Here is a 57,671-nt window from a genome sequence, read left to right on the forward strand (position 1 = left end):
GAAGATCAGTTGGCTAAATACGATGATAAGATCAATAAAGAAGTAGCTAAAGCTGCAAAGAAATTCGGTGATGCTTTTGATGAGGCTCAATTCCGTTCTACTAACGGGCGTGTATTGGAACATCAGGAAAAGCGCGACGCATTGCATACACGTTTTGCCAAGGCATTGAATGATAATAATTTCGAAGAACTCCGTCAGATAATTCTGGATGAAGAAATTGTTTGTCCGATCTCCGGAACAAAGAACTGGACAGAAGTTCGTCAGTTTAACCTGATGTTCTCTACCGATATGGGATCTACTTCGGATGGTGCTATGAAGATTTATCTTCGTCCGGAGACGGCACAAGGTATTTTTGTAAACTACCTGAATGTACAGAAAACAGGTCGTATGAAAGTTCCTTTCGGTATTGCCCAAATCGGTAAGGCTTTCCGTAATGAGATTGTTGCCCGTCAGTTCATTTTTCGTATGCGTGAATTCGAACAGATGGAAATGCAGTTCTTTGTAAAACCGGGAACAGAACTTGACTGGTTCAAGAAATGGAAAGAAATCCGTTTGAAATGGCATAAAGCATTGGGCTTTGGTGATGATCATTATCGTTATCACGACCATGACAAACTGGCTCACTATGCAAATGCTGCAACAGATATTGAATTTTTGATGCCGTTTGGTTTCAAAGAAGTAGAAGGTGTACACTCTCGTACTAACTTCGACTTGTCTCAACATGAGAAATTCTCAGGAAAGAGCATTAAATACTTTGATCCGGAATTGAATGAATCTTATACTCCGTATGTGATTGAAACTTCTATCGGTGTAGACCGTATGTTCCTGAGCATCATGAGCGCTGCTTATTGTGAAGAGCAGTTGGAAAACGGAGAAAGCCGTGTTGTTTTGAAATTACCTGCTGCATTGGCACCGGTGAAACTGGCTGTCATGCCTTTGATAAAGAAAGATGGTCTACCTGAGAAAGCTCGTGAGATTATCGATGATTTGAAATTCCACTTCCATTGTCAATATGATGAGAAAGACAGTATCGGTAAACGTTACCGTCGTCAGGATGCTATCGGTACTCCTTTTTGTGTAACTGTTGATCATCAGACATTAGAAGATAACTGCGTGACATTACGTAATCGTGACACAATGCAACAGGAGCGTGTGGCAATCTCTGAACTGAATAATATTATTGCAGACAGAGTGAGCATCACTTCTCTATTGAAAACTTTACAATAAACCTTTGACGAATGAGTAAAAAAATCTATTTATTCTCTTTAATTTTGTTGGCTTTGGCTTTTGTTTCTTGTGAGGAAACAAAAGAAGAAGGTCGGTATGATAATTGGCGTACACGGAACGAGGTATTTATTGACTCGTTGGGTACCGTTTATGAAACAGTGCCCGGTAGAGGCGGTTTAGAACGGTTCAGTATGTACATAAATCCGGGGGAATTTATTTATTATAAAGTAAAAACACCTGTTGAAACGAATAAGCTGAATAAGGATATGGTAGGACGGAGACCAACGAGTGCATCGACGGTTACTGCTTATTATAAAGGTATGAATATTCTTAGGGAACGTTTTGATGGTTTTTATGGTGAGAACCCGAACCTTGATGAATCAAACGCAAATGAAGGAGAAACTCTGCCTGTAAGTCTGGCACTATCGAGTGTTATAACCGGCTGGCAGGAAGCTCTTCAACATATGGCGGTTGGAGATCGTTGGGAAATTTATATTCCTTGGCAATATGCTTATGGAACTACTGGTAACTCGAATGCTAATATTTTAAGTTATTCTGCATTAATCTTTGATGTACAGTTGCTTGATACAAATTATCCGGCAGCAAAAGATGAGAAGGAATAAAATAGATTTATAAAATAAGTGGTCTTGGAATTATTAATTCTTTTATTGCTACTTAATTTATTATACAAACTAAGGAAAACGACCTGTTCTATTTAAGAGCAGGTCGTTTCTTAATTAACGAATTCGATAAGCCTCAATCGCTTTCTTCACCGATCCGTGTAGCAACAATAGTTTTTGGGCTTCCTCATGATTCAGTTCCAACTCTTCCATAATCATACGTGTACCTCTTTCTACTAGTTTACGATTGCTGAGTTGCATATTTACCATCTTGTTTCCCTTTACTCTTCCAAGTTGAATCATAACAGAAGTGCTAATCATATTCAGAATCATTTTTTGTCCGGTACCGGACTTCATGCGGGAGCTTCCTGTTACATATTCCGGTCCAACAATCATTTCGATAGCTACATCTGATTCTGCAGTCATAGGAGCATCCGGATTACTAGTGATGCATCCCGTCAGAATGCCATGTTTGCGGGCTTCCCGTAAAGCGCCAATTACGTAAGGTGTGGTACCGGAGGCAGCAATGCCAATTACTGTGTCTTTATCATTAATATGATGAGCAGTGAGTTCTTTCCATCCTTGGTTTATATCGTCCTCCGCACCCTCTACCGGATTTCGTAAAGCTGAATCACCTCCGGCTATTAATCCGATAACCCAGGTAGGAGGCATACCGAAAGTTGGAGGAATTTCAGAAGCGTCGAGTACTCCCAAACGCCCACTAGTTCCAGCTCCCAAATAGAAGATACGTCCTCCCTGTTTCATACGGGGGATAATTTGATTGACAAGTATTTCTATCTGTGGAATTGTTTTCTGTACCGCAAGTGCCACTACCTGATCTTCCCGATTGATATCTTCTAGTATCTCTCGAACAGATTTTCTCTCCAGGTCATTATAAAGTGATGATTGTTCTGTGATTTGCATAATTTCTCTATTTTTTTTAGGACGTACAATAAATGGAGAGATGCTATTGATGATATTGAATTAAGCCTTTCATTGGACTTTGAAGTATTTTCCCTAATCTTATATCCGTTTGCTCTATGGCTTCTTGCAGAACTTCTTTATAGTAATAAGCAATGGAACCAATAAAGTGTACCGGATACTGTTTATAATTATATTGCATCACGTTTCTGCGAAGGAAAGCAAGAAAGCTGTTGAGTACTAATGAATGGATAGCAGGCTCTTCTATGTGTTGCGCAAGAAAGGGTGACAGACTAGCCAGAAAACGATTTGGGAATGGTTGGCGATAAACGCGATCTATAATATCGGGACCGGTTAGATTGAACTGTCTCAGAAAAGCTTCCTTTAATGTGGAAGGAAGTTGATTCTTTAATATATCGCCCACCAGTAGTTTCCCCAAAACCGCACCGCTTCCTTCATCTCCCAGAATGAAGCCTAGTGGAGATACATTATCTACAATTTCTTCACCATTATAGAAACAAGAGTTGGAACCCGTCCCCAGAATGCAGGCAATGCCCGCTTCATGTCCACACAACCCGTGAGCCACAGCCAACATATCAGAATTTACTTTGATAGTTCCTGTTACGGGCAAGCTATTGGCAATTGCTCGTTGGATGACAGGAGCTTTTTCGGGTGTGCAACCGGCTCCGTAAAAGTAAATGGCGCTTAATTCTCCTTCTGGTAATTGTGGCAGAAGGATGGAGGTTAATTCGCGTTGAATATCTTCTTCCGATTGGAAAAAAGGATTAAGTCCTTTTGTCCCAATTCGTTGAATTGGCATACCGTTGAGTGCGATACACCAATCGGTTTTAGTAGAGCCACTGTCTGCTATTAGTATCATATCTTAATTTATATTTTTACATAGAATATAATTCCTAGACTTTCTTCCCAAATGAATCATCTAATCGGTTGTGAATCATCCAAGCAGCAATAATTCCGGGAATGGTGCAGATACATACCCAGATAAAAAAGTTGGTATAGCCAAGATGTTCCTGTATCCACCCGGCGGGCATACCCGGAAGCATCATTCCAAGTGCCATAAATCCTGTTCCGATAGCATAGTGTGCTGTCTTATGTTCTCCTTCGGCAATATAAATCAGATAAAGCATATACGCAGTGAAGCCGAATCCGTAACCTAACTGCTCAATTGCTACACAAAAAGATATGAGTATAGGATTGTCCGGTGTGGTAGCTGCCATCCATACATAAAGAATATCGGGGAGATTAATAGCTAATGCCATTGGTAGTATCCATTTCTTGAAACCATCACGTGAGACGAGAAACCCGCTGATAATTCCACCTATTAAGAGAGCAGCTACTCCAATCGTTCCGTAAATCATTCCAACAGTTGTTGTGGATAGAGCCAATCCTCCTTGTGAGGCATTGTCTAAAAGGAAGGGTGAGGCTATTTTAGCTAGTTGTGATTCTCCCAACCGATAAGTAAGCAGGAAGAAAAGCATTAAAAACAGATTTTCTTTCTGAAAGAAGGAGATAAATGTTTTAAAAAAGTCTTCGAATAATTTACCGGCAGTTAATCCTTCTCTTTTGACATCTGCTTCCGGATGCGGAAGAGCCCAATGATGGTATATAGTAAGTCCGAGGAAAAGTCCTGCCAGGAGATAGAAAGTAATGCTCCACGCTAAAGGGATATTGGCTTGTGACGTTTCCAGCCAACCGGCTATCATAACAAGGATTCCTTGCCCAAAGATATTTGCAAAACGGTAGAATGTATTTCGAATTCCAACAAAGAAAGACTGTTCTTTATTGTTGAGTCCGAGCATATAAAAACCATCAGCGGCAATATCATGGGTTGCCGAACTAAATGCCAATAACCAGAAAAAAGCAAGAGTAAACTGTACGTAATGTTCTGTCGGAATAAAGAAAGCGATACCGGCAAATCCCGCAGCGATGAAACTCTGCATGGCGATAATCCAGGAACGTTTAGTCTTTATCAGATCTACAAAAGGACTCCATAGCGGTTTGATTGTCCAGGGAAGGTAAAGCCAGGAAGTATAAAGGGCAATTTCTGTATTTGATAATCCCAGTCGTTTATACATGATGACAGCGATAGTCATTACTGCCACATAAGGAAGCCCTTCTGCAAAATAGAGTGTGGGTATCCAACTCCAGGGTTTTTTATTTCTTGATGTCGTCATAATAAAGTGTTTTAATGATATTGTTGTTCGATAATGCTTTCCGGATAATAGTGGGATAGTATTTCATCATAAGTATATCCTTTTTCTCCCATAACGGCAGCACCAATCTGGCAAAGTCCGACCCCATGCCCCCAGCCGGCACCGATAAAAATAAAGCGGGAAGGGATTTCTTCTTTACCTTCCTTATCGATTACAAAAGCAGAACTGTAGAGATGTGAAGTGGACAGAGTCCGGCGAATTTCCAGCTCTTTCCCGATAATAAGAGTACGTAAAGTTCCAACTATTTTTAGTTTGACGATACGTCCGGAGGTCCCTCGCTCTATAGGGATCAAATCTATGATTTTACCAAAATCTATTCCTGAACGGTTATGTATCAGTTCCGAAAGCTCTTGTTGAGCATAGGATATTTTCCAACGATAAAAATCCGCAGTCTCCTGATCGTAGTTGTTGAGTACCTGACTCAATACATTCCTATCTTGTGTGTTACAGAAAGCAATGGGAGAGGTACGAATCCATTGATCCGCTTCCGCTTCTATAGTCAAATCGGGGAGTTTATAGTCTGTTCTATCATCCCGTTTGCCAACAAGATAGGGATGCTTCACATTCTCCCAGCAATTTTGAAACTCCTCTAAGGCACCACCGCAACATTTAGAAAAACGGGCATCACAAATATGATCTTTGTACATAAGCACTTCTCCTCGCGTAGAAGAAACAGCTTCGATAGCTTGAATAGTAGAAGCACGTGTAATTCCCTGATAACGTTGGCAATGATCGTCGGCACAGACGTCAAAGTGCGTATGTGCTTCATGGTCGTACCACTTGATAAATGAAGAATGAAGAATGGAAAATGAAGAATGGTCTTTACTGTCTGGTTCTATTTTGAGGTCTCCATTATTTATTGCTTTTAGTTCTCTATTTTCCGGATTCTTTTTTACTAATTCTTCATTTTCTCCTTTTTCCCGTTCTCCAATTTTGTTGAGTAACCAGCTTCTGGAGATTACAGCATGTGCTTTTAGTAATTCTAAAGAGGCTGTTGCACTCATTTCCGATGAAATAACACTCGTCAGGTAATCTTCCACAGGGATGATGTTGATAGCAGTAAGTTTCTCGTCTTCGATAATGAGTTTTAATATTCCTTTGAAACGTTGAGGCTCTTTACGCTCCCAATGGAAGTTGATTCCTATGGTGACATCTTTTAGTTCAAAGAAGGCAGCATCGGATTGCTTGGGTGAGAAATGTAATTCATCATACATTTTTTCTCTCCAATAGATTTTTCCTTCTTTATAGACAGCTTTTTGTGCTCCTGTAGATTCTAATTTACCAGAAGAAATAAATGTTTCCGGAAAAGAAAATTCAATTTCTTTTCCGGATAGGATTCCGACTGATATTAGAGGCTCTCTCATAATGTAGCTTTAATACGGTTGATAACTTCTTCCAACTCTTCTTTGGGCATGGAGACTTCACGACAGATAGTATGTATCTTTTCCGGAGTTATTTTAGGAAGATCTTCTTCACGGACAATGGGGAATAAACCACTCAATTCGGCAATAGCCGGACTGACAAGGAGCTGTTCATCGCCTTTTGCATAGTAACAGTCCGGCCGGTGTTTACTACGTAAAAAGAGAATACAGTTGTAACGGATTTTCGTGTCATCTAATTCTCCTTTGTAGTAAGGATAGAAGTCTTTTTTTTGTTCCAATCCATACCAAGCCAGAATATTCATCATCGGCTCCTTGTCAATCTTGTCAGTTGCAAGGATATCGTAGATTACTTTGAATATCTTTGCCATGTCTTTCTTACTTTTTGCCCTGATGTAAATGCCACTGATGGGCTCATCAGCATAAGATAGAATTATAGTGTCATTTTCAAAAAACGTTCTTTCATGCCAGTCATGCCATGTCAAAGCTACTAATTCTTCTCCTTTTGCAGCCGCTTGGAAGTGAGCATGGTCCGGTGCGGAAGCACCGCATTCCGGACCATTATACATAAGTAAATATTCTTTCAGGCTATCGGTCAGTTCTATCATATCCTCAAAACGGTTGGCGATAGATTGCGGGGTATGACTTTTGGCAGCAATAGTCAGGTGTTGTTGAAATATGGGATAGGGATTGACTAATATCTGATAATCCTTATAATTGATAGCATTTTGTTCTACCGGACGGTTTTCCTGACAAAGGAAACAAGGACGTGCTTTGATAGAAGAAGCGTCTGTTTGAGCAGCTGTGGAGAGAATCCGCTTTGGATTGGGGAATACATACGCGTATATATACCAACCTTGTTTGTTTTGTGTGATTAATTTTTTTTGTTCCTGATACTTTCTAAGTAACTGGTAATTCTCCTTAACTAGTCCCCATGAATGGGTTTGTTCTTTAAAAAGTTGTTTTACAGACTTTTGAAGGTTTTGTGCTTTTTGGGGCTTTTGAATCCTGTTATTCAATTCCCAGCTACGGAGACGGTCTTTATAGATGTTATTTTGATTGACTTTTTCAATTAAAAGAGCAGCATCCGAGTTTCCTTCCCAACGGCGGCAAAGATAGACTACATCATATACCCGTCCTATCTGATAATCCCGTGAAATTCTTAATCCGAGTGCATAGTCTTCTCCGTAGCTTGTGTTCGGAACATTGATTTCACGTAGCAGGGGAGTGTAGAATCCGCGAGGAGCTCCGAGTCCGTTGATGCGCAATGCATTATTCCGTCCGTTTTCGGATGTCCATTCTTTGTGATCTATGATACCGGGAGCAATTTCATTCATATCAAAATCCGTCATCATATAGGTGCCGATTACCATTGCACAATTTTGCTGATAGAAGGCATCTACCATAATTTGCAAAGTATGTTCGTCTTTATATACGTCATCGCTGTCAAGCTGAATAGCAAACTTTCCACATTTCTCGTGGTGGATACCTTCATTCCAACAACCTCCGATACCAAGATCTTTCCTCTCAGGAATCACATGGATTAAACGCTTGTCTGTACTAAACTCATGAAGAGCCTCCGTGGTTCCGTCCGTAGAGTGATTGTCGATCACAATTACATTGAACGGGAAAGATGCTTGCTGACACAAAGCGGAGCGGACAGCATCTTTTATGGTACGAATACGGTTACGCACAGGAATAATGACAGAAGCCTCATATTCAAAAGAAACGGATGAAAAATTAACTTGCTCAAACTCAGGATACAGATAGCCACCTATGGCTTTCAGGTGATTGGTGCATACCTGTTCCATTTCAATTTGTACCTCACGGTTCTTTGGATTTACGTAGTCAAATTGTTTTTCTCCGCTTTCCCTATTATCATTTTCTACTTCTGTATATAGATATTCATTGATATGTTCTAACTTGTGTTTCTGAGAAATCTTCAGTCTCAGATCATAGATGCCTGCATATTGATAGTCTTCTTCGGATGCCATTGCTGCTTTTTTGAAAGCGTTGGATTGAAATAATAAAAGCGAACCGAAGTCAAAATCATCGCGCAAACTCCCGAATTGATAGTCGATGACAGGAGCTGTTTTCTGTACACCGTCTATCTGTTGGAAATGGTCAGCATAAACTATCCCTGCCTGCGTCATTTCTATTACCTGTACCATTCGTTCGAGAGCAAATTGTCCAAGTCTTAGTTCTGTAGGCTTAGTATATAATAGGGTGTATGGAGCGTCGGAATGTGCTGCGATAGCTTTCATTGCTTCTGTGGACAGGAAGTTGTTGGCAGAGATCATTTCACAGTTGGGAATACACACATTGGTGAATTCCGGTGCTATTAGATATATCTTATTTACTTGCTCCGATGCACGTAATTCTTTTACTATTTGTGTACTTTCTTTTAATCTGCTGAAAGGAAGAAAACAGTTGATTGTTGCTTTCATTTTTTATTTATTATTTAATGGTACGAGTGGCGGACACTACACGATTATCTTTTCTTTTAATGAGCAGACAAAGCCCTAGAAAAGTAAATAATCCATTGAGTATTAGTAGCTCGTAACTAATTTGATATCCACCGAACCATGCTTCGGAATTACTTTGCAGGATGTAGCAAAGTATCGGAGAAAGAATAGCTACCAGTGGAATGTATTTATCGTTTATTTGTTTTTTGGTGAAAATACCGAAAGCGAACAGACCGAGAATTGGTCCGTAGGTATAGCTGGCTAACGTATATACAGCGTCGATAACACTTGTATTATTGAGCAAACCGAATACGAATATGACAATCCCCATAATTACAGCCATGCCGACGTGAACCCGTTTACGAAGTTTACTCAGAACCGTTTCTTCTTTGTCTTTCGCGTGTAGTATGTCTACCGTAAAGGAAGTAGTCAGAGCTGTTAATGCTGATCCGGCAGCGGAGTAGGCTGAGGAAACTAGTCCTACGATAAATAGGATTCCGACAATGCCGGGGAAATAACTACTGGTTGCTACCATCGGAAAGAGTTCGTCACTCTTTGCAGGGACCGTTAGTCCTTGTTGTGCAACGAAAGTATAAAGCAATACTCCCAGCATCAGGAACAGTAAGATAACAAAGAATTGTGAGATACTACTGGTGATCATGTTCTTTTGGGAGTCTCGGAAGTTTTTGCAACTCAGGTTACGCTGCATCATATCCTGATCTAAACCATTCATTGCGATGACAGTGAAGATTCCTGCCAGAAACTGTTTGAAGAAATATCGCTTGTCATTGATATCGTCAAAAAAGAATATACGAGACAGGTCGCTGTTGGAAATAGTGCTAAGCATCCCTCCCAAGTTGAGTCGCAAATCGGAAGTTATATAGTAGATACACAATACGACGGAAACAACCAGACAAAACGTTTTTAGAGAATCAGTCCAAATAAGTGATTTCACTCCTCCACGAAAAGTATATAGCCAAACTAATGCTACTGTGATAGCTACATTCAATAAGAACGGAAGATGGAATGGCTCGAATACAAGTAATTGAAGCGTAAGGCATACCAAGAATAGGCGGACAGCTGCTCCCAGCATCTTCGAGATGAAAAAGAACCAAGCTCCTGTTCGGTAGGATGAGGTTCCGAAACGGTTTTCCAGATACTCGTAGATAGACACCAGATTCATCCGGTAGAAAAGAGGGACAAGTATAAAAGCGATAATGAACTGACCTACAATAAATCCGAGTACCATTTGAAGATAAGAAAAACAGCTGCTTGCTACCATGCCCGGTACAGATACAAAGGTGACTCCGGAGATGGTGGAACCTATCATTGCAAAAGCTACTACATACCAGCTTGATTTACGGTTACCTACAAAGAATCCCGCATTGTCTGCTTTCCGTCCCGCAATGTATGAAACGGTAAACAATAGTGCAAAATAGGCAATGATGGTAATGGTTACGGCAATTGGACTCATTTTGTGCTATTTTCATTTCTTTACTACAAATGTAGATAAAATCTCATAGATATACTTACTCTTGAGAGTTTTTTATTCCGGGAGTACCTCCTGTAGCATTTTTCGAGGAGGTCCAGTTCTTACTGAAAGCAGAAGCTAGCTCCGGTGACTTCTTCTCCAGCGATACACCTTGTTTCCTTTTTCGGTCGGTATGTGTCTGATCGGAATAACTGCATTTGTCAATAAGCCGGGACTGCTCTTCGTTGGTTACTATGGCGAGGTGACCTCCTGCATTGTTTATGCGTGGAAACTTTGCCGTTTCTATCATTGTTTCTCCACTTACTTTATGCTTTTTAATCAAAGTACTTGCTGATTTGGTGAAACAAATATACCCATGAGGTGGAATATTTATGACTTGACTACCGTCAGATGGTTCTAATACCGCTGTTGTAGTAGTTTGCGTCGCACCGGATTCATCGGCAACATATCTTAATAATTTGAATGGTGGAATAGAAACTATATTATCCGAAGGATTATAAAGCTCTATATATTCTGCACCGTCTGTTGCATTGTCATACATGACTTCATTGAATACCAACAGATTTCTCACCTCTTCCGGATAACTAGGTATACCAGTATCTTCCGGATTGTCCGGTTCATCGGGAGTCTCGGGATTGTCGGGAACCTCTTCCGATCCGTCCGGATCAGTCGTTGTTTCCACTTCATTCGAGATCTGAATGTGATGAAACGTGAATCCGTCGCAACGGCTTTTGGTATAAACACAGTATATCCCACAATATTCAGAATTCTGTATACTTGTATCTTTTATTTGTTTTTCTTTTGTATATTCATTTTCTGATTCTAGTCGTGTCCAGAAAGTCCAGTAACCATTGTTGTCACATTCCACTTTGATATACAGCTTTGGAGAGTTGTTTCCTTTCATTAATTCTCTCCCTGAGGCAAGTAAGATGGATTTATCCTCATTCTGACGATAGAGAGCGACATTATCTTTAGCCCCGCCAATCTGGATATAATAACCATTTAAAACATTGGATAAAGTTTCAGTGGAAGAAGTAAGATAAAAGCGGGCATAATTATTGGCAGAAGGGTTGAAAGTCAGTTTCACTCCGAATTCCCAACGGGTATTTCTTACAGAAGAAGAAGGGAAAGCAAGATAGGCTGTTCCGGCAGCTTCTTGTGGGTCGTCCAGTCGTATCCCTTCTTTCGAAGTAATTGTAAATTTGTCGGTTTCTCCCGACCAGGATAGTTGGGTGGTTGAATCTCCATCGTCTCCTTTTGCACTTTCCTCGTCTTCAATATGCAGTGCACAACTGCTAAGTATAAAGCAACTTATAAAGCCGAAAATCTTATAAATTTTCATACGATTTGATTTTTTTCTTTCTTGCCGTATGGGCTTTTCTCGATTTCGGCTTTTATTTATGATACCGCAAAGGTATAAAAAGATATCATGAGGTTACTGCTTTTTTAAGTAGAACTTATGAATTTTTCTCTGAAAATGTCTATGGTTTAAGTTTTATCTGATTGTTTATATATTTTACAGCAGCCTCCAATACTTCGTCACGTCCTTCACGAATCCCTTGAATGGTACTTTTGACTTCGATATCCGGTATAATACCGATTTGCTGGGTTTCGGATTTGTCGGGATAATATACACCGAGTCCGGTAAACGTGACAAAAAGATAACCTGGTAAAGCGATGTTTGTAATATTACCATCTGCACCTGCTGTTTGGCTTCCCATTACGATTGTGTTAGGTGTACATCTATACTTCATAGCCATAAATTCTGCATGACTTTGCGTAACTTCATTTACTAAAATGACTTTTGGACCCTGGTAATAATTTTTATTTTCTTTTCCCTCTTTGATGATTCTCTGAAATGTAAATAGTCCCGGATACAAAGCACTGACATAAGTCGCTCTTCCAAAATCAGTAGGTGATGGATATAAAAGTTCGTAATTCCAATATCCTTTTATTTTAGATGACGATGGGTAATTCCGTAAATCGATGATGACTCCTTTTTCTTTAATATCTGTAGGCATCTCTCCACCAGTAGCACTACCCATGTATAAATATAAGATATCTGAGGGCAAAGAGGTGATAAGTGGCAGATTTTCCTTAAAGAAGCTCATTTTTATACTGTCTTTGTGGATGCACTTGATTACTTTCTCCAATACTATGCCATTTCTTTCATATTCCACTTCAAGTTCTTTTTCATTAGTCCATAATAGATCGAGTGTTGCTATGTCTCTAAGTAATGCCGTTTTATTTGAACTTGGTCTGTATGGAGTCAGACGTTTAACAAAGGAGTCTATCGGCTCATCTTTAATACGCAATAAGATATCTCCGACTTGTAAAGTACTATCTACAGGTCCTCGGTAGCCATACTGCTTTTTATGATATTTTGTTACCATCGCTTTTCCTTCGACAAAACGCACCATGACAGGTATTAGATATTTATTTCTCTTACGGTTGCCATAAACATTTGTATGCGAGTCATGTATCTCTGTTGCAAGTCTCATAACTGCGCTTTCGTAGTCATCTCTGTTGGCAATATTTAAAAATAAAGGAATATAATCAGTCAGTGTTTCATTCCAATCTTTCTTGAGTAGATACTTGTAGGGGAAATAGTATTGAACTACATTCCATAAACGAAACAAGGAAAGAAGCTGATAACTTGTATTGGGAAATTCACATTCTGGATACTTTTTTTCATTTCTGAAGAATTTTGTTGGCAATTCACTCCACATTGCATAGTAACTGAAAGTATCTCTTTCCGCATTATATATCTTCTTTAGTTTAGTGGCTAATGGCGTTCCTAAATTGGCATCGTCTTTTATCCAATCGATGTCCGGGTACATTTTGACTGAATTTGGCAAAAGCGCTTCTTCAAATCCTATTTTCATGGCAATATCGAATTTGTTCACCCATTCTGTTAGTATTTCATTACGCTTTTCTTTAGATGGCACACAATTGAAAGATGGTATTATGGAAAATAATTCTTTGTCCCAATCATATTTTCCGGCACGTACTTCCGGATGATAGTATTTCATAAATCCCCAGATCTTACATAATAAAGCTAAGTTCTCTACATTTGAATAAATCTGTTCTTTTGTAGGTGTTTCAGAAATATCATGCTGAGGCTGGTCCCATGTTTTATCTTTTGAAAGAACAATATTAGACAGAATTATAACTATTAGAATTGTAGCAAAACTAAATACGTAACTTTTCTTTTTCATAATTCTCATTTTTTTGAATAATAAAACTTTATGGTAGGTATGAATATTATTTGTTGCATATTATTAGGGTAACTCTTATAGGTACTTTGTGATTCCAATCATTTTATTTGAGAATTTCATTTAATTCGTCTAACTGTTGATTATTAATGTATTCCCACTTCTTTATTACTTTTCCTGTTTTATCTATTAATACGAAGAATGGGATTGCATCATAGTTGTATAGCTCTGCTAAATTGTTTCCGAACTTATTATTATTCTCTTGTTTGCCTGTATCTAAACTTAATATTTGTGGCCAGGCATTCAGACCATTTTTTTGCAATGTTTTGTGCCAATTGTTTTCGTCTGTATCCAGAGATATGCCGATAATGGTTAGTCCTTTGTTACTATATCTTTTATGTATTTCCTTTATTTTCGGAACCTCTTTTAAACAAGGTTTACACCAGCTTGCCCAAAAATCCAATAATACATAAGTCTTGTTCTTATAATCAGATAATCTGATCGTATCTCCGGACGCACTTTTTCTGATAAAATCAGGTGGATAGTTTCCTATAGAGGTCATTCTTAGGATACTATCTTTATATGCTTGTTCTTCAATCTCTTTATGTGCGAGTTTGCCCATTATGCTGTTTTTACTTTGTACGGGCAAGCTGTTATAAATATTGCGAATGGAGTCTATTGAAATCTCCATTCCGGAAATAAAGGATAATAAGTGTGGTGTAATCTTGAAAGATGGATGTTTTACTGTGAAATCAAAACATATTTCATTCATTTGTTTATGATTGGCTTCATTGGCTTCATCTATATTTGCTATAGCATGATTGATTGAATCTCTAATTGGGGAATCTTTTTTTGATTGATCTTTTTTCCTTGATAAACTATTAACGTTGTCTATTAGTTCATAATAATATTCCATAAAGGGTTGCAACTGTTTTCGGAGTTCGATATTTTCACTTTCTACTTTAGTACCGGTCAGCTGATACCTGTAAGGTTTGTTGGCGTCGATAAACAATTGCATATGGGTTGGCTCAATGTATAAGTGAATCATCCTATTAGGAAAATCGAGTCTGACCGCTGTGGTTTCTTCAATGTCTCCCTGAAATGAAAATTTCCCCTTTATTACTTTGGCAGAATCGTCGATCCGAATCCATTTATTTTCTTTCAATATCGTATATGAGAACTCTATTGTAGTATTTTCTGCTATATTGATAATTGTACCCTCTAATAAGAAGGGACGAGCATAAATACTATTGCTAGATAGCAATACAACTATTAGAATAATATGAAATAATAGATTCATTGTCTCATTCTTTAAATTTGATCAACATTAATACCGGATTGTCATCTTCTATCAATTTCGAAGCAATCTCTTTCAGCTCTCCTTTCAATTTGTTAGTACTATATGCTTGAAGTAAATAATCGGGATACATCAGGCAATAACTCGTATTGTGAAGTGAACCTACACCAATCAGATTAATATAGCGTTTATTAGAATCATCTTTGTTTAATAAATTGAGCTGGTAGAAATCGTTAACCTTTTTATCATAAACCATCGAATTTTGATTTAGTTTTCCTTCTGCTTTCTTCTCAACAGCATCGATAAAAACATATCTATTGGTAAAAAAAGAAACTCCCACTAACATTGGAGGAGTCATTTTATGCGCTGACGGTTTTTTTATCATTATAGGCAATAACTTCTTATTCTTTAAGGAATAAAGAGTATCATCGGCGAAATCACTGATCAGAATATCCAGAGTGTTTTGCGCTAAAGGGAGTATATTCATAGAAATACTTGATAGTGATTTGGCGTTCTGTGTTAGATGGGTTCTGTTGCCCATTCTATTTGGTATATAATAATCTAAAGGTATTAATTCTCTTGTCTGTTTTGAAATAAAAAAATAAGGATTGTCTCTAATAGCGACATCTTCCTTGCTTAGTTCTCTTCCTGAAATTTCCTCTGATATATCCATGAAGTAATAATTATTAAAAAATAGATGGTCTTTATCATAGTTTATCATATAGCCTGAAATAATTTTTTTTGGTAAAATTAATCTGCGCTTAAACTTCCCATTAATTGAATAGACATTAATCTGGGTATTAATTTCAAGGCTTCCGATGTACAATTCTTCCTTGTCTTCATCCAGAATGACATTATATATTGAATTGTATTCTTCAGGTCCACCTCCTGAATGATTGAAAGAATATAATCTTTTTCCTTGCCGATTGAAAATAAGGATCTGACCATCTGGATTATGATAAATGATATCTTTTTTTGAAACTGCATCTGGAGAAAAACGAACCAAAGTGCTATCATTTGTTTCTAATGGAATATATTCTATGTTAGCAATGTCTGCAATATCTATTGCCTTTTTGGGGTTCTTTGTTATGTCTATGCCCACTAGACCTTTGATGTTAATCTTTTTTGAATTATTTGTAGATTCAGTAGAACCTCCTGTCTTAGGCTTAGTAGAACTGTTCTTTAAAGTTAATATGCATAATGCTATAGTGATCAGATGTTTCATGATGTATTATAATTAAAGTATGAGGAGCTCTTATTAGCTTGTCATCATGACACTGCTGGAGAAGACTTCGTAATTGTATATCTCACCTAACCTGATCCTATCTGAATTCTTATAGGAGTGTTGTTCATAGCTTTTTTATGTGTTTTATTTAAGAGCTGATGAAATTATTTAAGAACTTGCTCTACATCATGGAAAGTCATAACTTGTAATACCGGATTATCTTTCTCATTCAGGTGTTTGATGATTTCTTTTAATTTGTCGTCACCATGTTCATCTCCTGCCATAAATAAGTCACGTACCTGTCTTGGACGGACGGCAATATAGGGACTTTGTGTTGTATCCCAATTTTGGATTTGTGGATAATTATCGAGTAGAGCCCAATAAATTTTATCTGAGAAATCAGTCATCTTGTATATTTGTTTTTCTTTCTTGTCGTAAATATAGAAACGTTGTTTAATTTCTGGTTTATAACGATAAGAACGTAAAATATTAAACATTAAGTAACGTTTGGTTTCAATAGTAGGATGGGCTTGTGCAAAAGTTGTTCCGTAGTCGCTTATATCAATTATACGTGGACTAATACTAAGATCCCGTTTAATTTCGAATATTGTATCATTTTGGAGGTTAGACAGAAATACTCCTTGTGGTGTTTTTATTAAAGAACCGTATGCTAGCATACTGAATGCTTCGTCGGGTAATTTTACATTAAAATGGATGGGTAGATCAAAGACTGTACTTCCGTCCTTTTTGCGAGTAACGGAATATTGTGGACCTTGAGTAACAGAGTATTCTGATCCGTTAGGAGTACTTTGGAAGTGTTGAAAAAAATTAAGAAGAAGTGAGTCGTTTAATTCAACTATTTCAAATGCGAAGTTAAGAAATGTTCGTTTAAAATTTCCTTCCAGATCATATACTTGAGTTCTTCTTCTAACCCAGTCCTGTATAAAGATCTCTTTATATAGAGTGTCTACTATATAGTTACCTATATTTATATAATCTTCTGGACCTTCTCCTTCTCTGTTTATTTTATTTAAAAATGTTCCGTCTTTCTTAAATATATAGAGTTCTCTATGAATTTCCTGTAAATATATACGATCTGATGTGACGAAAAAATCATTTCCTCTCCAAGAAGATTTCACCTTCAATATGGTAGAATCATTCATTTTAAGGGGAATATAAGAAACCTCTGCTAGATCACTTAACTTTATTTTTGTCTCAGGATAATTTTCTTTTTCATCAAATATAAATGGCTTTTCACCATCGTACCAAGGTTGTTCTGTTTCTACTTGTGAGGATTCTGTTTTTGTTGTTGTCGAAACTGGGGTTGTTTTTTTTCCGGAGCATCCTACTAGTAAAATGATAATTGTAATGAAAGGTAATAGTGTTTTTATACCTTCAGTCCATATTTGATGAGTTGTCTTATGAATGTTGCTCATAGCTTTTATTTGTGTATTTAAAGTCTTTAGGTTTTATTTTTTTTAAATATAGTATTAAATTTAGTGTATCTGTTATAAGTTGATTGAAGTTTGTAATAGATTAACAGATCAACTATATATATGCAAGCAATTGTTTTTTTAATTTACACGAGAGATGTACTTAAGAAAACAATTGCATTGCTTTTTACAAAGCTTCCTTTAACTCTTTGGCAATAACTGATTTGATGTATTTCCTATAAAACATAAATTAGGTTTTCCTATCACTGCTTCATAATTGGAGGGTGAGGGACAAAGCCATTGATAAACGCAATTACTGCAAGGTTCCTGATTACGGATTTTGAGCCATGATTTTCCTTCGGTTAATTCACGATAAACGACGCTATGTGGTGTATCATTGACTGTTCCGATGGAAGGATCATTCAAATTTGCGTATATTTTCCCATCGGGTAAAACGATTAAGTTGCCAAACGAGAAAATATTTAGCTTTTGTTGGATGAAAACCTGGCGTTTAGATAGTTCGATTCCTGAAATACTTTCCGAATCTATATATAGATTGTTTTCAAAGAAAGATAAATTCTCTTCGGTATATATAGGTACTATTTCTACTTTTGATAGTTCGTTCTTTTCTATACAAGAGTTTGCATTCTCATATTCTTCTTCCGAGCGGATAAGAAATATAAAAGAAACTGGAGGTAACTGCTTAATGGCTTTCAATAATTTTTCTATCACTGAATAATCGGATACAAGTACTGTATATGAAATCGCCTTATTCTCCCAATCCTGATTCGTTTCTATGTATTTTAAGAAATCATTATCCAGACAATAGACTGATATTCTTCTAAATCCATAGTCCAGAATGTCTGATAATAATCCTTTAAAGTTAGGGTATGATGTTACATCCCCCACTAATGCTATTTCTCTCAGATAACTACATGAACGGGCATTCTTAACAAATGATAAAATACTTCCATGATCGAGTTCCGAACTTGTTTGAACTGGATGGTATACTGTTTGTTTGGTATAAGCAATATTCCCGTAATTACTTGCATTAATGTGGATAATTATTTTGTGAAGGTTATCAATAACATTGCCATCAATGCCGCGTTTATGTTCCCATTCGTAATATTTCACGTCATCCTGCACTTTAAGTTCTGGTTTCATTGATACCGGTCTTTTATTTAATCCGTCATCTAAAACCAACTGACCGCTCTCCGAAGAGATAATTTCATTTACCCATTCCTTGATCTGTGTCTTTTGTAGAAGTTCTTCTGACAAATCAACTCGGTATAGCTGATCAATATCGAGTAAAGACTCTATCAATTTCGGCAGTTCTCCTTTGTTTTCAAAGTAGATCTTCTTATAATTTTTTGCATTATAGATGCATCCTCTATTTTGCTTTACCCATAGGAAAGTATCCGGGTATAAAATCAACCAATATTTATTCATATTATTATCCTCTTACTACGACATTTTTTAAAATTTTGTTATAAAGATCTGGATGTTTGTCTAAATAATCCATGCAACATTCTTTTTGCTTTTCCTGTTGCTTAGCTGAGCGATAACTGTGACATATGGACGTCTTATCATGTATATCGTCTATCTGGTATACACATTGTGCACACATTTGCTTGACTGCGCAAGTCTTACATTGATTGACATAATGGAATATATAATCATTATGCTGTTGAGCTGCTTGTTTCAAATCAAGTTCTACTTTTTTATCCGTAATCTGCCCTAATGCAAACTCATGATCTATTCTTTCGCATTGAAGAATACGCCCTTTAACTGTTATAAACATTTTCTTTGAGAAAGGAATACAAGTACCGGATGGAGGGTATGGAAGGTTTGTTCTCCCTAATAATAAATCATTGTAATTGTCAAAAACATTCCCTGTTTGGTAGTGAATGTAATAAAGAAGCATACTGGTTTCCGGTCCTTTAATAAATAATTCTTTTTTCAATGCTTCACAATTAGTTGCTTTTTGTATACTTGTGGTCATATTCTGATAAGTTTGATAAAACTCTTCCACCTTATCTTTACGAATCCCAGAGTCATTCAATGGCGAAATTGAAGGCTCCTTGTTAAACTTATCTTTAATGAAGTGATAAATAGATTCGACGCCATTACGATTGTGTAAAACAGAATTGAACATCACAAAATGTTCGAAATATGCAGGATATGTCGAACGTAATAACTGTATATTGGCAAAAACCTTATCGAATGAGTTTCTTCCTTTGCCATCTACTCGATAGCTTTGTCCTTTTTTGTCTCCATCTAGACTGATCAATAAACGAAATTTTTTTTCAACCAGAAAGTTCATATATTTATCAAGTAGCATTGCATTAGTAGTCATACTATAATGAATTTTTTTACCGATAGGATTCAAACTTTCTGCATAGTCAATTACTTGTTGGATAAAGGGTACATTCAACAGTGGTTCTCCCCCATAAAAACTTATTGTGAAAGGATCGTTGACGTCAGTGCAATATTTCTTCTTCCAATATTCATAAAGATAATCAATAATCAACTTTGCTTTTTGAAAAGGGAATTTCAAATTCTCTCTTTGATCGTATCTTTCATATAGATCTGCGTACCCACAATATTTACAACGCAAATTACAAGCGTCGGTCACTTCAAAGACTAATTGTTTTAAATTTATTAAATTATACTCTATATCTAATTCTGATATTTTTCTATACTCTTTCATAATCTTATTCTTTAAATGTAAATAACATTAGTACAGGATTGTCGTCTTCTTTTGACTTCGAAGCGATCAGTTTCAACTCACCTTGCAATTTACCAGCTTTGTAGTCTTGAAGTAGGAATTCGGTATTCATACAATTAATTGCTGTGTTATGAGGCAAAGCCGTTTTATCTTTTAAAGGATTGTGAATGGATATTTTTTTAGACTCAAGTTGATAAAAATCATCAGACTGTTTGTCGTACACCATATAAATATATTTAGGTGATTTCCCTTTCTCCAACTTCTTTTCAACTGCACGAATAAAAATATATCTATCTGTGAAAAGATCAACTGCCACCATCATTGGAGGACTCATCTTATGTGCTGATGGCTTTTTTATCATTACTGGTAATAATCTTTTGTTTTTCAAAGAATAAAGAGTATCATCAGCAAATTCTGTGATCAGGATATCCGGAAAGTTTTGCGCCATAGGGAGTATATTCATAGAAATACTTGATAGTGATTTGGTATTCTGTGTTAGATGGGTTCTGTTGCCCATTCTATTTGGTATATAATAATCTAAAGGTATTAACTCTCCTGTCTGTTTTGAAATAAAAAAATAAGGATTATCTCTAATAGCGACGTCTTCCTTGCTTAATTCTCTTCCAGGGATTTCCTCTGACATATCCATAAAGTAATAATTGTTGAAAAATAGATAATCTTTATCATAGCTTATCATATAGCCTGGAATAATTTTTTTTTGTAAAATTAGTCTGCGCTTAAACTTCCCATTAATTGAATAGACATTAATTTGGGTGTTAATTTCAAGGCTTCCGATGTACAATTCTTCTTTGTCTTCATCCAAAATGACATTATATATTGAATTGTATTCTTCGGGTCCGCCTCCTGTATGATTGAAAGAATATAATCTTTTTCCTTGCCGATTGAAAATAAGGATCTGACCATCTGAATTATGATAAACGATATATTTTTTTGAAACTGCATCTGGAGAAAAACGAACCAAAGTGCTATCATTTGTTTCTAACGGAATATATTCTATGTTAGCAATGTCTGCAATATCTATTGCCTTTTTTGGGGGCTTTGTTATGTCAATAACTACTAATTCCTGTTTTCTGCCATTTATTGAATCATTAGTAGTTTGGGTAGAAACATTTGTAGTAGGTTTGGTGGAGCAGCCTACTAATATACATGTTATAATAATTATATATTTCATACGATTTTATATGGTTAATTTAATTAAAGATAGAGGTTGATAACATATTAGTATGCTGTGAAATAGCATATGCTAAAAATGTTCTTTTAATAATTCCATAATTAATAATAGTAAAGACTCTCTCTACAAATAATTGCAGAGAGAGTAAGTTTCAAAACTTTTGTAATCTACTTATTGATTAATAAGCGTAGCCTTTCTCTGCATTAGTTGCAACCGAGCTCCCAAGGTCTTGACTAAGTTTGTTTTCCGTACTGGATTGTACATTCTGGCCATTAGCATTGCTGTTGTCAGTCGTACTAGAACCTCCATAATATGGGTCGTCAGAACCTTCTTGTTCTCCAGCATACTTACATCCACAAGACGCCGTTGGACATTCTGTGCAACAACTACAACCGCATCCACAGTTTCCACCGCCAGTCAAAGCATTCATTTCCTTTTTTGTCATCTCAGCCTGACCAAGATGATGCAAATTTAAGTTCTTTGACTTTTTCCTTTTGAATTAGTTTTAAAAGATTAATAATAAAAAGTTTATTGCAATACAATCTCTCTCATTTCTTTCCTCTTGATATTTATCAATGCTTCTTCAACAAAGATTGGATGATTTAATTGATGAAGACTAATGTGTAATTAGTTGTCAATAGAAGCACACACAGTGCGGTAATTGTGAAAGCATCAACTAAATATCATTTGTAAAATCATAAAAGAAATTGCTTTTTATATATCATCGGCATATCATCGGTAGCAAGAGTCAGACTTCTTGATAAAGATTCAACATCTTTTCTCGGAAAATCGTTAGGTCATATTTTTTCAGGAACCTTCTTCGAGCATTTTCAGCCAAAATCTTTGCATAATTGGGTTGCTCAATCAGTTGTTTTATTTTTGCAGACAATGCTTCAACGTCAATAACCTGTTGTTTACCATCATTCATAACAGGCACTTTCAATCCTGAAATGCCATCTTCTACAATCTCGGATAAACCTCCTGTATCTGATACAATAACAGGTAATTGATTCATCATCATTTCAATAGCAACGAATCCAAACTCCTCATGGAGGGAGCTTACAATCCCTATATCTGCTATATGATAAAGTTCATATAGAACTTCCTTCTCTATTCTTCCGGTAAAAATAATTTGTGACCAGATATCTTTGGCTTCTTTTAGCCATCGATTAAAACTTCCATCGCCTGCTATTAGCAATCTGGCATTTGTATATGTTTCCAATACTTTTCTGAATGCCTGAATGAGAAAAGTGATACCTTTCACTTCATCCAATCGTCCGGCAAAAATCAGTAGAGGGACTCCTTCCTGAATGTAATATTTATGTCTAAAGATTCGTTTTTGTTCTTCATCTACGGGTGTATAGCAATCTTTTAGTGCATTGTTTATTAATACGATTTTCTTTGCATCTATCCGGCAGATACTTGTAAATGATTCTATAGAATGGCGAGCGATGCAAACAAACTTATCACATTGGGCAATCATTTTTGCATTTTCTTTCACATCTTTGACAATGCCCTGCTCGCTATAATCGCGTCTTTTAGGCCTTTTTGCCAGAATCCGCTGGAGTTTGAGATTATCTCCCAACAAAGTAAAACTCCAATTGGAATAATGTGCGACTAATATGACTTTGCATCTAAACATTCTTTTTAGATTGCTGACCAGTGCCGGGTTACTCATAAAATTCAGATGGAAAATGTATTCAACCCCTTTCTCTACAGGAATGAATCCTTTCAGCAAATAAACAATGTTTCGTGCATAATACTCACGACTTCGGGGATTACTGGAACTCGTACTCGGAATAGAGATTAATTGATATCCTTCTTGTTCTGTTACTGTCACTTCCTCCCCTTCTGCATGAATATAGATGAGGCCAAATTCAATCTCTTCCTTTTTCAGACAATCGGTCAGTTGTGCAATATACGTTCCAATCCCATATACGGCAGCACGCGAACTACTGTTGAATATATAAACTTTCTTTTTCGTCATAAATTTTCCTCCTGCATCATTTTAAGTCCTATTCCTGCATGACCTCCTCTGATTCCTAAATTTCTTCCTACAATAAAATTGAGAGAATCTTTTATATGAATTTTAGCTATAAATTTGTCCAGAAAATCCGTTTCATTGGATGTTTCATTCTTATTGATAATATCCTGTAGAATAGCGGCGAGACGAAAACTTTCTTTATCATCTGGGGGGCTTGCTTGTAGAGCTTGTGCTAAATCAATTATATAATTTTCGAAAATGCATGAGTACTCTCTGCCTGCACAACGACTAATTACATAGGTTGCAATTCCTTTTAATCCATTTTCCATCGAAAAGTCTTTCACTCTCCTGACATCTCTCTCTAAAATTTGGTTATCCAATGCATTCAGCACTTCGTTCGGATCTGCTTTTACGAAATGGTTTCTAATTAAATATTCCATTCCCCAGCCAATACCAGCCAATCCATTTCCGAAATTAGGGGAACAGTCAATGTGTATTTCTGCATAAATTTCATCAATGAGTTCTCCCGCAAATTTTTCATATCTTTTGCACTTCGTATATCTGGAATAATTCATGAAAAATAAAATAATTCCCATTTTACCTTCAAACAGTCCGATATTGCTAGTAAAGCTACTGTGTAGCATTAAATACCTGGCGATACGTTGTAATACTTCGTGTTTATTCATAAGCTTTCATTTAATATTTTCTTCATAGGTAATAATATACGTTCCAGCAGAGACAGATCATCCGTGATGATATCTGCCTGACCTTCCATTCCTGAGACGAAAGGCAGTACCTTGTCATAAGTAGTCGTTAGCCCATTTGGCAGATCGATTTCAACTACATAATGATTTTTAGCCTCCACCTTGACCGAAATGAGAGAGATATTTTGTATCTTTCCTTTTACCAGACCGAATTCGTTATCCGGGTAATTGCTGAATCTAATATTTACCTTCTGACCTACTTTTACCTTTCCTGATCGTTCGGCAGGAAGCAAGGCTTTTCCAATCAATTTATTGTTGGATGAAGGAATAACACTAAATGCGATATCACCGGAAATGATATTTTGGTTCTCAATCCAATAATTAGTGAATGTAACTTTTCCGGGTATGGGCGCAATCAATGCATAGCTTATTTCCCATGCTTGTATTTCTGTTAATAGCTGAATGGTTAATGACTTCAGTTGAGTAGTCAGTGTACTTTCTTTATCGATGTATTGATATTCTGTATCGAGCAAATTTTCTTTCATTTCCGCTAGTTGAATACGCAGGTTCTCAAGCGTGGAATGCATATTCTCCATAGAAAGCTGCCCTCCAATATATTGATTATGACTTGTTTCCAAATCCTTGCCCGAGACTGCTCCCTTTGTGTGTAGAGTAGAGTCTCTTCGATATTGTTTATATATGATTGCCAACTGCTGGCTCACTAGTTCTTCCTGATGTAGCATATCCTGATAATGTTTTTCATTTCTACTGATTCGATCTTTCATCATATCTATCTTGTCCTGATAATATCCGAGTTGTCTGAACTGAATGTATTGGGATAATGCTAAGTAATAGGATGAATAAAGTGCCTGACAGCTTCCTAGGTTCATTTCCTTTAAGGGTAATGAAACGATTGAATCGGGATATGACATATATTTATGAAGGAATTTTTTCAAGTAAAGAATATCTGCTGTTTTAGCCGGATTCTCTATGACTGCAAGATAATCTCCTGTCTGTACAAGTTGATTGTCCTGTACAAATAACTCTTGTAGCTTACCTGATGACTTTGCTACGATGTTTGCAGCAGGCTTGCTTCCGGTAAGAGTAATGGTAGATGTGATGGTATCTGGGTATTTGAATATGCTACTGCCGATTAATAAAACTACGACGATGATAGCAACAGTAGTAATACCCCAGCGTAGTATCCATGGGGGGATACCACTCAGAACTTCTTGGAATTCTTCACTTCTGAGTTCTATTATATCTTCTTCTTTTTTTTCTTGCTCTTTCATCATATTATACTCCCAACTCTAACTGGTTTTTCACTAAGGTATAATAAGCTCCTTTCTTCTCAGTCAGTTCTTTATGTGTTCCTTCTTCGATTACTTTACCTTCATCCAGTACAATAATATTATCTGCATTCTGCACAGTACTAAGCCTGTGTGCTACAATCACTACTGTTCGTCCTTTATAGAATGCCTTTAAATTATCTAATATGATTCGTTCGTTATTTGCATCAAGCGCATTGGTCGCTTCGTCGAAGAACAGAAACGTCGGTTTTTTATAAATAGTCCGCGCAATCAATAGACGTTGCTTTTGTCCTTGACTGACACCGCTTCCTTCCATACCGATTTTACTATTGTACTTTAAAGGGAGTGACTCAATAAAATCTTTAATATTGGCTGTTTCTACGGCATACAATAGTTTCTTTTGGTCAACAGTTTCTTCACTTAGCGCAATGTTATTTGCAATGGTATCGGAGAAAAGGAACCCTTCCTGCATCACAGCACCTGTATTCTGTCTCCACAAGTGGGGATTGATGTCTGTAAGTGAATAGTTACCTACTTTTATTTTACCTTTTACCGGTTCGTAAAAGCCTAATAATAACTTTATGATAGTTGTTTTTCCACTACCACTGGCCCCTACAATCGCTGTTACTTTATTTTGGGGAATAGTTAGGTTCAGGTTTTCCAGTACATATTCTCTTTCTGCACCGTCATAGCTGAAGTTTACATTTTCCAGTTTGAGTGTTTTATCTTCGGGGAGTGTGTTTATTTTGCTTTCCACGACAGTAACCTCGTCTTCCTTATTATTAATCTCGTTCAATCGCTCCAAGCTTATTTTAGCATCTTGTAGAGATTGGCTGAAACCAATCACCTGACCGATCGGACCGGATAGCTGACCAATGATATAACTGATAGACATCATCATACCCAATGTGATTTCTCCGTTTACAACAGCTTTAGCTGCCAAAAATGAAATGAGCAATGAGGTTGTCCGGCTGAAAAAGAGAGAACCGACTTGCTGAATCTGTCCCAAAGCAGTTCCTTGGATACTGATTTTAAACAGTTTCACTTGGATAGATTCCCATTTCCAGCGTTGTTGCTTCTCACAGTTATTCAGTTTGATTTCCTGCATACCGGTAATAAGCTGTACCATATTACTCTGATTGGCAGAAGCCTGTGCAAAACGGGCGTTATCCAATTTACGACGATAACGCATGAAAGACAAAATCCAGGTCACATACAACGCATTTCCCACCAGAAAGACTACCAATATGGTTAGGTTATAATAAGCCATTATGAAGGCAAAAATAAAGAAGTTAAAGAATGAGAATATGGTGGTTAAGGTGGTTCCTGTCATAAATGACTGAATTCGTCCGTGATCACCAATACGTTGCAGAATGTCTCCGATGTTCTTTGCGTCGAAAAAACGAATGGGTAACCTCATTAGTTTGGCAAGGAAATCAGAAATTAGAGTGATACTTATTCGGGTATTCATGTGCAGACTGATCCAGCTTTGGATGAAACCAACTCCCATCTGTGTGATCGATAAGACCAACTGGGCAATAAGTATTAGAGTGATAAAGTTAAGATTACGATTTCCGATACCTTGATCGACCATTGCTTGCGTAAGAAAAGGGAGAATGAGTGAGAATACACTTCCCAATAGCATCCCGACTACAAGTTGGCAAAGCTGTGACCTGTAAGGAAACAAATAACGAAGATAAAAGGATAAATTCCTTTTCTGTTGCTCTTGGTCATCGATTCGCTCGTAGAAATCAGGTGTTGGAGTTAATACCAAAGCAGTGCCGGAATCTTTCCCTTCTTTTCGGGTACTGATCCAGCATTTCTCAATTCCCGCTGTATCCATGTCATACTTTCCTTTTCCCGGATCGGAGATTTTAAAAGTTACTCCTGACTTTTTCTTTTTGATGTCATACAGCACCACAAAATGATTCTGATTCCAATGGAGGATACAGGGTAGAGGTACATCTTCGATAAGTTGTTCCAAGCTGATTCGTACTCCTTGCGTCCTAAAACCGATACTTTCAGCAGCGTCACTAATACCCAACATGGAAACTCCTTGCCGGGTAATAAAGCTCCTCTCCCTCAAATTTTGTAGGGAATAACTACGGCCATAGTATTTGGCAATCATGCGTAAGCAAGATGGACCACAATCCATGGAGTCAAGTTGTTGATAATGAGGAAATTTTTTCATGTGCCAATTTAAAGTATTTCAGAAGTGCATTTTGTTAGTAATTAGGATTCTATGTCTTTTCTAGAAGACTCAATTAGTAAATAAAGTTGGTTTATTAGTGACTTTTCAACATTCTCTTTGGGGCAACTTCCAATTCCGTTCTCAATTTTTTTTTGAATGCACATACCTGAACATATTGGCAATAAAGAACAAGCAAGGCATATCGGATTTTCCATGTAAGAACTAGTGAAATAATTGTAGTAATTTGAGTTAGGCTTAAAATCTCCATCATTAGAAATATTACCAATAGAAAATTTTTTAGAAACAAAGTCACGAGCAGTACATTTATAGACAGATAAATCATAATTGATGACATATTGTAGCGAATTTTCTACGTAACATCCATGGTTAAAGGAAGGGGTTACTGCTGTAGTGATTGGAAATCCATTTAAAGAAAAAACTCTTAGTTTTTCTTTTATGGTATCATTTATACCATTTATATCATATTTAAATTGCCAAACCAATTGTGGTTGAATGTGAATTTTAGCTCTTACATCTTCAGGAAATGAATGAGCTATAGTATCTATTGTAGATAAATTTTTCGGAGTATAGTTAATGCGTAATATTATGTTTATATTATTAATTTCCCGACAAAGAGAAGTGATATTGTTTACAATTGTATCATATGTTTGCTTGTCAGTAGTAGAAAAACGAGTCTTATTGTGAAATGTAGAACTACCATCTAAGGTTATTTGAAAAGAATTGAGTCCTATTTTGTTCATTTTATTAATTATTTCATCGTTTATTAGATATCCATTTGTTGTGATTGTATGACTAAAATGTACATTATGTATTTTGCATAATTCTTTCATTTTTAAACCTGTAGGGTATATTATCTCATTAAAAAAAAGCAATGGTTCTCCACCAAACCAATCAAGTTGAAAGACATTTAATTTGTTATCTTTAATAAGATTTTCCATAAATATAAGCATTGCTTTCATATCTTGTTCTAACATTTGGCTTTCTGTATGAGTTTCATAACAATACCAACATCTGAAATTACAATTAACTGTCGGTAGCACAGTAACTCTTGCCATATGTCTTCCATAACGGAATTCTCGGTTCATGCGTAAAATTATATTTTCTTCTACTAAGTCGTTGTCACATATAAAATGGGACTTGTGTAATTCTTCTTCTATATCAGAAAAAGAATGTTGACTAATAGTTTCTAAATTATTCTCTTTTAATGAGATGTATAATTCTTGATCTACTTGAGTAAAGGCACTTGTTAATTGATTATAAACATAGTAGTTACCACCTTCTTCTAAGTATAAATTATATTTGCTTGCTTTCATTTTTGTATAATTGTTTTATATAATTAAAAACTTCATCAGTTCCTTCTATATAGTCTTTAATTATTTTTTCATAATAATAATCAGGTATAATTCCATTATTCATTAGCGCAGGTGGAAGAAGTGGAGCTCTGGTGCAAATGCGGTAAAGTGTACCATCAGATAGAAATTTAACCAGAGGTGCACCAGTAGAACCTCCTGTTGGTGTCCCAACAAGTATTGCTCTATCTGGATAATGAAGTTTAAGAGTTATCAATAGATCTTCTGCGGCAGAATAAGTTATTTCGCTAATCAATATATATAAAGGCTTCGTGAATAGTGGCAAATTTTTCTTTATAATAATACTCTCAGGAAGAGTATCCATTTTTAGACCTTCATAATAATCACGATATTCCTTAAAGCCATACCCCATAGCGTTGTAAAAAGCTATATTCTTTCTTGTTAATGATTTATAGGTCCTAAGTGTATCAATGTCTAGAAAACACATCAATAATGTGTCTGCTTTCAATTCGGAGCCACCTGTGCAATATCTTAAATCTAATATTGTATAATCCGCAGAATTTATAGAATCAGGTCTTGACGCTGCATCGTGTACAATATCTGTAATGCTATTGGATAATGCAAAGGTGTTGTCAAATCGAAAATAGTAATATTTGTAGTCTTCCTTTTCAACTAAATATGAGTCGGTTTCTCGATAGCGATATATGGAGGAACCTTTCCATCCTGTTAAATCACGACGAAAGTTTAGTTGTTGGTGTCTCATACAATATGGAATTGTAATGATTTTCGTTGTGTTGTCAGGCGTTTTTATTTGCATTGAAATTGTACTGTCTTTATGTCCCCATGTCAGTAAATCTGTGGCTTTTCTTTTTTTATCTTGTAATGTATTTGAAGAAATATATGGATATATATTCTCTTGTAAAAAAGTATGGGTTCTTATTCCTTTTATTTTTAAGATTTCACTTCCTATAGGTATATCAGTTATTCGTCCTTTATCTACTGCAGAAATAAATAATTTATTATTTACCCAAGTAAATTCAGAAGGTAGAAAATCAATTTGATCAGGCAATTGCTTCCATCTTTTTTCATATAAAACCTCTGTATGTCCATCTTGTAAATTAGCCATAAACTTTTGGAGAAGAAAATGGTATTCTGATTTATTTTCTACTTTGGCGACTAAAGGAATAAAAACCTGATAAATACTGTCGAAATTTATTTCTTTTAGTAGCTGAGGATTATAGAAGTTCTCATGGACATCCTTCCATATTTGAGATAAATCAACAATATGTTGATAGTTATAGTTCTTTTGAGCGAAAAGAGAACAAGTATTTGTAAACAACAGAAGTAAGATTAATATCTTTACCTTAATAAGGTCTAATTTATTTTTTATCATAGACAATCTTAGTTTAATAGGGCTTATTCAAGTTACATTAATCTTCATAGGACAGACTAAAAGATATTCCAGATACTATTCTTATGGTGGTTATTAGTTGTGAAATTCTTTAGTCATGTCCTTAGAATTTGTAATATCGTTTTGATATTCAAGTTAGCAATTAGTATTCTGGCTCATATGGAGCTCCACAGCTACAGCCTGTTCCGTTATTACTGTTGTTGTCATTTCCATAACAAGAGCACTGATTCATTTTATTTGAATTGTTATTACATGCACTTACAGAGTCTGTACTTCCCTCACAATAGCAGCCTTGTGCGTCATTAAGATTACTTCCAGAACCACCTCTGAGTTGTCCCATTTCTGATTCATTGAGCACCTTTCCTAAAACTAATTTCTTTAAAATTTTCATAATCTAATTTTTTTTGTTTAATAATAAATCTTTTAATCTCGAAATGTAAATGTATTTTTCGCTATCTTAAAAATTTTGGTTTATATTACCGTATATTGGAACTTAAGATGGACTGCGAATCCCTTTTCTTAAATGGAAATATACTTGTTGTAAATGCATATTATTTAACTGTATATTTATTTCCAGCTGCCCCAAAAATAGTGCAGTGCATAAGCATTCTCTAAGCACTGTTCTAGTTCTTCACTCTTTTCTCCCATTATTACTCTACGAGCTTCCGGTATATCGAAAGGAGTAACATATTGAGCAGGGATCAAATAAATATCTTTTTTTTCCTCTATCGTTAAATTACAATATAGATCAATTAGCATCCAAGGACCTGTTGTGTTATAAACACAAAGATTTTTGGAAGCTTCATAATCTAATGTTTCTTTTCTGAAAACTGTTTTTATGACTTTGCGTATAAAAGAGTGTCCTGGTATACTTAACATCATGGCATTATTAAATACTTGATCAATTGGTCTTTTGAATACTTTGCAATGGGATTTAGGTTCAAGAGCAAAACAACAAGTTTTATCTTCTATAAGCTTGTTTATAGGGGAAAGAGATTCATAATCAACATCAATATACATTCCCCCTATTTTGTCTAAAATAAGGTATCGAATCGCATCCCAGCGTTGTACATCATATGGAAAATGGCTATAGATATTCCAATATTGAGGATATTGTTCCTGAATAAATTTGTCCATCATTTGATCGTTCCATAGTATATACTCCCATTCTGGATAATCATTTTTCCAAGTTTCACATAATGCATTGAAGTGCTTTGGTAACGGTGTTTTCGCATCAGACCATATCTGATGGATTATAGTAGGTATTTTTTTCATGTTATTTTACCCAAGCATTAAAAAAATAGTGAATTGAGTATGCTTCATCCATTTTTTTTTCTAATTCTTCGGATTCGGATCCCTGTTTTATAAGCGTAACTTCGTCGGCTGTGAAAGGTGATACAAATTTTGAAGGAATCAAATACACCATATTTTTATTAGGATACTCTTCGTACAATCTTATTAATAGAAGAGGTCCAGTTGTAAGAAATATCTCTAATACTCTCTTTGTCCATGAGGAAACTTCTGTATTAGGTCTTTTATATTTAAATACTGTATTAACAATCTTTTTCATAAAAGGATGCTCTGGTACACTTGCCATTAAAGCATTATTGAAAAAAAAATCACAATTAAATGGTTTAGCATGTTCTTTTGGCTCCATAGAGAAACAACAAGTCTTCCCTTTTAATAAATCGTTATGGGAAGCTAGGCATTCTGTGTCGAAATCGACATACATACCTCCTATCTTATCTAATATAAGATAACGTATAGCGTCCCACCGTTGTATATTATATTGGAAACTACAATATACATCCCAATAATTGGGATAATACTGTTTAATAAAAGATGTGATTCGATTATTATCCCAGAATTCATAACTCCAATCCGGATGATGTTCTTTCCATGTCTCACCTAAAGTCCTAAGATGTTCTGGTAAAGGTTCGTCTACTCCAGACCAAATCTGGTGGATTATTTTCGGTATATCATTCATAGTATTAATTTTTTTTATATTAATAGTGTGTTTTATGAAAAAAAAGTGTCTTGTTATTTCAATAGGATGATCCATAAAATTGAATCATCTAAATGTTCAAAGCTTTTTGTTTTTTTCTGAATAGCAAGGTACGGAGTTTTGATAATCGAAGCAAATAAAACGGCTGACCATTTCGGACCAATATCTTTTTTGTTAAAAATATCCCATTTCATCGAGGGTTTTCTTGTTGATAATTCCTATTAATATTTGATTAATTTCAAATTTGATGAGTATTTGTTCTGATCGTCATTGACATATTTGGCTTTGAATTTCATTTATTGAGGTGAAAAAATGTCCAGGAAGATAAATCGAGTGAATAGTTTAGGTCAAAGATGAGTCAAATTTTTTATGGTGGGAAGAGAGGGAAGGCGGTCTAAAAAAATAATAGTCGGCTTACATTGTAAACATTATTACGCTGTAAGCCGACTATTTATATAAGTCTTATGTATTCTTCTTATACATTCTTTACTTTAATCAGATACTCAGCAATCTGTACCGCATTCAGTGCAGCACCTTTTTTAATCTGATCACCTACAATCCAGAAAGTCAATCCGTTTTCGTTAGTCAGGTCTTTGCGGATACGTCCTACGTAAACAGGATCTTTGCCTGCAAGGAACAAAGGCATCGGATATTCTTTTTCTGCCGGATTGTCTTGGAGAACCAGTCCTTCACCTTTGGCGAAAGCTTCGCGAGCTTCTTCTACAGAGATGGAACGTTCTGTTTCTACCCAGACACTTTCAGAGTGAGCGCGTAAAGCAGGTACACGAACGCAAGTGGCACTAACCTTTATGTCAGAGTGCATAATCTTACGTGTCTCGTTGAACATCTTCATCTCTTCTTTTGTGTAACCGTTTTCAGTAAATACATCAACTTGTGGAATCAGGTTGAATGCTAACTGATAAGCAAACTTTTCGACAGTAACAGGTTCGTTAGCCAATACTTGGCGGTATTGTTCGTACAATTCGTCCATAGCGGCTGCACCTGCACCACTGGCAGCCTGATAAGTAGAGACGTGCACGGTTTTTATATGAGAAAGCTGTTCGATGGCTTTCAGTGCAACTACCATTTGGATAGTTGTACAGTTCGGGTTGGCAATGACACCCCGTGGACGCTCCAATGCGTCAGCGGCATTCACTTCGGGTACCACCAAAGGTACATCAGCGTCCATACGGAAGGCACTGGAGTTGTCAATCATCACTGCACCATATTTAGTGATTGTTTTCTCAAACTCTTTAGATGTTCCTGCACCAGCGGAAGTGAAAGCAATGTCTACACCTTTAAAGTCATCGTTGTGTTGTAAGAGTTTTACCTCGATCTGTTTACCGCGGAAAGTATAAGTTGTTCCGGCACTACGTTTAGAACCGAACAAAACTAACTCGTCCAACGGGAAGTTTCTCTCATCGAGCACGCGCAGGAATTCCTGTCCTACGGCTCCGCTTACGCCAACAATAGCTACTTTCATCTTTTTCTTTTGTTAAATGTGAATAATTTGATTGTCTCGCTATTCTACCGAATAGTAAAGAATTGGCTGCAAAATTATAACATTTTGCCATATAATCCGCATTTTTTTCGAAGAATTATTATGGATTCTCTCTCTGTTCGGATTGGAAGAGTGCGAACTTTTTTGTTCCTTTGCAGTGAAATCCTAAAACCATGGACGTATGAATCTGTTTGATTTTGATTTAACTATACCAATCACTGACCCGACTTGGGTGTTTTTTCTTGTATTGATTATTATTCTTTTTGCACCAATGATTCTGGGGCGTCTGCATATTCCTCATATTATCGGAATGATTCTGGCCGGTGTCTTGATTGGCGAACATGGTTTTCATATTCTAGATCGTGATAGTAGCTTCGAGCTTTTTGGGAAAGTGGGACTTTACTATATAATGTTTCTTGCCGGATTGGAAATGGATATGGAGGATTTTAAGAAAAACCGGACGAAAGGTATTGTATTTGGACTGTTCACTTTTATTATTCCGATGGTGCTTGGTGTATGGAGCAGCATGAGTTATTTGGGCTATGGTTTTACTACGGCTGTTTTGTTAGCTAGTATGTATGCCTCTCATACGTTGATTGCTTATCCTATTATTAGTAGATATGGACTTTCCAGACTCCGGAGTGTCAATATAACGATTGGTGGTACAGCTATAACCGTTACTCTTGCCTTGATTATTCTTGCTGTGATTGGTGGAATGTATAAAGGTACGATTGACAGTATGTTCTGGATTTTATTGGTTGCAAAGGTTACCTTTCTAGGTTTTCTGATTATATTCTTCTTCCCCCGTATCGGCCGTTGGTTTTTCAGGAAGTACGATGACAGTGTAATGCAGTTTGTATTCGTGCTGGCAATGGTCTTTTTAGGTGGTGGTCTGATGGAGTTTGTAGGAATGGAAGGGATTCTTGGAGCTTTCCTGGCCGGTCTTGTTCTGAATCGTTTGATTCCACACGTTTCACCGTTGATGAACCGGTTGGAATTTGTGGGAAATGCCTTGTTCATTCCTTATTTTCTGATTGGCGTTGGAATGATTATCGATATCAGAAGCCTCTTTATGGGAGGAGAAGCGTTGAAAGTGGCGTTAGTCATGACTATAGTTGCTACTGTCAGTAAGTGGCTGGCAGCCTTTATTACTCAGAAAATTTATCGTATGCAGCCTAACGAGCGAAGTATGATGTTCGGATTAAGTAATGCTCAGGCAGCAGCTACCTTGGCTGCAGTTCTGATAGGGCATGAAATCATTATGGAGAATGGAGAACGTCTTTTGAATGATGATGTGCTGAACGGTACGGTTGTTATGATACTCTTTACTTGTATTATTAGTTCTTTGGCTACTGAGCGGGCAGCACGTCGTTTTGCTGTCAATGAAGATATGCAGGACGAAGAACAAAGTGAAAAAAGATTGCAGGAACAGATTCTGATTCCGGTTGCTAATCCCGATACAATTGAGGAATTGATTAATCTGGCTTTAGTCATAAAGGATGCTAAGCAGAAAAACGGATTGATAGCGCTGAATGTAATTAATGACAATAACAGTTCGGAGAATAAAGAGTTGCAGGGCAAACGTAATCTTGAGAAAGCGGCTATGATTGCTGCAGCGGCAGATGTACCGGTGGCGATGGTAAGTCGGTACGATTTGAATATTGCTTCGGGAATTATCCACACTATAAAAGAATATGAGGCTACGGATGTTGTTATCGGCCTGCACCGGAAAGCCAATATTGTCGATTCGTTTTTTGGGAATCTGGCGGAGAATCTATTGAAAGGTACTCATAAAGAAGTGATGATTGCAAAGTTCCTGATGCCCGTCAATACGCTTCGTCGTATTAATATTGCTGTGCCGCCCAAAGCTGAATATGAAACTGGGTTCCAAAAATGGGTGGAACATTTCTGCAGGATGGGAAGTATGCTGGGATGCCGGGTACATTTCTTTGCCAATGAACATACTTTGATGCGCTTGCAGCAATTGGTGAAGAAGAAGCATAGTAGCACGCCTACTGAATTTTCGGTATTGGAAGAGTGGGATGATTTGTTGTTATTGACGGGACAAGTGAATTATGATCATTTGTTGGTGGTGATTAATGCTCGTCGTGGCTCTATCTCTTATGACCCTTCTTTTGAGCGTCTGCCGGGGCAGCTTGGTAAATATTTCGCTAATAACAGTCTGATTATCTTGTATCCGGATCAGTTCGGAGAACCGCAGGAGATTGTTTCGTTCTCTGATCCGCGTGGCTACAATGAATCGCAACATTATGATAAGGTAGGTAAATGGTTCTATAAATGGTTAAAGAAGAATTGATGGAAGAGAACTGGCAACAAAGAACAGAACTCCTGTTGGGAGAAGAAAAAATGAGGCGTATCCGCGAGTCGCACGTGTTGGTCGTTGGTTTGGGCGGAGTAGGGGCATATGCTGCTGAGATGATTTGCCGTGCAGGAGTGGGTCGGATGACGATTGTGGATGCGGATACGGTACAGCCAACTAATATGAATCGTCAATTACCAGCCATGCACTCTACATTGGGAATGTCGAAAGCGGAAGTACTTGCCGCACGGTATAAGGATATTAATCCTGAAATAGAATTGAGGGTGATGCCTGTTTATCTGAAAGATGAGAATATACCGGAATTGTTGGATTCGGCAAAGTTTGATTTTATTGTGGATGCCATCGATACGATTAGTCCGAAGTGCTTTCTTATTTTTGAGGCGATGAAACGTCGTATTAAAATTGTTTCCAGCATGGGTGCAGGAGCAAAAAGTGATATCACGCAAGTCCGCTTTGCCGATCTTTGGGATACTTATCACTGTGGATTGAGTAAAGCCGTGCGAAAACGGTTGCAGAAAATGGGAATGAAGCGGAAATTGCCTGTCGTATTCAGTACCGAACAGGCGGACTCGAAGGCTGTATTGCTGACGGATGATGAACGGAATAAAAAGTCCACTTGCGGGACGGTGAGTTATATGCCGGCGGTGTTTGCATGCTATCTGGCGGAATATGTTATTAAACGATTATAGAGGGATATTATGATAAGACTAGAAGGAATAACCAAAAGTTTTGGTTCGTTGCAAGTATTGAAAGGTATCGATCTTGAGATTAATAAAGGTGAAATTGTCAGTATTGTAGGGCCCAGTGGAGCGGGGAAAACGACTCTGTTGCAGATTATGGGAACTTTGGATGAACCGGATGCGGGTGTTGTTGAGTTTGACGGCACGGTAGTCAGCCGGATGAAAGAGAAAGAACTTTCTGCATTCCGTAATAAGAATATCGGTTTTGTATTTCAGTTTCATCAACTGTTGCCGGAGTTTACAGCTTTGGAGAATGTGATGATTCCGGCTTTCATAGCAGGTGTTTCCTCTAAAGATGCCAATGAACGTGCTTTGGAAATATTAAATTTCATGGGGCTGACAGAACGTGCCTCTCATAAACCAAATGAATTGTCCGGTGGAGAGAAGCAACGGGTTGCTGTGGCAAGGGCTTTGATCAATCATCCTGCGGTGATTCTGGCAGATGAACCTTCGGGAAGTCTGGATACTCACAATAAAGAAGAATTACACCAATTATTCTTTGATTTGAGAGAACGTTTTGGACAGACATTTGTGATTGTCACTCATGACGAAAATCTCTCTAAGATTACCGACCGGACGGTTAATATGGTGGATGGTATAATTAAAAAAGTTTAATTATAGGACCAAACTTCTAAAAAGCTATACCAAATGGCTATTGGATGATGTCTATTTTATCTTTTAGCTATATCTTTATATCGCTTCTCTACAGAAGTCTGTGAAGATGATAGTAGAGTGTTTGTTTTGTTTGTGTGTGATGCATTCTTGTCTAGTGTGATAGGAATGCATCTTTTTTTATTAATTCATACAAATATAAGGGGAGAGTCTCTCAAAATCTGCCGGCGTGAACTCCTCATATAATGTCAGTTCTTTCAGACTTTTTAAAGGTCCTTTCTTTTTTCTGTGTTCGTTGATAACTTTGGCTTGATAATAATTGATGTATGGATGACGCATCATCTGTTCTGTACTCGCTTTATTGATGTTGATGCATCGTATCAAGGTTGTATCGATAGAAAACCATGGGCGGAGCTTCTCTACTTTCAGATGAATGTCCTGTAATTGCTCGATCCGGTAAAAAGCGCCTAAACGATTGCGATAATTTACAATCATCCGGGCAATGCCACTTCCAATTCCCGGAATTTTTTTGAGTTCGGTTGTATCTGCCTGATTGAGGTCGATAATTGTACCGGGTTGATATTTGAATAATGTGTCTCTTTGTACCTTTTGTACCATGAGTAGTTGAGTTGTATCTTTGGGAGTGATCTTTTGAGTAATGTGGATATAAGGAAGAAGCATTTGGTACTGTTCTTCTGTCAGCCCATATATTTTTCGAAAATCTTCGGGATGGCTGAATTTTCCTTGCTTTTCTCGATAATGCAAAATATTCTTAGCCATCCATGAAGGTAGACCGAGGGTTAAGAAAGTGATAGAATCTGCAGTGTTGGGATCAAATGTTGAGAGTTTGATTTCTCTTTTAGGGTGAGGAAGAGGGAGCTTTTTGGTATACTTGCTACTGTATTTTACTTCTTTAAGCGAAGCCATAAATTCCTCATATTCCTTTTCAAAGTTCTCTTCTTTTTCCAGATTGTTCTCTTCGGCGGGAATAAATAGTTGAAAGAGTCGGGGAGCGGAAAATGCTCCTATAATAAGAACGACAAGGACGATGATGCCTTGCCGTTCTGTTTTAGTAAAGTAAAAAAAGTCTTTCCACATTATTATAGTTTGATCAATCCCAATTCATTAATAAATATCACTGATATGGCAATTGGAGCAATATATTTTAGTATGAAGATAATCAATTTATAGGTAGGGACTTTGAGAGTTCCATCATTCGTGATTTCTGCCCAGACGATTTTCTTGTCGAGATACCAACCGGTAAATAGAGAGATTAATAGGCCGCCCAGTGGTAACATGATTTTGGCTGTCACGAAATCGAAGAGGTCAAACATTCCTAGTCCAAAGATGGTGAATCCCTTCATGACTCCAAGCGACAATGAACAGAAGACTCCAAGAAGAATACACCCCCCCGTCACAAATCTGGCTGCCTTTCTGCGACTGAATTTAAATTCTTCGTGCAGATAAGCTGTCACTACTTCGTGCAGGGAGATGGTGGAAGTAAGTGCTGCCATTGCCAGCAACACATAGAACATCACTGAAAATATGTATGCCAAGGCCGGTACTCCGCTAAATGCTTGCTGAAATACGTTGGGAAGGGTTATAAAGATGAGGCTTGGGCCGGAGTCGGGTTGTATGCCAACGGAGAAAGCCGCAGGGAAAATAATAAATCCGGCTAATATTGCTACAAACGTATCAATGATTCCCACGCTGAAAGCTGTCTTGGTTAGGTTTGTGTCTTTGCTGAAATAGGAAGCATAGGTACACAGACATCCCATTCCCAGACTAAGAGAAAAGAAAGCTTGTCCCATAGCTCCTAAAAATACATTTCCGTCTACCTTGCTGAAATCGGGTTTCAATAGAAATTCAATACCGGCTCCGGCTCCGGGAAGAGTCACTGAACAGACGACTAGTATTAATATAATAATGAATAGGGTAGGCATCATGATTTTAGAGGATTTTTCAATCCCTTTTTCTACTCCTTTTACAATGATAAAATGAGTTCCTAATAAAAATACAACTAACCATAATACAGGTCTCCATGGATTACTGGAGAATTGCTGGAAGGACGAAATGAATTCATTGGATGTCTTTCCGGAAAATCCGTTGGTTATTGCTTCAAAGATATATTCAAGTGTCCATCCTGCTACTACGGAATAGTAACTGAGAATCAGGAATCCTGCCAAGACTCCCATACGTCCTACCCAACGCCACTGGGTTCCGGGTGCTAATTTTTGATAAGCTCTGGCTGTATTAGCCTTTGAACGTCTTCCGATCAGGAATTCGGCAATCATGATAGGAAGTCCTAGAAGAAGGATACATCCTAAATAGATCAATATAAAAGCTGCGCCACCATGGTTTCCTGTTTCATAAGGAAATCGCCAGATATTGCCCAACCCTACTGCTGAACCTGCGGAAGCGAGTATAACTCCTAATTTGCTACCGAAGTTTGCTCTATCGTTTTTTGTCATAAATCTTGTTTTATCTTACAAATCGTTATAAAATACACCTTGTAAAATGCAAATATAGAAAATGATGCTTATATTTGTGCAAATCTTGTAATTTAATTTAGATATGCTATCTTATATTAAGAAATACCCAATTTCCCTTTTTATTATTTTGGCAGTGATTTATCTATCTTTTTTCAAACCACCTCAGACTGACTTGAATGAGATTCCTAATTTAGATAAGCTGGTGCATATTTGTATGTACTTCGGTATGTCCGGAATGTTGTGGTTGGAATTCCTTCGTGCGCACCGTAGAGATAATAGTCCGATGTGGCATGCATGGGTGGGAGCATTCTTGTGCCCTATACTTTTTAGTGGTTGTGTAGAGTTGCTGCAGGAATATTGCACTGATTATAGAGGAGGAGATTGGTTGGATTTTGCCGCTAATACTACTGGAGCAGTGCTGGCAAGTTTGGTTGCTTATTATTTGGTGAGACCGAGATTGCTGAGAAAATAAAAAGATATACGTCGAAAATTATCATATTTTATTTTTTAGACGAGAATGACATGGATGACGTGGATTTTAAGATTAAATTTATGGCCTAATTTCTTTAAATCCGCGTTATCCGTGTCATCCACGTCTAATAATGTTTATATATATGATATATATATTACTATTAGTATGTCGATTTTGTAGATTATAAATACTCTACCAATGTACTAAGTTTTATTCCGTTTGATCCTTTAATTAGAATGGTGTATTCTTGAGGTTTGTTCGCTTTAACATCTTCTATTACTTCCTGCACATTCGCATACGTTTTAAAAGAATGTTGTGCGGTTGCGAACTGTTCTCCGACAAGCCATACTTGCTCGAAGTTGCATCCTTTTATGTAATCTACGATTTTCTGGTGTTCTACCGGACTATCAGGTCCTAATTCGCGCATTTCTCCCAATATAAGCATTTTATGAGGAACGGCCATCTTTTGAAAGTTCTTTAAGGCAGCCATCATGCTGGTCGGGTTAGCATTGTAAGCATCTATAATGAGTGTATTGTCGGCAGTCTTTTTCAACTGCGAACGGTTGTTTTGAGGTGTATATTCCGTAAGGGCTTTGTCGATCTTTGAAGGCTCTACACCGAAGAAATATCCAATAGTAATAGCAGCTAAAGCATTGGGGAAATTATATTCACCGATGAGTTGAGTCTGTACTTCGTGGCGGATACCTTCTTTGCCTGCTTTCCATTCAAAAGTAAGGTAAGGAGAGTTGCCGGTTACAATTCCGTTCACATATAAATCATCCTGACTGCCATATGCTATCAAGTTTAGTCCCTGAGCAATGTTTATCAAATAAGAATTATCCTGATGAATGAAGATCGTAGATTTTTCCTTTTGACGTAAAAAGTCGTATAATTCCCCTTTGGTTTTGATAACTCCTTCAAATGAACCGAATCCTTCGAGATGAGCTTTGCCGACATTCGTGATTATACCATAATCCGGTTCGGCAATGTCCACTAATTCTTTGATATCTCCGGGATGACTGGCTCCCATTTCGATGACTGCAAGGTCATGTTCCGGTTTTAGACGGAGTAATGTTAGCGGTACACCGATGTGGTTGTTCAGATTTCCCAGTGTATAAAGTATCTTGTATGATTGTGAAAGAATGGCGGATATTAATTCTTTGGTAGTCGTTTTTCCGTTGGTTCCAGTAATTCCGATTACCCGTGTTCCCAATTGGCAGCGGTGATAGTTGGCAAGCTGTTGTAATGTTTGTAGACAGTTCTCTACAAGTATATATCGTTCGTCATCTTTTTGGGCATACTCTGCCTCGTCAATAACAGCGAATGCACATCCGTCTTCCAAGGCTTTTCCGGCAAAAGCGTTACCATTAAAAGACTCACCCTTTAAGGCTATAAATAATGACCCTTCCGGACAATTACGGCTGTCGGTAGTCACAGATTGACAATCCAGAAAAATCTGGTAAAGAGCAGAAAGTTTCATAACCTGATCCTTTTTAAAACAGTGCAAAGATAGACTATTCTTTCGGATTTATTTCTTAATTTTAATGTGAATACTTGCTTTTTTTCTCTACATTTGCAACAACCTAATTGGAATATGAACGATGATGAAATCTATTTCTCCTATATATATAAATGTAAAAGGACATTTACTCGATTTAGCTATCCCCCAAGTAATGGGTATACTGAATGTAACACCCGACTCTTTTTATTCCGGTAGTAGGATGCAAACAGAAGAAGAAATTACTGCCAGAACGTGCCGGATTATTGATGAAGGAGCTTCTATCATTGATATCGGAGCCTATTCTTCGCGTCAGAATGCTGAACATATTTCGGCAGAAGAGGAAATGCGACGACTTCGTACCGGGCTTGAAATCATCAACCGTATTTATCCGGATGCGATTGTTTCCGTAGATACTTTTCGTGCCGATGTTGCCGAGCAATGTGTGAAAGATTATGGAGTTGCTATTGTGAATGATATCTCTGCAGGTGAGATGGACGGACGGATGTTCGAAACGGTAGCCCGATTGGGAGTACCTTATATTATGATGCATATGCGGGGCACTCCTCAGAATATGCAACAGGAGCCACATTATGAAAATTTGATTAAAGAGGTTTTTATGTATTTTGCTCGAAAAGTACAGCAACTTCGGGATTTGGGGATGAATGATATTATACTTGATCCGGGTTTTGGTTTTGGAAAGACGCTGGAGCATAATTATGAATTGATGTCACATCTGGAAGAATTCAGTATCTTTGAGTTACCTCTGTTGGTTGGAGTTTCCCGTAAGTCTATGGTTTATAAATTATTGGGAGGTACACCTCAGGAATCATTGAACGGAACTACTGTATTGGATACAGTTGCCTTGATAAAAGGTGCAAATATCTTGCGAGTACATGATGTGCGTGAGGCTGTGGAGGCTGTCCGGATCATAGAAAAATTAAAGAATTAGTAATCTATAAATAGCTGTTGACGCTGTGTTGGAGTTTGGTATAAAAGATTTTATTGATATTCTGCTGGTTGCTTTATTGTTGTATTATACATACAAATTGATGAAAGCTTCCGGTTCTATCAAAGTGTTTACCGGCATTTTGGTTTTTATCTTAATTTGGCTGGTGGTGACTCAAGTGTTGGAAATGAAATTGCTTGGGTCTATTTTCGATACTTTAATGAGCGTAGGTGTTATAGCCTTGATTGTGCTTTTTCAAGATGAAATACGTCGTTTTCTATTGACATTAGGCTCTCATCGTCACTTTAGCGCGTTGGCCCGTTTCTTTAGTGGCTCTAAAAAAGAATCGTTACAGCACGACGATATTATGCCGGTAGTAATGGCGTGTCTGAGTATGGGAAAGCAGAAGGTAGGTGCATTGATTGTGATTGAACATAATATTCCTTTAGATGAAGTAGTTCGTACAGGAGAAATTATTGATGCAGCGATTAATCAACGTTTGATTGAGAATATATTTTTCAAGAATAGCCCTTTGCATGACGGTGCAATGGTGATTAGTAAGAAACGTATTAAAGCTGCCGGTTGCATTCTTCCGGTATCCCATGACTTGAATATACCTAAAGAGTTGGGGTTACGGCATCGTGCTGCTATGGGAATCTCCCAGCAATCGGATGCGCATGCTATTATTGTTTCTGAAGAGACAGGAGCTATTTCGGTTGCCTATCGGGGGCAGTTCTATCTTCGCTTGAATGCAGAGGAATTGGAAAGTCTGCTTACAAAAGAGAATTAAGTACATTAAGGATAAAGTTGGATTCCTATATTATCCGATTTTGGTTTTATGAGTGAGAAACATTCAACATATAGCTTTAATGTCTCAGAACCCTATATTATAAAACAGAGTATAGCAAATACTGATTTTACAAGTTTGCTATACTCTGTCATTTGGTATGTCTCAGAGCTTATTTTATACTCAATGTTTTCCGAAAACTTTTTCCGAAACGGTTGGTAGCTACAATCTCCACTTTTGATGTATTTGCTGATGGACGAACACGGAAAAGATGTAATGTGTGATATCCGGTTGTCTTTCCTTTTTTTTGTGTGATAGCTGCTTGATCTTCATCATCGAATGCTTCTAATACTCCTTTCTTCTCTATTCCATTTTCATAATAAGTGAGAGACCAGGCGGGATCATAATCCCATAGATTCACGACTAAATATTCCGGTTGCGATTGAAACTCTCCCGGTTTGTATACATGGAACTGGTAATCCAAAGGCTGACCGGTAGCTTTATATTGCCAACTGATATCCTCTCCGTTAATATCTACTAGAAGATATCCGTTAGGTGCTCCGCAACGATTGACATCACCTGACCACCAGCCACCGCAGGCAGCTCCTATATTATGTTCATAGATATCAGGAGTAACAATTCGGTTTTCGTAAAAATGAGTGTGACCGGAGAAAATATGAACTTTGTAGTTTTGCAGAATTTCAAATAGCTGTGCGGCATTGCGTGTGTTACCTTTTCCTTTATTTGAGTAATTAGCCACAGGAGCATGAAGAGATAATAATACCAATGTGCCGGGTTTCACATAACTGAGATCTTTTTTAAGCCATTCTAATTGTTCAACAGTGAAGCTTTCTTTATATTTTTTCTGTCCTTGATAATCAATATCTTTCATGGAAATAATATGCACTTTTCCTACATTGAAAGAGTAATCAGTTGGTCCGAAATTGTCTCCGAAAACGTGTTCTGCCCATTCATTCGGATTTTGTGAATTGCTTAAAGCTGTATACTGTAGGTCGAAATCATGATTACCTATCGTATGATACATCGTTAGATTGAGTTTGGATATAGCTTCTTTGTAGGGAGCATATATTTCCATAGCATCCCAAGAAATGTCTCCTAACATCATTCCATATATTTCTTTGCCATTGAGCGTTTTTAACGTTGCCTCCAGATCGGGAACTGTTTCGTTACTGAAACGGGCGAGATGCTTCTCTGTTTTCATTTGTGGATCGGAGATGGCAATGAAAGTAAAATCGTTTGCAGGCATCGTTCTTTTTTCCAATTGAAAATCACAACGGTTTATCTTTTGTTGTTTGTCTAAAGCGGCATAATATCCAGTTGGAAGTGCATTCTCTACGATAGCTTTATAATCTGCCGGAATAGAAAGATAAACAAATTTCGACTGGTCGAAATTAGACGGTAGATAATAATGTCCTTTTTCATCTGTTTGGGTGAAATTGACTCCATCGGTTACTACAACTCCGGCAATGGGAGATTTTTTGTTATCTGTAACAATACCTTTTACAGTCATTCCTTTCTTTGAAGGAAGTCCGGCTGCCTGACAACTGACTATCGCCAAAGATAGCAATAGTAGTAAGGTGGATAAAAACTTTGTGGATTTCATCTGTTTTTTTTATATAATTAGTTGATATGCAAAGATATGAAATGAAAACGAAAAAGTATGTAACATAATGGTTGCATTTTTATTTCTTTTCTTTCTCATTTTTGCGATTCACTTTTTACCATGTTTTCAATACGGTGATATAATTATGAAAAGTACTTTATTTAAAAAGAAGCCATAAACTAATTTTTTCCACTGAATAAAGTAATCTGTTTGAGTACAAAGATTAATTCGTAGAACTATAGTCTTCCTTTCGTTGGACTATAGTTCAACGAAAGGAAGACTATAGTTGAAGTTGCGTTGGACTATAGTTCAACGAATTAAATTGTGCAGAGAAAAAGTTTATTGACTGAATCGTTTTAAATTAGTTATAACTAGTTTAGCATTAAACTCATATAAGGGTGTAAGGGCTGGAGAAGTTTATTACTTAATTCGCTTATATTCATTTGAGTGGATATCTCAGGTAATTGTTCGGTACTAAATTCACACTTTCCTTTCTGTATATAGTAATAACCATTATTTATCGGTAACTGCTTGTCTGTTAATTCAAAGTTCATTGTTAGTTCAGGAAAGGTTGTTGCATATAGTTTTAGCACCTCTTTGGCATTGATTATCCGTGCCATACCAAACGAGTGCCGGGATTGTTCATTATTAACAGGCAACAATCTGATAATCTGCCCGTGTCCGCTTTGTTGTTGCAAATAATGCAATAACTGGTTCTCTATATCTTTTGAATCTGCTAAAAGCTCATTAATAATCAGATTTTCATTCCCATTATATGCAATAGCCAATCCATTTATTATATTCTCTTGTTTGGCAATAACCAGAATACCATCGCTGATGCCTAAATCAGTCATGATTATTTTGAAATCATCAGAAGTATGCTGAATACAGCAAGATCGTTTGGATAGTTCTCTGTTCAGATATTGATATACTTCTTCCTGATAATCAGATATAGAATTTATTTTTATTTTAGGAGAAGGAGTAATTGAAGGTACAATAACTTCTTTAACTGAATGTTGGAATACAGGTGCATATCCCATTTGCGTATAATAGTTGAATAACCAAGGTTCGGCGGGTATCAATGTGCTGAAAGAAATACCGTTATGAAGCATTCTTTTGAAAGCGAGAGTGAGAAGCTCACGCATTGTACCTTTTCCACGAAAATCGGGATGAGTACAAGCACCTGAAATATAAGAAGTCTGCACAGTATGTCCGCAAAAGCTCATCGGGTAAGGAAGCATTTGAAGAGCGGAGATGATTGCGGTATCTTTTTGAATGGCAACATTTACTTCATCGGTATAGCGTAGGCGAAAGTACATATCAATGAAAGTTTCACTGTCATTGAAACAAAGTTTCCATAATGCTTTTACTTCTTCTTTCATAATCAGTCGGATTTACTATTAAACAAACAAAGATAAAAATTCGTTTTCAGGTTGCCTAAAATATTTGTGATGAATGAATAATAATGTGGCATTTAGTTTTTTTTACTGACAATAAAATGTTATATTTGTAATACTTAGAAAATGTTCTTTATAAAATAACCTGTTAAAATGAATATATTATGAAAACGAAACTAGTTTGCTTGATTTTGATTCTATGTGGGTGTTTGTCACTTTCTGCTCAGCATATGCCGAAAGTTGATGAAAATGGAGTTTATTTCGTAGCCGAGAAAATGCCTGAATTTACGGGTGGACAGCAGGCGTTAATGAAATATTTGAGTACAAATGTCCAATATCCTGCTGAAGCTCAGAAAAATGGAATAGGTGGTCGTGTAATAGTTCAGTTCGTAATTATGGAAGATGGCAGTATTGCTCAAGAGAAGATAGTGCGAGGGGTAGAGCCATCACTAGATGCTGAAGCACTCCGTTTGGTGAAACAGATGCCTAAATGGATACCGGGGACAGAGCAGGGGGTGCCGGTGAAGGTCCGTTATAATGTTCCTATCTTTTTTCGTATGACAGAAGGAAGTATATCAAGGCTAAAATCGGATTTAGTGTTGCCTGTAGGGCAGGAAGTGAAAAATGCGGCATTGGAAGGTGTATGGCAATCTTGTTCTGTGAAGACCATTGGTGAAGAATACCATATATATCGGGTCCAGGTATTGAAAATATTGTCTTCTGACGGTACATTTATGAATATTTTCACAGGTGATAATAAAGCGGGTGTGGTGATTACAGCTTCGGGAACTTACCAAAAAGAATCAGAGAATACATATGTGGAAACTTTGGAAAAATCGGCGATAGACCTTTTTAAAGAAGGCTCAAAAAATTCAATTACATTTGAGTTTCTGAATGATAATCTGGTGAAATTTACATTTTCAATTCCGGGAAAGGATACGCCGTGGGAAGAATATTGGTTTAGAGTACCTCTTCCGGAAATAAAACTGGTAGCTGAATAGTATGAATAAAATCAGAATATGACGGGAAAATTGTATCAAAAGTCTTTAATTATTACTTTTTAGGCACGGATTTCATTGATTTTACGATTTTAATTCATAAAAGAATCGTCTGTTTTTCTGTAATTCGTGCCTAAATAATTATATATTGATAAACTGTCTTTTATTTGGACAAGTCTTATCGCCCTTAATATAGTATTTACCACTTTATCATGTCCATTGGATACTCTTTTAGGCAAGCCATGTATTTATCCAGAATGGTAACCGGTTGATAAGAGAGTTTCGCTTTGCGTAATCCTTCAATTCCTAAATCTTCTTCGCGGTTCATATAAGTATATTGTTCGGGAATATGATTTGCAAATTCATAATTGATCATTGCATATGCACCATCAATATTAATATCTGCCTTTTCTACATGTACTCCAAATGTTTCGTGATTGATTGGCATACCAAAAGTGAATGCAACTATTTTTCCATTCACATGTAGAATACCTCCTGTCAGACCTAATGCCTCAAAATGATGAAGTGCATAAATAAGAGCGCGGCGTTCATTGCCGGTTCCATTCTGTTGGTCGCAATCATTCATTTTACACCATTCAGCTTCCAAATCCAAACATTCCTGAATACGGTCCGGGGTAATTGGTGCATATTCATAATCGGGATAAGTATTGCGGAATCGGTTGATATGATTTCTTTTTGCCTGGAACTTTTTGCCTTTAAGAGTCGCAAGGTCACTTCTTAAATATATATAATCTGCATAGTCACGGTTTTCTGTAAAGGTAAACTGTTCGGGCAGAATTGCTTCAAGATCAGTCCGCATACAACTACATACTCCTAACATACAGAATTGTTGGTTTTCTCGATGCGCATCTTCAATTAATTCTCGAAGAACAACTTTTAGATTTCCCGTACCTATAGGCATCATATAAGCCAATTGCTCTTCTGCCCAGAACTTAAAAACTAAAAAGTTGTTGATTACTGCAAATTTGGTATCGTATAAAAATCTCCAACTACAGAGATTTGAAAAAGAAAGATCGCAGTTCCGGCGATTACTGTTCATCGTGAATGCGGTAATTGTGTCTTTATCAGCAAGTGTGATATCTTTAAATGCAATCATGAAATTGTTTTTTTGAGTTTAACTTTTATATAACGGAAAATAGAAGGATTTTGTTTTTACAAGATTCCTAATAAATGAAGAATCGTAGGCGTTAATAAAGCTGTAAATATTCCGTTTAATGTGAGTCCTAAACTCGCATAGGCTCCATATTTGCTACTGATATCCATGGCAGTGGAAGTTCCGACCGCATGCGCAGCTGTTCCCATAGAAAGACCTTGGGCAATGGGACTGCCGACGCGCATGATTTTCATTGCTTTGAAACCACATATGGCGCCTAATAAACCAACTGCTACGACAACTGCTGCTGTTAGTGAAGGAATACCACCAATCGTTTTGGTAACTTCCATAGCAATAGGGGTGGTAACGGATTTAGGGGCTAGAGATAGAATAACTTCCTGAGAGGCTCCCATTAATTTTGCTATGATTACAACGGAAATGACTCCGACAATGCAACCTGCCAATTGGGAGAGAAGGATAGGCAATAACTGTTTCTTTATCATCTCCAATTGAAGATACAAGGGGACTCCTAAGGCTACAACTGCAGGACGTAGCCAGAACTCAATGAGATGTCCTCCTTTATTGTAGGTTTCATAAGATATGTTTGTCATCTTTAAAAAGATGATAAGAATTGCGATAGTGAGTAATATGGGATTCAATAATAATATTCCTGTTTTGTTCTGAAGCGATTTGGCTAAAAAGAAAATCCCGAAGGTAATAGCCAACAGAAAGAATTCATTTTCTAAGAAATTCATTGATCTTTATGTGTTAAGGGAGTCTTTAATTTCCGAATAATCTGGTGTACCCATCCTGTGACCAAAAGAACAAGGATCGTACTGACAATAGTGGCAACCACTATCGGCCAGAATTCTGCTGTGATTACATCAAAATATAGCATTAATGCAATTCCGGGAGGAACGAAAAAGAATCCTAAGTTAGCGACTAAAAAGTCGGAAAGTCCTTGTATCCATTGCAATTTAATCCAACCTAATTTCAAAAAGAGGGTGAGGAGCAGCATACCTATAATGCTGGAAGGGAGTTTGATACCCGTAAGATAAACGATTAATTCACCCAAAGCCAAACAGCCAAATAAAATGGCGCACTGACGTATCATACTAATTACCTATTGATTGTTGAAAACAGTGCAAAGGTAGGAAAAATAGAAGTACTGTGTTAAATATTATAATAATTTAGATTTGGTGGAGAAAAATAGGCTGATTTGTAATGTGTATATAGCAAAATTGCGTACTTTTGTGACGCAATTGACAAACAACTTGAAAGTTCAAAACATATTATAGATATATCAATGCTTAATTTAATTAACCAAATTGTGGCGCGTGCGAAAGAAAACCGCCAACGTATTGTGCTTCCGGAAGGAACGGAAGAACGTACATTAAAAGCTGCCAACCAGATTTTGACAGATGAAGTTGCTGATCTTATTTTATTGGGCAAGCCGGAGGAGATCAACGAACTTGCTGTAAAATGGGGATTAGGAAACATCAATAAAGCTACCATTATCGATCCGGAGACTTCTTCTAAGCATGAGGAGTATGCGCAATTGTTGTGCGAACTTCGTAAAAAGAAAGGAATGACTATTGAAGAGGCTCGCCAATTGACGAGTGATCCTTTATTTTATGGATGTTTGATGATCAAGAGTGGTGATGCTGATGGTCAGTTGGCAGGTGCACGTAACACAACTGGTAATGTATTGCGTCCGGCATTGCAGATTATTAAAACAGCTCCGGGTATCACTTGTGTATCTGGTGCAATGTTGCTGCTGACTCACGCTCCGGAATGCGGCAAAAATGGCATTTTGGTAATGGGTGATGTAGCTGTAACTCCGGTTCCTGATGCTAATCAATTGGCTCAGATTGCTATTTGTACAGCTCAGACTGCTAAAGCCGTTGCCGGTATTGAAACTCCTAAAGTGGCTTTGTTGAGCTTCTCTACAAAGGGGTCTGCTAAGCATGAGGTAGTAGATAAGGTCATAGAAGCAACTAAGATTGCTAAAGAAATGGCTCCTACTTTAGATTTGGATGGCGAAATGCAGGCGGATGCTGCCTTGGTACCTGAAGTTGCTGCTAGCAAAGCTCCCGGATCACCGGTAGCAGGAGAGGCAAATGTGTTGATCGTTCCTAGTCTGGAAGTAGGTAATATTTCTTATAAATTGGTTCAACGTTTAGGACATGCTGATGCTATTGGCCCTATTCTGCAGGGAATTGCTCGTCCGGTGAATGACTTGTCTCGTGGTTGTTCTATCGAGGATGTATATCGTATGATTGCTATTACGGCAAATCAGGCTATTGCAGCAAAAGCTAACAAATAATCTAAATCATAAATCAACGAAAAAATGAAAGTATTAGTATTGAACTGTGGTAGTTCATCTATTAAATATAAGTTATTTGATATGACCACTAAAGAGGTAATTGCTCAAGGTGGAATCGAAAAAATCGGTCTGAAAGGATCTTTCTTGAAACTGACTTTGCCGAATGGTGAAAAGAAAATTCTGGAAAAAGATGTTCCGGAACATACTGTAGGTGTTGAGCTTATCTTAAATACATTGATTAATCCTGAATATGGTGCTATCAAGTCTTTGGATGAAATCAACGCAGTAGGTCACCGTATGGTGCACGGAGGAGAACGCTTCAGTGAATCTGTATTGCTGACAAAAGAGGTGTTGGATGCTTTTGCTGCTTGCAATGACTTAGCACCATTACATAATCCTGCCAATCTGAAAGGTGTGAATGCTGTAACTGCTATTTTGCCGAATGTACCACAAATTGGTGTGTTTGATACTGCTTTCCATCAGACTATGCCGGATTATGCTTATCTGTATGCTATTCCATATGATCTGTATGAGAAATATGGCGTACGTCGGTATGGTTTCCACGGAACTTCTCACCGTTATGTTTCTCAACGTGTATGTGAATTCTTGGGCGTGAAGCCGGAAGGACAGAAAATTATTACTTGTCACATTGGTAATGGTGGTTCTATTGCAGCTATCAAAGATGGGAAATGTATAGATACCACAATGGGATTAACTCCTTTGGAAGGTTTGATGATGGGTACTCGTAGTGGTGATATTGATGCCGGTGCGGTAACTTTTATCATGGATAAGGAAGGATTGAACACCACCGGTGTGTCAAATCTGTTGAATAAGAAGAGTGGTGTGCTAGGAGTGTCCGGAGTTTCAAGTGATATGCGCGAATTGGATGCTGCTTGTGCGTCGGGAAATCCTCGGGCTCTTTTGGCAGAGAAGATGTACTACTACCGTATTAAGAAATATATTGGTGCTTATGCTGCTGCATTAGGTGGGGTCGATATCGTATTGTTTACAGGCGGCGTTGGAGAGAATCAATGGCTGTGTCGCGAAGCTGTTTGTGAGAATCTGGAATTTATGGGTATAGAAATAGATAAGGCTGTAAATACTAAGATTCGCGGTGAGGAAGCAGTCATTTCAACTCAGAATTCAAAAGTAAAGGTAGTGGTTATTCCTACAGACGAAGAATTGCTGATAGCGTCAGATACAGTAGCTATTCTAAATAGATAACTGATCATTCTGCTTATTATATAAAGAAAGGGATGGCTCGCTAATGGCGAGTTCATCCCTTTTCTCATCCCTTATTACTCAATAATCACATATAATTTCTTATTCTGCATATTAATTTTATCCTTGCACAGAGCATTGATTATTTCTATTTTAAATTCAGACGAATGTAGTTAGGATAGTGATCTGAAAGAACATTTGTCGTTTTTTCGCGTAGTATGTCCGAATAAGTACAATCATTTGCCAGATTTCCGTTTAACATAATGTAGTCGTATCTGCATCCTTTATTTTCAGGAAATTCGGTGGTGCTGACCGGGATACTTTGTTTGAAGTGACCGTTACTGTATAATGTAAAAGCATCTTTGAAACCATTCTCCAGTAGGAAGTCTGTTACTTCGAAATTATAGGCTGTGGTAGAAGAAAAATTCAGCCGTTCCGATTCAAATTTCGGACCATATGCTTTTGCATCATAAGCGTTATACGAATTGAAGTCTCCTGCTACCATAATTTTTGCTTCAGCCGGTAATTTCTTTATCTTTTCATTCATGATATTTTTGATTTCTGTAACACGGTCTTTCAATTCGAACGGTGAAAGGTGAATGACAAAAATATCTATACCCTGGCATTTGGCATGAATAAATCCATGGTAAGTATATATGGTAGGATCACTGCCTCTAAGCACTTTCTCTACATTCGTGATCGGATATCGGGAGGTCAGTCCTGTAGGATATCCTGTCTCTTTCGTGATATAGGCGTACTCATGTCCGTATTGTTTGGCAAACTCCAACAGGCTGGCTTCTGTAAAGTTGTTCAGTTCTTGAAAGAGCATGATGTCCGGGTCGTATGTTGTCATCCAATTGAGAAAACGTTGCTTTTTAGTATCTTTGCCATCAAATCCGTTTAGTACATTGTAGGAAAGTACACTTACCGTTTGGGCAGGCTTCAATATTATTTCCAGTTTCGTTTCATACTTGCCGTCGTATGAGATGCGTTCTTTGTGCGGTTCATATTTGGGCGAAACTATTGAAATGTATCCGTCTACACTTCCTTTGTAATAGGGAAGCCATTTCCCGTTCTCATCCGAACGACCTTCTCCCATGGTAACCACTCGGTTCTTTTCCAGACCCGACATTACTACAAAGGCATCTTTGACAGGCTTTCCGGATGTGTCTTTCAGATAAACGGATAATTGTCCTACAACAGTATTGTCTGTGCTATCTTTACTGTCCGAACAAGCATAACACACTATGGATAGTAAAATAACGAATAAACTAGTTCTATTTTTCATAATTTACTGATTTAAAAATGGGAATGATATATACTAATACCTATTTCAAACTTGTGACTTTGTATCCATTTACTACTTGCTTATCTTAGCGGCAACTCCCCCGCCGGGATACATCTTAATCTTTACTTTTTTGTCATCCGATAACATCTTCTTTTCCTTTTTATAGTCTGTGGCATTACGATCTGCATTGATACCATCGCGGAAAATTTCTATCTGATAGTTGCCATCCGGCAGGAATGACAGGTCTATTTCCATTTCGCGGGTTTTCCAATCGTTGATAGCTCCTACGTACCATGTGTCTTTGCTACGACGTGCCATGCTGATGTATTGACCTATTTTGCTGTCTAAAGCTACAGTTTCATCCCATACCGTGGGGATGGAAGTAATAAATTCTGTGCTTTCTTCTTCATTTATATAATTGATGGGCGTGTCGCATAGCATATTGAATGGAGATTCAAAGATTACATATTCTGCCAACTGGCGGCAACGTGTCCCTTGACTCATCGGCTCGGTATAATTAGGAACATAACCCTTTTGTGTAGCGTTACGCATAGCTCCCTGTGTGTAGTCCACCGGTCCTGCCAACATACGGATAAATGGGAAAGTCAAATCATAAATAACTTGGTCATAACCTTGTTTTTTCCACTTAAGTTGTTCCAGTCCGTTCACTCCTTCAAAGTTGATCACATTCGGATAAGTGCGCTGGAGTCCGAACGGCTTACAGGTTCCGTGGTAGTCGAGCAGCATTTTATGTTCGGCACACACTTCGGCGGCTTCCCACATAAAATCAACCATTTCTTGATCATCACGATCCATGAAGTCTACTTTGAACCCTTTGATACCCATATTGGCATAGTGCTTCACAACTTTCTCCATATCACGATGGAAAGCCCAATATCCTGCCCATAAGATCAGGTCTACCTTTTTGGATTTTGCGTAGGCCGCTAGCTCTTCCAGGTTAATCTGTGGAATAATCTGAAGCATATCCGCTTTCTTATTGACTGCCCATCCTTCATCCAGAATCACATATTCAATATTGTTTTCGGCAGCGAAGTCAATGTAGAATTTGTAAGTGTCATTATTGACTCCTGCACGGAAATCAACACCTTTCAGATTCCAGTTATTCCACCAGTCCCAAGCCACTTTCCCGGGTTTGATCCATGAAAGATCGGTCATAGACGAGGGACGTCCCAGCAGGAATACCAGATCATTATCCAAAAGATCTTTGTCATTGTCTGCAATGGCGAATATTCTCCATGGGAAAGAACGAGTGCCCTTTGTCCGAGCGATATAACCTTCTCGCTCCTTCACCATTTTTTGCAGCATATTGTGTCCGCCTTGTTCAGTTACTTTCGGGACGGTGGCATATACTCCTTCCATAGCAGATGTATTTGCCTTACTACGGAGGAACATCCCCGGATAATCATATAGGTCACTTTCGGTGATACATATCTTCTGATTATTGGCGGGTAACTCAACTAGAAACGGAAGAATAACCAACCGTTGGTCATTTAGTGAAGAGAGCGACTTATAGTCATACGTATTCTCGAACGAATTCAGGAATTGGCTGTCGATGTCACCGTCTTTTCCACGGTTGCTATAGGCTGCGTATCCTTTACTTTGGTCGGGGAACTTGTAGTCTGCCTTTTCATTAATGACGGTGATGGGTGTTTTGCCAAAATTCGTCTGGAATTGGTAGGCTACACCTTGGTCGTAACAACGGAAATTAACTGCATATTTTCCTTTAAACTGAACAATCAGTTCATTGAAACTCTCTTCAACTTCACTTTTTTTGTAAATGGGTGATGCTATTTTCTGCCCGGACACAGAGCGTTTGGTGACTTTCGTCACTTTCGGCTGCTTTCCTATCTCGCCAATCTCTCGGATATTCATTCCGATGGGAGAAGGTTCCAATAGAGTCCTACCATTTTGTGAAACACTGATTAACAATTCGTCTCCGGTAGTTGCCTGAAGCACGATTTGTCCGTTGGGTGATGTCAATTGCATCACTTTCTGGCTCCAGCCCGTGATAGAATGGAGCACTAAAAAGAATAAAATTACTGTTTTTTTAGTCATAAAATAAAATTGTTCGGTTTCTGCCAATGTTATTAATGAATACTTTGGTATTATAAAGCTTATATTCAGGCCTTTTTATGCCTAAACTGTAAACTGTTAATAATCTTTCGTAAACTTCAAATCATTGGCAGAAGTTGAATAATAACTATAGGTTTACGGATTATTTATTTGCTTTCCCATAAGCTTTCAATTCTTCCACTGATACATTAGCTCCACGGTTACTTTCGGTTATCACCATTTTTATGTATCGTCCTGTTACCACTTTCGGACAATAGAAGGATACGAATCCCAGCCGTTTCTCCGTTCCGAAGTCGAATGTGGTCGCTTTTGTCCAGTTGGTTCCATCGGCACTGATTTCGAAATACCCACCTTTTAAGTCTGTATTGTATGTATCTCCACGTCTCAATATCTCAAACTCGGAGATGGCATAAGAACTGTTCAGCTTAAAGACAAATGTTTGCGGAAGTCCCGCAGTGCCTACTCCGGAATTATTGTATTTAACGTGCCATCTGGTGTTTTCGTTGTTATCAATCATATTTTCGGGTTTTTCGGATCCTTGGTAGCTTGTATATGATTCTACCGACCATTGAGTATAAGGAATCTGCTCCATGCGGTTCAATATAGTGATCACACAAGTACTTTGTTTAGCGTTTATATCAAACTTGGAAGGATTGCTTAGGCGTACAGGGATAGCAAACCAACCGTAACCCAGTTTCTCTTTGTCGAGAATTACCTTTAAAGTCTGAACATTCTTACCTGCTACCAGCCTTTGCTCTCCAACCAATTCAAAGCTGCCGCTGACAGGCTGAGTGTACTCCAAATCATTTTTCTCGTTCCACTCGTCTAATGCCGCCTGATCAATAATTGCCGTAAAATCAATGTCCCATTTGTTTGCAAAAGGAGTTTCTATCGGCAATGCTATTTCTATCTTTCCTGTAGCAGTTATAGGAATCACTTCCTGAAGCGTACTTCCACAAGTGAAACCAAATGTAGCAGGCTTCACTGTTGGAGAAATAATAACGGAACCTTTATTTTGATTGATCTGTACTTCCCCTTTGCTATTGAGTGAAATCGGGAGGACATATTGCTCCTGTTTAGGATCTTCTTTTAATAGTTCCGTTTTGAATATCACTTGGACATTTCCTTTCTGTTGGGAACTTCCCATCGTCTGATTGCTGTTTACTACCTGATAATACGTTTCAGGAAGCAACTCTGCGGTTGTATTATGTTCCCGGTTATACTGTTCAACTAGGTTTTCGTCCACTAGTGCTTCAATGAAAGCCTCTTTTTTAATCAGGCCGCTTTTGAAAATGGGTATATTGTACGTATAGTCTTCTCCTGTATTGTACAGATCGAGGGATATTTCTCCATTGTTGATGAAATAGATCAATGGCTCAGATAGGTTGTTGTCGCGGTTACTGATATCACAGCCAGCAAGTAGCAACAATCCGCTTATCATCCATCCGAAGTTATATATTCGTTTCATAATTATTGAATTTGATTTGTTGTTTACCATAAATAGTTCTGAGTAATTTTCTTGTTTCTATCCAATGCTTCCTGGGAGATTGGGAACAAATAATGCTTTTTATTGAAAACTCTATTTTCAGCTATCGTGCGTACCCAGAATTCGCCTTTCGGTTTGTGGTCGGTTGCCATTACGTTCATACCATATATTGGACCATTCTCTGTTTCTTCGGCGATTCTCCAAGTGCGAGTGTCGAAGAAACGGTATCCTTCAAATGCCAGTTCTACTTGACGTTCATGGCGTATTAATTCACGCATTTTATCTTGGTCTTTCACCTCTTCCGGATAAACTTCTTCCAGATTGGGTACACCTGCTCTTTCACGGATCAGGTTAATGTATTTCAGGA

At 37.4% G+C, this 57,671-nt stretch carries 47 protein-coding genes and 1 pseudogene (1 of these 48 running past the window's edge); 11 read left to right on the forward strand and 37 right to left on the reverse strand.

Annotated elements, in window-relative coordinates; translation table 11 throughout:
- Together PHO71_RS11260 and PHO71_RS11265 are read left to right on the forward strand one after the other, a co-directional pair.
- Window positions 1-1,227: glycine--tRNA ligase (locus tag PHO71_RS11260; protein WP_300203234.1), on the forward strand; the 1,227-nt coding region annotated here is incomplete at its 5' end.
- Between the two features lie 11 nt (window positions 1,228-1,238).
- On the forward strand, window positions 1,239-1,850 hold the full coding sequence (locus PHO71_RS11265; protein WP_300203236.1) for an FKBP-type peptidyl-prolyl cis-trans isomerase: 612 nt from the start codon (window positions 1,239-1,241) through the stop codon (window positions 1,848-1,850).
- 114 nt (window positions 1,851-1,964) lie between these two features.
- On the opposite strand, the gene murQ is transcribed toward PHO71_RS11265, so the two are convergent.
- From murQ to PHO71_RS11390, 25 genes and pseudogenes are all read right to left on the reverse strand, one after another.
- Window positions 1,965-2,771 (reverse strand): N-acetylmuramic acid 6-phosphate etherase, encoded by an 807-nt coding sequence (gene murQ / locus PHO71_RS11270; RefSeq protein WP_300203238.1) that lies wholly within the window; start codon window positions 2,769-2,771, stop codon window positions 1,965-1,967.
- Between the two features lie 43 nt (window positions 2,772-2,814).
- The gene (locus tag PHO71_RS11275; protein ID WP_300203240.1) at window positions 2,815-3,648 is read right to left on the reverse strand and encodes an ATPase; all 834 of its coding nucleotides are present in this window, start codon (window positions 3,646-3,648) and stop codon (window positions 2,815-2,817) included.
- Between the two features lie 34 nt (window positions 3,649-3,682).
- On the reverse strand, window positions 3,683-4,963 hold the full coding sequence (locus PHO71_RS11280) for an MFS transporter (protein ID WP_300203241.1): 1,281 nt from the start codon (window positions 4,961-4,963) through the stop codon (window positions 3,683-3,685).
- A gap of 11 nt (window positions 4,964-4,974) precedes the next feature.
- Window positions 4,975-6,366 (reverse strand): SpoIID/LytB domain-containing protein, encoded by a 1,392-nt coding sequence (locus tag PHO71_RS11285; RefSeq protein WP_300203243.1) that lies wholly within the window; start codon window positions 6,364-6,366, stop codon window positions 4,975-4,977.
- Entirely contained in the window at window positions 6,363-8,828 is a 2,466-nt protein-coding gene (locus PHO71_RS11290; protein WP_300203245.1) for a DUF4922 domain-containing protein, read from the reverse strand. Before PHO71_RS11290 ends, PHO71_RS11285 begins: the two co-directional genes overlap by 4 nt.
- A gap of 10 nt (window positions 8,829-8,838) precedes the next feature.
- Window positions 8,839-10,320: a sodium:solute symporter gene (locus PHO71_RS11295; RefSeq protein WP_300203247.1), complete on the reverse strand. Its 1,482-nt coding sequence runs from the start codon at window positions 10,318-10,320 to the stop codon at window positions 8,839-8,841.
- Window positions 10,321-10,375: 55 nt separating this feature from the next.
- The gene (locus PHO71_RS11300; protein WP_300203249.1) at window positions 10,376-11,680 is read right to left on the reverse strand and encodes a lamin tail domain-containing protein; all 1,305 of its coding nucleotides are present in this window, start codon (window positions 11,678-11,680) and stop codon (window positions 10,376-10,378) included.
- 139 nt (window positions 11,681-11,819) lie between these two features.
- Complete coding sequence (locus PHO71_RS11305) at window positions 11,820-13,556, reverse strand: S41 family peptidase (RefSeq protein WP_300203251.1); 1,737 nt, start codon at window positions 13,554-13,556, stop codon at window positions 11,820-11,822.
- Window positions 13,557-13,659: 103 nt separating this feature from the next.
- Window positions 13,660-14,853, reverse strand: coding sequence for a TlpA disulfide reductase family protein (locus PHO71_RS11310; protein WP_300203253.1), 1,194 nt, complete (start codon window positions 14,851-14,853; stop codon window positions 13,660-13,662).
- 4 nt (window positions 14,854-14,857) lie between these two features.
- Window positions 14,858-16,075 carry a 6-bladed beta-propeller gene (locus PHO71_RS11315; RefSeq protein WP_300203255.1) on the reverse strand — a complete coding sequence of 406 codons (1,218 nt, stop codon included), beginning with the start codon at window positions 16,073-16,075 and terminating at the stop codon, window positions 14,858-14,860.
- 164 nt (window positions 16,076-16,239) lie between these two features.
- Complete coding sequence (locus PHO71_RS11320; RefSeq protein WP_300203257.1) at window positions 16,240-17,511, reverse strand: 6-bladed beta-propeller; 1,272 nt, start codon at window positions 17,509-17,511, stop codon at window positions 16,240-16,242.
- A 198-nt stretch (window positions 17,512-17,709) separates the two neighbouring features.
- Complete coding sequence (locus tag PHO71_RS11325) at window positions 17,710-18,957, reverse strand: TIGR04150 pseudo-rSAM protein (protein ID WP_300203259.1); 1,248 nt, start codon at window positions 18,955-18,957, stop codon at window positions 17,710-17,712.
- 4 nt (window positions 18,958-18,961) lie between these two features.
- The gene (locus PHO71_RS11330; RefSeq protein ID WP_300203260.1) at window positions 18,962-20,218 is read right to left on the reverse strand and encodes a radical SAM peptide maturase; all 1,257 of its coding nucleotides are present in this window, start codon (window positions 20,216-20,218) and stop codon (window positions 18,962-18,964) included.
- Between the two features lie 4 nt (window positions 20,219-20,222).
- Window positions 20,223-21,428, reverse strand: a complete 1,206-nt coding sequence (locus tag PHO71_RS11335) for a 6-bladed beta-propeller (protein ID WP_300203262.1) — start codon at window positions 21,426-21,428, stop codon at window positions 20,223-20,225.
- A 178-nt stretch (window positions 21,429-21,606) separates the two neighbouring features.
- A pseudogene (locus tag PHO71_RS11340) lies at window positions 21,607-21,906 on the reverse strand (TIGR04149 family rSAM-modified RiPP); the annotation flags it as partial.
- Window positions 21,907-22,176: 270 nt separating this feature from the next.
- Window positions 22,177-23,415: a TIGR04157 family glycosyltransferase gene (locus tag PHO71_RS11345; RefSeq protein ID WP_300203264.1), complete on the reverse strand. Its 1,239-nt coding sequence runs from the start codon at window positions 23,413-23,415 to the stop codon at window positions 22,177-22,179.
- Window positions 23,412-24,098 carry a lanthionine synthetase LanC family protein gene (locus PHO71_RS11350; protein ID WP_300203266.1) on the reverse strand — a complete coding sequence of 229 codons (687 nt, stop codon included), beginning with the start codon at window positions 24,096-24,098 and terminating at the stop codon, window positions 23,412-23,414. Before PHO71_RS11350 ends, PHO71_RS11345 begins: the two co-directional genes overlap by 4 nt.
- Window positions 24,095-25,411: an HlyD family efflux transporter periplasmic adaptor subunit gene (locus PHO71_RS11355; RefSeq protein WP_300203268.1), complete on the reverse strand. Its 1,317-nt coding sequence runs from the start codon at window positions 25,409-25,411 to the stop codon at window positions 24,095-24,097. Before PHO71_RS11355 ends, PHO71_RS11350 begins: the two co-directional genes overlap by 4 nt.
- A gap of 1 nt (window position 25,412) precedes the next feature.
- The gene (locus PHO71_RS11360; protein WP_300203270.1) at window positions 25,413-27,617 is read right to left on the reverse strand and encodes a peptidase domain-containing ABC transporter; all 2,205 of its coding nucleotides are present in this window, start codon (window positions 27,615-27,617) and stop codon (window positions 25,413-25,415) included.
- A gap of 41 nt (window positions 27,618-27,658) precedes the next feature.
- On the reverse strand, window positions 27,659-28,951 hold the full coding sequence (locus PHO71_RS11365) for a radical SAM protein (RefSeq protein ID WP_300203272.1): 1,293 nt from the start codon (window positions 28,949-28,951) through the stop codon (window positions 27,659-27,661).
- Window positions 28,932-30,341: a S41 family peptidase gene (locus PHO71_RS11370; protein ID WP_300203274.1), complete on the reverse strand. Its 1,410-nt coding sequence runs from the start codon at window positions 30,339-30,341 to the stop codon at window positions 28,932-28,934. The genes PHO71_RS11365 and PHO71_RS11370 overlap by 20 nt, the downstream gene beginning before the upstream one ends.
- 160 nt (window positions 30,342-30,501) lie before the next feature.
- Window positions 30,502-30,750: a hypothetical protein gene (locus PHO71_RS11375; RefSeq protein ID WP_300203276.1), complete on the reverse strand. Its 249-nt coding sequence runs from the start codon at window positions 30,748-30,750 to the stop codon at window positions 30,502-30,504.
- Between the two features lie 176 nt (window positions 30,751-30,926).
- Window positions 30,927-31,634, reverse strand: a complete 708-nt coding sequence (locus PHO71_RS11380; RefSeq protein ID WP_300203278.1) for a glycosyltransferase family 32 protein — start codon at window positions 31,632-31,634, stop codon at window positions 30,927-30,929.
- Between the two features lies 1 nt (window position 31,635).
- The gene (locus PHO71_RS11385; protein ID WP_300203280.1) at window positions 31,636-32,346 is read right to left on the reverse strand and encodes a glycosyltransferase family 32 protein; all 711 of its coding nucleotides are present in this window, start codon (window positions 32,344-32,346) and stop codon (window positions 31,636-31,638) included.
- Between the two features lie 493 nt (window positions 32,347-32,839).
- The gene (locus PHO71_RS11390) at window positions 32,840-33,847 is read right to left on the reverse strand and encodes an aspartate-semialdehyde dehydrogenase (RefSeq protein WP_300203282.1); all 1,008 of its coding nucleotides are present in this window, start codon (window positions 33,845-33,847) and stop codon (window positions 32,840-32,842) included.
- A 199-nt stretch (window positions 33,848-34,046) separates the two neighbouring features.
- Between PHO71_RS11390 and PHO71_RS11395 the strand changes: the two genes are divergently transcribed.
- The 3 genes from PHO71_RS11395 to PHO71_RS11405 are packed head-to-tail and all read left to right on the forward strand — an operon-like array spanning window position 34,047 to window position 37,561.
- Complete coding sequence (locus PHO71_RS11395; protein WP_300203284.1) at window positions 34,047-36,182, forward strand: cation:proton antiporter; 2,136 nt, start codon at window positions 34,047-34,049, stop codon at window positions 36,180-36,182.
- Window positions 36,164-36,895 (forward strand): tRNA threonylcarbamoyladenosine dehydratase, encoded by a 732-nt coding sequence (locus PHO71_RS11400; RefSeq protein ID WP_300203286.1) that lies wholly within the window; start codon window positions 36,164-36,166, stop codon window positions 36,893-36,895. The genes PHO71_RS11395 and PHO71_RS11400 overlap by 19 nt, the downstream gene beginning before the upstream one ends.
- Window positions 36,896-36,904: 9 nt before the next feature.
- Window positions 36,905-37,561 carry an ABC transporter ATP-binding protein gene (locus tag PHO71_RS11405; RefSeq protein ID WP_300203288.1) on the forward strand — a complete coding sequence of 219 codons (657 nt, stop codon included), beginning with the start codon at window positions 36,905-36,907 and terminating at the stop codon, window positions 37,559-37,561.
- A 180-nt stretch (window positions 37,562-37,741) separates the two neighbouring features.
- On the opposite strand, the gene PHO71_RS11410 is transcribed toward PHO71_RS11405, so the two are convergent.
- Window positions 37,742-38,656: a helix-hairpin-helix domain-containing protein gene (locus PHO71_RS11410; protein ID WP_300203290.1), complete on the reverse strand. Its 915-nt coding sequence runs from the start codon at window positions 38,654-38,656 to the stop codon at window positions 37,742-37,744.
- Window positions 38,657-38,658: 2 nt separating this feature from the next.
- Window positions 38,659-40,029 carry a sodium-dependent transporter gene (locus PHO71_RS11415; protein ID WP_300203292.1) on the reverse strand — a complete coding sequence of 457 codons (1,371 nt, stop codon included), beginning with the start codon at window positions 40,027-40,029 and terminating at the stop codon, window positions 38,659-38,661.
- Between the two features lie 103 nt (window positions 40,030-40,132).
- Here PHO71_RS11415 and PHO71_RS11420 point away from each other — a divergent pair, with 103 nt between their 5' ends.
- Window positions 40,133-40,522 (forward strand): VanZ family protein, encoded by a 390-nt coding sequence (locus tag PHO71_RS11420; RefSeq protein ID WP_300203294.1) that lies wholly within the window; start codon window positions 40,133-40,135, stop codon window positions 40,520-40,522.
- 181 nt (window positions 40,523-40,703) lie between these two features.
- On the opposite strand, the gene murF is transcribed toward PHO71_RS11420, so the two are convergent.
- Window positions 40,704-42,002 carry a UDP-N-acetylmuramoyl-tripeptide--D-alanyl-D-alanine ligase gene (gene murF, locus PHO71_RS11425; protein ID WP_300203296.1) on the reverse strand — a complete coding sequence of 433 codons (1,299 nt, stop codon included), beginning with the start codon at window positions 42,000-42,002 and terminating at the stop codon, window positions 40,704-40,706.
- Window positions 42,003-42,123: 121 nt separating this feature from the next.
- Between murF and folP the strand changes: the two genes are divergently transcribed.
- Together folP and cdaA are read left to right on the forward strand one after the other, a co-directional pair.
- Window positions 42,124-42,972 carry a dihydropteroate synthase gene (gene folP, locus PHO71_RS11430; RefSeq protein ID WP_300203298.1) on the forward strand — a complete coding sequence of 283 codons (849 nt, stop codon included), beginning with the start codon at window positions 42,124-42,126 and terminating at the stop codon, window positions 42,970-42,972.
- A gap of 25 nt (window positions 42,973-42,997) precedes the next feature.
- The gene (gene cdaA / locus PHO71_RS11435; RefSeq protein ID WP_300203300.1) at window positions 42,998-43,759 is read left to right on the forward strand and encodes a diadenylate cyclase CdaA; all 762 of its coding nucleotides are present in this window, start codon (window positions 42,998-43,000) and stop codon (window positions 43,757-43,759) included.
- 169 nt (window positions 43,760-43,928) lie between these two features.
- On the opposite strand, the gene PHO71_RS11440 is transcribed toward cdaA, so the two are convergent.
- Window positions 43,929-45,380 carry a calcineurin-like phosphoesterase family protein gene (locus tag PHO71_RS11440; protein ID WP_300203302.1) on the reverse strand — a complete coding sequence of 484 codons (1,452 nt, stop codon included), beginning with the start codon at window positions 45,378-45,380 and terminating at the stop codon, window positions 43,929-43,931.
- 371 nt (window positions 45,381-45,751) lie between these two features.
- Window positions 45,752-46,768: a GNAT family N-acetyltransferase gene (locus PHO71_RS11445; protein ID WP_300203432.1), complete on the reverse strand. Its 1,017-nt coding sequence runs from the start codon at window positions 46,766-46,768 to the stop codon at window positions 45,752-45,754.
- A gap of 173 nt (window positions 46,769-46,941) precedes the next feature.
- Between PHO71_RS11445 and PHO71_RS11450 the strand changes: the two genes are divergently transcribed.
- On the forward strand, window positions 46,942-47,778 hold the full coding sequence (locus PHO71_RS11450; RefSeq protein ID WP_300203304.1) for a TonB family protein: 837 nt from the start codon (window positions 46,942-46,944) through the stop codon (window positions 47,776-47,778).
- Window positions 47,779-47,974: 196 nt separating this feature from the next.
- Here PHO71_RS11450 and PHO71_RS11455 read toward each other — a convergent pair whose 3' ends face one another.
- From PHO71_RS11455 to PHO71_RS11465, 3 genes are read right to left on the reverse strand one after another with little or no spacing between them, the layout of a single operon-like run.
- Window positions 47,975-48,892, reverse strand: coding sequence for a DUF2156 domain-containing protein (locus PHO71_RS11455; RefSeq protein ID WP_300203307.1), 918 nt, complete (start codon window positions 48,890-48,892; stop codon window positions 47,975-47,977).
- Between the two features lie 56 nt (window positions 48,893-48,948).
- Window positions 48,949-49,644 carry an LrgB family protein gene (locus PHO71_RS11460; RefSeq protein ID WP_300203309.1) on the reverse strand — a complete coding sequence of 232 codons (696 nt, stop codon included), beginning with the start codon at window positions 49,642-49,644 and terminating at the stop codon, window positions 48,949-48,951.
- The gene (locus PHO71_RS11465; RefSeq protein WP_300203311.1) at window positions 49,641-50,003 is read right to left on the reverse strand and encodes a CidA/LrgA family protein; all 363 of its coding nucleotides are present in this window, start codon (window positions 50,001-50,003) and stop codon (window positions 49,641-49,643) included. Before PHO71_RS11465 ends, PHO71_RS11460 begins: the two co-directional genes overlap by 4 nt.
- A 192-nt stretch (window positions 50,004-50,195) precedes the next feature.
- Here PHO71_RS11465 and pta point away from each other — a divergent pair, with 192 nt between their 5' ends.
- Entirely contained in the window at window positions 50,196-51,215 is a 1,020-nt protein-coding gene (pta, locus tag PHO71_RS11470; protein WP_300203313.1) for a phosphate acetyltransferase, read from the forward strand.
- Between the two features lie 24 nt (window positions 51,216-51,239).
- On the forward strand, window positions 51,240-52,439 hold the full coding sequence (locus PHO71_RS11475; RefSeq protein WP_300203315.1) for an acetate kinase: 1,200 nt from the start codon (window positions 51,240-51,242) through the stop codon (window positions 52,437-52,439).
- 145 nt (window positions 52,440-52,584) lie between these two features.
- On the opposite strand, the gene PHO71_RS11480 is transcribed toward PHO71_RS11475, so the two are convergent.
- The 4 genes from PHO71_RS11480 to PHO71_RS11495 form a co-directional block, all read right to left on the reverse strand.
- Window positions 52,585-53,724, reverse strand: coding sequence for an endonuclease/exonuclease/phosphatase family protein (locus PHO71_RS11480; protein WP_300203317.1), 1,140 nt, complete (start codon window positions 53,722-53,724; stop codon window positions 52,585-52,587).
- A 72-nt stretch (window positions 53,725-53,796) separates the two neighbouring features.
- Window positions 53,797-55,800 (reverse strand): glycoside hydrolase family 97 protein, encoded by a 2,004-nt coding sequence (locus PHO71_RS11485; protein WP_300203319.1) that lies wholly within the window; start codon window positions 55,798-55,800, stop codon window positions 53,797-53,799.
- Between the two features lie 160 nt (window positions 55,801-55,960).
- On the reverse strand, window positions 55,961-57,286 hold the full coding sequence (locus tag PHO71_RS11490; protein ID WP_300203321.1) for a DUF1735 domain-containing protein: 1,326 nt from the start codon (window positions 57,284-57,286) through the stop codon (window positions 55,961-55,963).
- Window positions 57,287-57,309: 23 nt separating this feature from the next.
- Window positions 57,310-57,671, reverse strand: partial view of a RagB/SusD family nutrient uptake outer membrane protein gene (locus PHO71_RS11495; protein ID WP_300203323.1) — the end only. Its footprint extends 1,462 nt past the window's final position; the window shows 362 of its 1,824 coding nt (coding positions 1,463-1,824); the start codon falls outside the window, past its right edge; the stop codon is at window positions 57,310-57,312.

The sequence above is a fragment of the Bacteroides sp. genome, from assembly GCF_028690125.1.
GTDB lineage: Bacteria > Bacteroidota > Bacteroidia > Bacteroidales > Bacteroidaceae > Bacteroides.

What these genes read in the sequence shown, in the direction of transcription:
- PHO71_RS11365 (WP_300203272.1), bottom strand. Translation starts at nt 28,951, where the DNA reads ATGAAAGCAAGCAAATATAATTTATACTTAGAAGAAGGTGGTAACTAC.
- murF (WP_300203296.1), bottom strand. Translation starts at nt 42,002, where the DNA reads ATGAAACTTTCTGCTCTTTACCAGATTTTTCTGGATTGTCAATCTGTG.
- PHO71_RS11330 (WP_300203260.1), bottom strand. Translation starts at nt 20,218, where the DNA reads ATGAAAGAGTATAGAAAAATATCAGAATTAGATATAGAGTATAATTTA.
- PHO71_RS11325 (WP_300203259.1), bottom strand. Translation starts at nt 18,957, where the DNA reads ATGAATAAATATTGGTTGATTTTATACCCGGATACTTTCCTATGGGTA.
- murQ (WP_300203238.1), bottom strand. Translation starts at nt 2,771, where the DNA reads ATGCAAATCACAGAACAATCATCACTTTATAATGACCTGGAGAGAAAA.
- PHO71_RS11485 (WP_300203319.1), bottom strand. Translation starts at nt 55,800, where the DNA reads ATGACTAAAAAAACAGTAATTTTATTCTTTTTAGTGCTCCATTCTATC.
- PHO71_RS11490 (WP_300203321.1), bottom strand. Translation starts at nt 57,286, where the DNA reads ATGAAACGAATATATAACTTCGGATGGATGATAAGCGGATTGTTGCTA.
- PHO71_RS11405 (WP_300203288.1), top strand. Translation starts at nt 36,905, where the DNA reads ATGATAAGACTAGAAGGAATAACCAAAAGTTTTGGTTCGTTGCAAGTA.
- PHO71_RS11450 (WP_300203304.1), top strand. Translation starts at nt 46,942, where the DNA reads ATGAAAACGAAACTAGTTTGCTTGATTTTGATTCTATGTGGGTGTTTG.
- PHO71_RS11350 (WP_300203266.1), bottom strand. Translation starts at nt 24,098, where the DNA reads ATGAATAAACACGAAGTATTACAACGTATCGCCAGGTATTTAATGCTA.
- PHO71_RS11315 (WP_300203255.1), bottom strand. Translation starts at nt 16,075, where the DNA reads ATGAAACATCTGATCACTATAGCATTATGCATATTAACTTTAAAGAAC.
- PHO71_RS11375 (WP_300203276.1), bottom strand. Translation starts at nt 30,750, where the DNA reads ATGAAAATTTTAAAGAAATTAGTTTTAGGAAAGGTGCTCAATGAATCA.
- PHO71_RS11305 (WP_300203251.1), bottom strand. Translation starts at nt 13,556, where the DNA reads ATGAAAAAGAAAAGTTACGTATTTAGTTTTGCTACAATTCTAATAGTT.
- folP (WP_300203298.1), top strand. Translation starts at nt 42,124, where the DNA reads ATGATGAAATCTATTTCTCCTATATATATAAATGTAAAAGGACATTTA.
- PHO71_RS11390 (WP_300203282.1), bottom strand. Translation starts at nt 33,847, where the DNA reads ATGAAAGTAGCTATTGTTGGCGTAAGCGGAGCCGTAGGACAGGAATTC.
- PHO71_RS11410 (WP_300203290.1), bottom strand. Translation starts at nt 38,656, where the DNA reads ATGTGGAAAGACTTTTTTTACTTTACTAAAACAGAACGGCAAGGCATC.
- PHO71_RS11320 (WP_300203257.1), bottom strand. Translation starts at nt 17,511, where the DNA reads ATGAGCAACATTCATAAGACAACTCATCAAATATGGACTGAAGGTATA.
- PHO71_RS11455 (WP_300203307.1), bottom strand. Translation starts at nt 48,892, where the DNA reads ATGATTGCATTTAAAGATATCACACTTGCTGATAAAGACACAATTACC.
- PHO71_RS11465 (WP_300203311.1), bottom strand. Translation starts at nt 50,003, where the DNA reads ATGATACGTCAGTGCGCCATTTTATTTGGCTGTTTGGCTTTGGGTGAA.
- PHO71_RS11370 (WP_300203274.1), bottom strand. Translation starts at nt 30,341, where the DNA reads ATGATAAAAAATAAATTAGACCTTATTAAGGTAAAGATATTAATCTTA.
- PHO71_RS11395 (WP_300203284.1), top strand. Translation starts at nt 34,047, where the DNA reads ATGAATCTGTTTGATTTTGATTTAACTATACCAATCACTGACCCGACT.
- PHO71_RS11280 (WP_300203241.1), bottom strand. Translation starts at nt 4,963, where the DNA reads ATGACGACATCAAGAAATAAAAAACCCTGGAGTTGGATACCCACACTC.
- pta (WP_300203313.1), top strand. Translation starts at nt 50,196, where the DNA reads ATGCTTAATTTAATTAACCAAATTGTGGCGCGTGCGAAAGAAAACCGC.
- PHO71_RS11460 (WP_300203309.1), bottom strand. Translation starts at nt 49,644, where the DNA reads ATGAATTTCTTAGAAAATGAATTCTTTCTGTTGGCTATTACCTTCGGG.
- PHO71_RS11440 (WP_300203302.1), bottom strand. Translation starts at nt 45,380, where the DNA reads ATGAAATCCACAAAGTTTTTATCCACCTTACTACTATTGCTATCTTTG.
- PHO71_RS11355 (WP_300203268.1), bottom strand. Translation starts at nt 25,411, where the DNA reads ATGATGAAAGAGCAAGAAAAAAAAGAAGAAGATATAATAGAACTCAGA.
- PHO71_RS11290 (WP_300203245.1), bottom strand. Translation starts at nt 8,828, where the DNA reads ATGAAAGCAACAATCAACTGTTTTCTTCCTTTCAGCAGATTAAAAGAA.
- PHO71_RS11275 (WP_300203240.1), bottom strand. Translation starts at nt 3,648, where the DNA reads ATGATACTAATAGCAGACAGTGGCTCTACTAAAACCGATTGGTGTATC.
- PHO71_RS11480 (WP_300203317.1), bottom strand. Translation starts at nt 53,724, where the DNA reads ATGAAAAATAGAACTAGTTTATTCGTTATTTTACTATCCATAGTGTGT.
- PHO71_RS11380 (WP_300203278.1), bottom strand. Translation starts at nt 31,634, where the DNA reads ATGAAAAAAATACCTACTATAATCCATCAGATATGGTCTGATGCGAAA.
- PHO71_RS11300 (WP_300203249.1), bottom strand. Translation starts at nt 11,680, where the DNA reads ATGAAAATTTATAAGATTTTCGGCTTTATAAGTTGCTTTATACTTAGC.
- PHO71_RS11415 (WP_300203292.1), bottom strand. Translation starts at nt 40,029, where the DNA reads ATGACAAAAAACGATAGAGCAAACTTCGGTAGCAAATTAGGAGTTATA.
- PHO71_RS11285 (WP_300203243.1), bottom strand. Translation starts at nt 6,366, where the DNA reads ATGAGAGAGCCTCTAATATCAGTCGGAATCCTATCCGGAAAAGAAATT.
- PHO71_RS11400 (WP_300203286.1), top strand. Translation starts at nt 36,164, where the DNA reads ATGGTTAAAGAAGAATTGATGGAAGAGAACTGGCAACAAAGAACAGAA.
- PHO71_RS11335 (WP_300203262.1), bottom strand. Translation starts at nt 21,428, where the DNA reads ATGAAATATATAATTATTATAACATGTATATTAGTAGGCTGCTCCACC.
- PHO71_RS11420 (WP_300203294.1), top strand. Translation starts at nt 40,133, where the DNA reads ATGCTATCTTATATTAAGAAATACCCAATTTCCCTTTTTATTATTTTG.
- PHO71_RS11475 (WP_300203315.1), top strand. Translation starts at nt 51,240, where the DNA reads ATGAAAGTATTAGTATTGAACTGTGGTAGTTCATCTATTAAATATAAG.
- PHO71_RS11360 (WP_300203270.1), bottom strand. Translation starts at nt 27,617, where the DNA reads ATGAAAAAATTTCCTCATTATCAACAACTTGACTCCATGGATTGTGGT.
- PHO71_RS11310 (WP_300203253.1), bottom strand. Translation starts at nt 14,853, where the DNA reads ATGAATCTATTATTTCATATTATTCTAATAGTTGTATTGCTATCTAGC.
- PHO71_RS11265 (WP_300203236.1), top strand. Translation starts at nt 1,239, where the DNA reads ATGAGTAAAAAAATCTATTTATTCTCTTTAATTTTGTTGGCTTTGGCT.
- PHO71_RS11385 (WP_300203280.1), bottom strand. Translation starts at nt 32,346, where the DNA reads ATGAATGATATACCGAAAATAATCCACCAGATTTGGTCTGGAGTAGAC.
- PHO71_RS11295 (WP_300203247.1), bottom strand. Translation starts at nt 10,320, where the DNA reads ATGAGTCCAATTGCCGTAACCATTACCATCATTGCCTATTTTGCACTA.
- PHO71_RS11345 (WP_300203264.1), bottom strand. Translation starts at nt 23,415, where the DNA reads ATGACGAAAAAGAAAGTTTATATATTCAACAGTAGTTCGCGTGCTGCC.